49 protein-coding genes and 1 pseudogene (1 of these 50 only partly in view) are annotated in these 57,671 nt (G+C 34.4%); 29 read left to right on the top strand and 21 right to left on the bottom strand.

Annotated features, from left to right (window positions below):
- The 21 genes from GIY83_RS04335 to GIY83_RS04235 form a co-directional block, all read left to right on the top strand.
- Positions 1 to 224, top strand: the end of a protein-coding gene (locus GIY83_RS04335) for a ketopantoate reductase family protein (protein ID WP_208685021.1). 706 nt of this gene lie to the left of the window's left edge; 224 of the gene's 930 nt are visible here — the last part of the coding sequence; its start codon lies beyond the left edge, outside the window; the stop codon is at positions 222 to 224.
- A 4-nt stretch (positions 225 to 228) separates the two neighbouring features.
- On the top strand, positions 229 to 1,158 hold the full coding sequence (locus GIY83_RS04330) for a carboxylesterase (protein ID WP_208685019.1): 930 nt from the start codon (positions 229 to 231) through the stop codon (positions 1,156 to 1,158).
- A gap of 388 nt (positions 1,159 to 1,546) precedes the next feature.
- A complete protein-coding gene (locus tag GIY83_RS04325) occupies positions 1,547 to 2,140 on the top strand; it encodes a TetR/AcrR family transcriptional regulator (protein ID WP_194618318.1) in 594 nt (197 codons plus the stop codon).
- A 241-nt stretch (positions 2,141 to 2,381) separates the two neighbouring features.
- Positions 2,382 to 3,605, top strand: a complete 1,224-nt coding sequence (locus tag GIY83_RS04320) for an efflux RND transporter periplasmic adaptor subunit (RefSeq protein ID WP_208685017.1) — start codon at positions 2,382 to 2,384, stop codon at positions 3,603 to 3,605.
- A gap of 11 nt (positions 3,606 to 3,616) precedes the next feature.
- A complete protein-coding gene (locus tag GIY83_RS04315; RefSeq protein ID WP_208685015.1) occupies positions 3,617 to 6,778 on the top strand; it encodes an efflux RND transporter permease subunit in 3,162 nt (1,053 codons plus the stop codon).
- Positions 6,779 to 6,908: 130 nt separating this feature from the next.
- Entirely contained in the window at positions 6,909 to 8,327 is a 1,419-nt protein-coding gene (locus tag GIY83_RS04310; protein WP_208685013.1) for a TolC family protein, read from the top strand.
- Between the two features lie 267 nt (positions 8,328 to 8,594).
- Positions 8,595 to 9,200, top strand: a complete 606-nt coding sequence (locus GIY83_RS04305) for a Crp/Fnr family transcriptional regulator (RefSeq protein WP_194618314.1) — start codon at positions 8,595 to 8,597, stop codon at positions 9,198 to 9,200.
- 63 nt (positions 9,201 to 9,263) lie between these two features.
- Positions 9,264 to 10,001, top strand: a complete 738-nt coding sequence (locus tag GIY83_RS04300; RefSeq protein ID WP_208685006.1) for a GNAT family N-acetyltransferase — start codon at positions 9,264 to 9,266, stop codon at positions 9,999 to 10,001.
- A gap of 298 nt (positions 10,002 to 10,299) precedes the next feature.
- Positions 10,300 to 10,680, top strand: a complete 381-nt coding sequence (locus tag GIY83_RS04295; protein ID WP_194618312.1) for a DoxX family protein — start codon at positions 10,300 to 10,302, stop codon at positions 10,678 to 10,680.
- 302 nt (positions 10,681 to 10,982) lie between these two features.
- Entirely contained in the window at positions 10,983 to 11,360 is a 378-nt protein-coding gene (locus tag GIY83_RS04290) for a VOC family protein (RefSeq protein WP_194618311.1), read from the top strand.
- Positions 11,361 to 11,383: 23 nt separating this feature from the next.
- A complete protein-coding gene (locus GIY83_RS04285) occupies positions 11,384 to 11,893 on the top strand; it encodes a DinB family protein (RefSeq protein ID WP_208685004.1) in 510 nt (169 codons plus the stop codon).
- A gap of 23 nt (positions 11,894 to 11,916) precedes the next feature.
- Positions 11,917 to 12,375 carry a DUF1440 domain-containing protein gene (locus GIY83_RS04280; protein WP_208685002.1) on the top strand — a complete coding sequence of 153 codons (459 nt, stop codon included), beginning with the start codon at positions 11,917 to 11,919 and terminating at the stop codon, positions 12,373 to 12,375.
- A gap of 485 nt (positions 12,376 to 12,860) precedes the next feature.
- Positions 12,861 to 15,137 (top strand): glycosyltransferase, encoded by a 2,277-nt coding sequence (locus GIY83_RS04275; RefSeq protein WP_208685000.1) that lies wholly within the window; start codon positions 12,861 to 12,863, stop codon positions 15,135 to 15,137.
- Positions 15,138 to 15,341: 204 nt separating this feature from the next.
- On the top strand, positions 15,342 to 15,899 hold the full coding sequence (locus GIY83_RS04270) for a TetR/AcrR family transcriptional regulator (RefSeq protein WP_208684998.1): 558 nt from the start codon (positions 15,342 to 15,344) through the stop codon (positions 15,897 to 15,899).
- Positions 15,899 to 17,143 (top strand): beta-ketoacyl-ACP synthase II, encoded by a 1,245-nt coding sequence (gene fabF, locus GIY83_RS04265; RefSeq protein ID WP_208684996.1) that lies wholly within the window; start codon positions 15,899 to 15,901, stop codon positions 17,141 to 17,143. The genes GIY83_RS04270 and fabF overlap by 1 nt, the downstream gene beginning before the upstream one ends.
- Positions 17,144 to 17,396: 253 nt before the next feature.
- Complete coding sequence (locus tag GIY83_RS04260) at positions 17,397 to 18,155, top strand: ABC transporter permease (protein ID WP_208684994.1); 759 nt, start codon at positions 17,397 to 17,399, stop codon at positions 18,153 to 18,155.
- A gap of 1 nt (position 18,156) precedes the next feature.
- A complete protein-coding gene (locus GIY83_RS04255; RefSeq protein ID WP_208684992.1) occupies positions 18,157 to 18,942 on the top strand; it encodes an ABC transporter ATP-binding protein in 786 nt (261 codons plus the stop codon).
- Positions 18,943 to 18,967: 25 nt separating this feature from the next.
- Positions 18,968 to 19,861 (top strand): MlaD family protein, encoded by an 894-nt coding sequence (locus GIY83_RS04250; RefSeq protein ID WP_208684990.1) that lies wholly within the window; start codon positions 18,968 to 18,970, stop codon positions 19,859 to 19,861.
- 79 nt (positions 19,862 to 19,940) lie between these two features.
- The gene (locus GIY83_RS04245; protein WP_208684988.1) at positions 19,941 to 22,760 is read left to right on the top strand and encodes an AsmA family protein; all 2,820 of its coding nucleotides are present in this window, start codon (positions 19,941 to 19,943) and stop codon (positions 22,758 to 22,760) included.
- 6 nt (positions 22,761 to 22,766) lie between these two features.
- The gene (locus tag GIY83_RS04240) at positions 22,767 to 23,255 is read left to right on the top strand and encodes a low affinity iron permease family protein (protein WP_194618303.1); all 489 of its coding nucleotides are present in this window, start codon (positions 22,767 to 22,769) and stop codon (positions 23,253 to 23,255) included.
- Positions 23,252 to 24,451: an FAD-binding oxidoreductase gene (locus tag GIY83_RS04235; RefSeq protein WP_208684986.1), complete on the top strand. Its 1,200-nt coding sequence runs from the start codon at positions 23,252 to 23,254 to the stop codon at positions 24,449 to 24,451. Before GIY83_RS04240 ends, GIY83_RS04235 begins: the two co-directional genes overlap by 4 nt.
- Positions 24,452 to 24,508: 57 nt before the next feature.
- On the opposite strand, the gene GIY83_RS04230 is transcribed toward GIY83_RS04235, so the two are convergent.
- Together GIY83_RS04230 and GIY83_RS04225 are read right to left on the bottom strand one after the other, a co-directional pair.
- Positions 24,509 to 25,459 (bottom strand): bifunctional helix-turn-helix transcriptional regulator/GNAT family N-acetyltransferase, encoded by a 951-nt coding sequence (locus tag GIY83_RS04230; RefSeq protein WP_208684984.1) that lies wholly within the window; start codon positions 25,457 to 25,459, stop codon positions 24,509 to 24,511.
- 345 nt (positions 25,460 to 25,804) lie between these two features.
- Positions 25,805 to 26,830, bottom strand: a complete 1,026-nt coding sequence (locus tag GIY83_RS04225) for an AraC family transcriptional regulator (protein ID WP_208684982.1) — start codon at positions 26,828 to 26,830, stop codon at positions 25,805 to 25,807.
- A gap of 220 nt (positions 26,831 to 27,050) precedes the next feature.
- Here GIY83_RS04225 and GIY83_RS04220 point away from each other — a divergent pair, with 220 nt between their 5' ends.
- Together GIY83_RS04220 and GIY83_RS04215 are read left to right on the top strand one after the other, a co-directional pair.
- Positions 27,051 to 27,575, top strand: a complete 525-nt coding sequence (locus GIY83_RS04220; protein WP_208684980.1) for a DNA-deoxyinosine glycosylase — start codon at positions 27,051 to 27,053, stop codon at positions 27,573 to 27,575.
- Between the two features lie 271 nt (positions 27,576 to 27,846).
- Complete coding sequence (locus GIY83_RS04215; protein ID WP_208684978.1) at positions 27,847 to 28,281, top strand: DUF6526 family protein; 435 nt, start codon at positions 27,847 to 27,849, stop codon at positions 28,279 to 28,281.
- A gap of 75 nt (positions 28,282 to 28,356) precedes the next feature.
- Here GIY83_RS04215 and GIY83_RS04210 read toward each other — a convergent pair whose 3' ends face one another.
- Entirely contained in the window at positions 28,357 to 29,568 is a 1,212-nt protein-coding gene (locus GIY83_RS04210; RefSeq protein ID WP_229029210.1) for a hypothetical protein, read from the bottom strand.
- A 464-nt stretch (positions 29,569 to 30,032) separates the two neighbouring features.
- Between GIY83_RS04210 and GIY83_RS04205 the strand changes: the two genes are divergently transcribed.
- Positions 30,033 to 30,950, top strand: a complete 918-nt coding sequence (locus GIY83_RS04205; protein WP_208684976.1) for a hypothetical protein — start codon at positions 30,033 to 30,035, stop codon at positions 30,948 to 30,950.
- A 240-nt stretch (positions 30,951 to 31,190) separates the two neighbouring features.
- Here the strand turns inward: GIY83_RS04205 and GIY83_RS04200 are convergent, their stop codons facing one another.
- The 6 genes from GIY83_RS04200 to GIY83_RS04175 all read right to left on the bottom strand — a co-directional run bounded on the left by GIY83_RS04200 (position 31,191) and on the right by GIY83_RS04175 (position 40,953).
- The gene (locus tag GIY83_RS04200) at positions 31,191 to 33,209 is read right to left on the bottom strand and encodes a glycoside hydrolase family 97 protein (RefSeq protein ID WP_208684975.1); all 2,019 of its coding nucleotides are present in this window, start codon (positions 33,207 to 33,209) and stop codon (positions 31,191 to 31,193) included.
- Between the two features lie 26 nt (positions 33,210 to 33,235).
- Positions 33,236 to 34,480 (bottom strand): glycoside hydrolase family 71/99-like protein, encoded by a 1,245-nt coding sequence (locus tag GIY83_RS04195; protein WP_208684973.1) that lies wholly within the window; start codon positions 34,478 to 34,480, stop codon positions 33,236 to 33,238.
- Between the two features lie 179 nt (positions 34,481 to 34,659).
- Entirely contained in the window at positions 34,660 to 36,174 is a 1,515-nt protein-coding gene (locus tag GIY83_RS04190) for a RagB/SusD family nutrient uptake outer membrane protein (protein WP_208684971.1), read from the bottom strand.
- Between the two features lie 24 nt (positions 36,175 to 36,198).
- A complete protein-coding gene (locus GIY83_RS04185) occupies positions 36,199 to 39,219 on the bottom strand; it encodes a TonB-dependent receptor (RefSeq protein WP_208684969.1) in 3,021 nt (1,006 codons plus the stop codon).
- Positions 39,220 to 39,338: 119 nt separating this feature from the next.
- Positions 39,339 to 40,421, bottom strand: a complete 1,083-nt coding sequence (locus GIY83_RS04180; RefSeq protein ID WP_208684967.1) for a hypothetical protein — start codon at positions 40,419 to 40,421, stop codon at positions 39,339 to 39,341.
- 7 nt (positions 40,422 to 40,428) lie between these two features.
- A complete protein-coding gene (locus tag GIY83_RS04175) occupies positions 40,429 to 40,953 on the bottom strand; it encodes a DUF5004 domain-containing protein (RefSeq protein ID WP_208684965.1) in 525 nt (174 codons plus the stop codon).
- A gap of 483 nt (positions 40,954 to 41,436) precedes the next feature.
- On the opposite strand from GIY83_RS04175, the gene GIY83_RS04170 reads away from it, so the two are divergent.
- Positions 41,437 to 43,035 carry a DUF6377 domain-containing protein gene (locus GIY83_RS04170; RefSeq protein WP_208684963.1) on the top strand — a complete coding sequence of 533 codons (1,599 nt, stop codon included), beginning with the start codon at positions 41,437 to 41,439 and terminating at the stop codon, positions 43,033 to 43,035.
- A gap of 226 nt (positions 43,036 to 43,261) precedes the next feature.
- On the opposite strand, the gene GIY83_RS04165 is transcribed toward GIY83_RS04170, so the two are convergent.
- The 12 genes from GIY83_RS04165 to GIY83_RS04110 all read right to left on the bottom strand — a co-directional run bounded on the left by GIY83_RS04165 (position 43,262) and on the right by GIY83_RS04110 (position 54,477).
- Positions 43,262 to 44,485, bottom strand: a complete 1,224-nt coding sequence (locus GIY83_RS04165; protein ID WP_208684961.1) for a sterol desaturase family protein — start codon at positions 44,483 to 44,485, stop codon at positions 43,262 to 43,264.
- 145 nt (positions 44,486 to 44,630) lie between these two features.
- On the bottom strand, positions 44,631 to 45,917 hold the full coding sequence (locus GIY83_RS04160) for a Glu/Leu/Phe/Val dehydrogenase (RefSeq protein WP_229029208.1): 1,287 nt from the start codon (positions 45,915 to 45,917) through the stop codon (positions 44,631 to 44,633).
- A 466-nt stretch (positions 45,918 to 46,383) separates the two neighbouring features.
- A complete protein-coding gene (locus GIY83_RS04155; protein ID WP_208684959.1) occupies positions 46,384 to 47,238 on the bottom strand; it encodes a DMT family transporter in 855 nt (284 codons plus the stop codon).
- Between the two features lie 30 nt (positions 47,239 to 47,268).
- Entirely contained in the window at positions 47,269 to 48,588 is a 1,320-nt protein-coding gene (locus GIY83_RS04150) for a serine hydrolase (RefSeq protein ID WP_208684957.1), read from the bottom strand.
- Position 48,589: 1 nt separating this feature from the next.
- Positions 48,590 to 49,030: a MarR family winged helix-turn-helix transcriptional regulator gene (locus GIY83_RS04145; RefSeq protein ID WP_194618287.1), complete on the bottom strand. Its 441-nt coding sequence runs from the start codon at positions 49,028 to 49,030 to the stop codon at positions 48,590 to 48,592.
- Between the two features lie 264 nt (positions 49,031 to 49,294).
- The gene (locus tag GIY83_RS04140; protein ID WP_194618286.1) at positions 49,295 to 49,888 is read right to left on the bottom strand and encodes a 2OG-Fe(II) oxygenase family protein; all 594 of its coding nucleotides are present in this window, start codon (positions 49,886 to 49,888) and stop codon (positions 49,295 to 49,297) included.
- Between the two features lie 353 nt (positions 49,889 to 50,241).
- Positions 50,242 to 51,705: an AAA family ATPase gene (locus tag GIY83_RS04135; RefSeq protein WP_194618285.1), complete on the bottom strand. Its 1,464-nt coding sequence runs from the start codon at positions 51,703 to 51,705 to the stop codon at positions 50,242 to 50,244.
- A 166-nt stretch (positions 51,706 to 51,871) separates the two neighbouring features.
- Complete coding sequence (locus GIY83_RS04130; RefSeq protein WP_208684955.1) at positions 51,872 to 52,990, bottom strand: VWA domain-containing protein; 1,119 nt, start codon at positions 52,988 to 52,990, stop codon at positions 51,872 to 51,874.
- A 106-nt stretch (positions 52,991 to 53,096) separates the two neighbouring features.
- Positions 53,097 to 53,477 (bottom strand): YchJ family protein, encoded by a 381-nt coding sequence (locus tag GIY83_RS04125; RefSeq protein WP_208684947.1) that lies wholly within the window; start codon positions 53,475 to 53,477, stop codon positions 53,097 to 53,099.
- Positions 53,467 to 53,697 carry a hypothetical protein gene (locus tag GIY83_RS04120; protein ID WP_194618282.1) on the bottom strand — a complete coding sequence of 77 codons (231 nt, stop codon included), beginning with the start codon at positions 53,695 to 53,697 and terminating at the stop codon, positions 53,467 to 53,469. The genes GIY83_RS04125 and GIY83_RS04120 overlap by 11 nt, the downstream gene beginning before the upstream one ends.
- 91 nt (positions 53,698 to 53,788) lie before the next feature.
- The gene (locus GIY83_RS04115) at positions 53,789 to 53,935 is read right to left on the bottom strand and encodes a hypothetical protein (protein ID WP_194618281.1); all 147 of its coding nucleotides are present in this window, start codon (positions 53,933 to 53,935) and stop codon (positions 53,789 to 53,791) included.
- Entirely contained in the window at positions 53,935 to 54,477 is a 543-nt protein-coding gene (locus GIY83_RS04110) for a hypothetical protein (RefSeq protein ID WP_194618280.1), read from the bottom strand. The genes GIY83_RS04115 and GIY83_RS04110 overlap by 1 nt, the downstream gene beginning before the upstream one ends.
- Positions 54,478 to 54,565: 88 nt before the next feature.
- Here GIY83_RS04110 and GIY83_RS04105 point away from each other — a divergent pair, with 88 nt between their 5' ends.
- The 4 genes and pseudogenes from GIY83_RS04105 to GIY83_RS25150 form a co-directional block, all read left to right on the top strand.
- Positions 54,566 to 54,817 carry a hypothetical protein gene (locus GIY83_RS04105; protein ID WP_089480432.1) on the top strand — a complete coding sequence of 84 codons (252 nt, stop codon included), beginning with the start codon at positions 54,566 to 54,568 and terminating at the stop codon, positions 54,815 to 54,817.
- Between the two features lie 537 nt (positions 54,818 to 55,354).
- Positions 55,355 to 55,795: a KTSC domain-containing protein gene (locus GIY83_RS04100; protein WP_194618278.1), complete on the top strand. Its 441-nt coding sequence runs from the start codon at positions 55,355 to 55,357 to the stop codon at positions 55,793 to 55,795.
- Positions 55,796 to 56,054: 259 nt separating this feature from the next.
- On the top strand, positions 56,055 to 56,816 hold the full coding sequence (locus tag GIY83_RS04095) for a DUF4369 domain-containing protein (protein WP_194618277.1): 762 nt from the start codon (positions 56,055 to 56,057) through the stop codon (positions 56,814 to 56,816).
- Between the two features lie 66 nt (positions 56,817 to 56,882).
- Positions 56,883 to 57,221 (top strand): annotated as a pseudogene (locus GIY83_RS25150) (TlpA family protein disulfide reductase); the annotation flags it as partial.
- Positions 57,222 to 57,671: the final 450 nt, after the last annotated feature.

Genomic DNA, 57,671 nt, shown 5'->3' with positions numbered 1-57,671 from the left:
ATATTACTCTCACAAAGGAAGATATGCAAACCTCTAAAGATTTATTGACTAAATTCCCGTTTGAATCCAAATCTTCTTTGCAGCTGGATTTTGAGAATAACAACCCAACAGAGAAACAATTCTTAGTGGATTACATAATTGAAAACGCTAAAAAATATGGAATTCAAACTCCTTTTTATAATGGTGTCAATGAGAAAATAGAAGCCACCTATAGAATTGCTTAATGAAATGAAATATTATAGCGAGTTATCATACTGGAGAAGATACAATGCTTTTTTGCCTGAAGATTTACAATACAGGGAAGATAACCTTCCCTGTGAAGAATATTGGAAATGGAAAGATTTTGATATTCATTTAGACCGAATGAAAAATCCCTCCTCGCCGGTAAAAGTAATTGTAATTCATGGTGCTGGCGCAAACGGAAGGATAATTGGTTTGTATGGTAATTTCCTGTACAATCAGGGCTATGAATATGTAGCACCGGATTTAATTGGCTACGGACTGACCAAAAATCCTAAAAAAATAAATATCAATTATTCAGCTTGGGTAGACTCTCTATCTGATTTTTTAGACGCTGAATTAATCAAAGATAACAGACCAATTGTTTTGTTAGGACTAAGCGTTGGCGGGATGTTAGCTTATCAGGTTGCGGCCAAAAATAAAAATGTAAAAGCCCTCATAGTAACAACACTGGCAGATCCACGTTCGCAAAAAGTAAGGGATGATCTTGCAGCAAATCTACTTTTAAGTAGAATTGGTTTGCCGTTAAGTAATTTTTTAAAGTTCTTTTCAGATTCTATTAACTTACCCATAAAGTGGGTTTGTAAAATGGATAAGATTACAAACGAGGTTTCTTTTTCAAAAATATTTTCCAGTGATAAACTCGCCGGAGGAAGTAAAATAAAATTACGCTTTCTAAGAACCTATATGAATTTTATCCCTGCAATAGAACCGGAAAACTTTACTGCTGCTCCTGTTCTGTTCCTGCAGCCTGAAAAAGATCTTTGGACAACATTTCAAACCAGTAAAGCATTTTATGAGAAATTAAATTGTCTCAAAAAAGTAGTTTTTCTGGAAAATTGTGGCCATGCTCCCTATGAAGAACCTGGCTTATCCACTATGAAAACGCAGATCATTAAATTCTTAGAGCATTTATAAAGTTTAGGAGCTCAGTTTTTATGTTCTTTTCTTGGCATTCCGATTTGGCTATATTCTATTCTCATTTGGAAAAATTTGAGCTAAAAAATATAAAAGTCTCATAAAAAATATGATTTCCCGCCTAGCCCCGATCAAAACGAGATCCTTTTAGGGTGGCTTTGATCATAAAAAACATACTTTAGGGCGGGACAAATAGTCTTAAAAACACGAAAATTAGATGGTCCTTAAAAAATTAAGATTAACCCAACTCTTATTATTAAAGGCTTTCGGCTCATTTTAATACTTGTCTATACAACAATAAGAAAATATTATGACAAATTTATTTCATAATCAGAAAAACCGCCATACATTTGCCTAACGGTGTTAAACAATTTAATACTTAAATAAAATGGCTAGTAAAGATCGTATTTTAAGACAAAAAGAAGAGACAAGAAGTAACATTCTTGAGGCTGCTTATGCTATCGTGAAAGAAGAAGGATGGCAAGGTCTGAGCATGCGAAAAATTGCTGACAAGATTGAATATACGGCTCCTATCATTTATGAATACTTCTCCAATAAAGAAGCTATCCTTAATGAACTTACCGGGAAAGGTTTTATCAAGTTAGCCAAAGAACTTCAGCAAGCCCGAGATAAATTTGAAAAACCCGAAGAACAATTAGAAGCTATGTGGATGGCCTATTGGGATTTCGCTTTTACAGATACTGAAATGTATCAGGTAATGTTTGGGGTGCAAATGAATTGTTGTTCTGACCGATGTTCTGCTGCCGAAGCACCTTATAAATTGTTTACTGCAGTTATTGGTGAGATAATGAAAAACAGCAACCCTACTGATGAAGTTATCAAACAAAAGTATTTTACTTTCTTCTCTGTAATACATGGTTTGATTGCAATTAATATCATCAACAAAAGTGAAATAATGGAAACTATCAACAATCAAATCCTAAAAGATGCGATTGGTGGAATCATAAAATCAATACAATAAAAAAAATTTCATTTTAACTTAACAGTGATAAATGATTTAATAGGTAATTTAGCAACTATTTTTTTACTACTTTACTTAACAGTGTTAGAAAATTTAATAAAGTAATATAGCGTTTTTTTCTCTTGTTACTTAACAGTGATAAATAATTTAATACCGATTACAAATAGAATCGGAAAGCATCATTGTATGGTTTTTTACGCAATTATACTTAACAACGTTAGATAATTTAATATAATTAAATATGAATGCCCAGAATATCAGAATATCACAAAATTTAAACAATAAGAATGTCCAACAAATTAAAACCAATACAAAAATGAAAAATGTAATTATAACCAGCTTTATTCTGGCACTCGTGCTAAGCAGTTGTGCAGATAAGTCGCAGGCTCCGGCAGCTCCTGCTCCACCATTATTACCAGTTTTAGCCATCACAAGCGAGAACACTACTACTGATGCTGAATATCCTGCTTCGATACAAGGAACAGTTGATGTTGAAATTCGCCCACAAGTTAGCGGAAACCTTGAAAGAGTGTATGTAGACGAAGGTGCTTATGTAAGTAAAGGTCAGACTTTATTCAAAATAAACGAACGTCCTTTTCGCGAGCAATTAAACAATGCTTTAGCAAGTCTTCATGCTTACGAAGCTGCTTTAATTAACGCTAACTTAGAAGTGGATAAATTGACTCCTTTGGTACAAAACAAAGTAGTTTCAGACTATCAGTTAAAAACGGCTAAGGCTTCTCAAAAAATTGCTGCTGCCAACATCGAACAAGCAAGAGCAATGGTAGGTTCTGCTAAAATTAACTTAGGATATACCAATGTTACAGCTCCAGTGAGTGGCTACATTGGAAGATTGCCTAAAAAACAGGGAAGTTTAGTTTCTGCAACTGATCTTGAGCCATTAACAAACTTATCTGATGTTCATGAAGTTTACGCTTATTTCTCTTTAGGAGAAACTGATTTTATCAACTTTAAAGCGCAATACGCTGGAAACAGCCTTGGTGATAAACTAAAAAAATTACCTCCTGTTACTTTGGTTTTGGCCGATAACAATGCTTATCCTCAAACCGGAAAAATTGATATGGTCGACGGTCAGTTTGATAAAACTACCGGAGCAATTACCCTAAGGGCTACTTTCCCGAATACTGGCGGAACTCTACGTTCAGGAAACACGGGGAAAATTCGTTTAGGTCTTCAACATGACGATGCTGTTTTGGTTCCTCAATCGGCTACTGTAGAAATGCAGGATAAAGTTTTTGTTTTCACAGTAAACAAAGAAAACAAAGTTACCAAAATGCCTATCACGGTTTCTGGTAAAAGCGGAACAAACTATTTAATTAAAGATGGTGTAAAATCTGGTGACCAAATTGTATTGAGCGGTATTGATAAACTACAGGACGGACAAGTGATTCAGCCTGAGAAATCATCGCCTGCAAAAGTTGCCCAAATAATTAATAAAAAATAATTTTTACGAAAATGTTCAAAATATTTATACAAAGACCTGTACTGGCAACCGTTATTTCCATTTTATTGGTCATATTAGGTATACTTGGTCTTACCAAGTTGCCCTTACAACAGTTTCCCGATATTGCCCCACCATCGGTTTTGGTAACGGCGGTTTATCCGGGAGCCAATGCAGAAACGGTTTTACGTTCTGTGGCACCATCTCTGGAAGAATCTATAAATGGTGTGGAGAACATGACTTACATGAGTTCTACAGCCAGTAATGACGGATCTCTTGCTATTACAGTTTTCTTTAAATTAGGAACAAATGCAGATCAGGCAGCCGTTAACGTGCAGAACAGAGTTGCTCAGGCAACGAGTCAATTGCCTGCAGAGGTTGTTCAGCAAGGTGTAACAACTGCCAAACAACAAAACAGTTTTATCATGGCCATTGGTATGTATACCGATGATGAGTCAAAATACGATCAGACTTTTGTTGCCAATTATGCACAGATTAATATTATTCCGGAGATCAAACGTATTCCGGGAGTTGGTTCTGCCAGTATTTTTGGAGGTGTAAAAGATTACTCTATGCGTGTTTGGTTAAACCCTACACAAATGTCGACTTACAAAGTGACTCCAAATGAAATCATGGGCGCGATTCAGGACAAAAGTTTGGAAGCTGCTCCGGGTAAATTTGGTGAAAGAAGTAAAGAAGTTTTTGAATACGTTATTAAATACAAAGGAAAATTAACCAAACCGGAAGAATATGAAAATATTGCTATACGTTCTAATGCTGATGGTTCAGTACTTCGCCTCAAAGATGTAGCCAGAGTCGAACTTGGTGCTTACTCTTATAACAGTTTAACGCGTTTAAATGGTAAAAAAGGAGTTGTAATTGGTATTATCCAGCTGGCAGGTTCAAATTCAAATGATATTCAGGTGGCCATCAACAAATTGATGGAGAAAGCCTCAAAAGATTTCCCTACAGGAATCAAACATAACATTTTCTATAGTACAAAAGTTGCCTTAGATCAGTCTATTGAGCAAGTTCAGCATACTTTACTTGAAGCGTTTATACTAGTATTCATCGTAGTATTTATATTCCTTCAGGATTTTAGATCAACATTAATCCCGGCTATTGCTGTACCTGTAGCAATTTTAGGAACGTTCTTCTTCATGCAGTTATTCGGATTCTCGATTAACCTTCTAACGCTTTTCGCTTTAATTCTGGCGATTGGTATTGTGGTAGATGATGCAATTGTCGTCGTCGAAGCCGTGCATGCGAAAATGGAGCATAAACATTTGTCTCCAAAAGTAGCCACGCATGAAGCAATGCACGAAATAACGGGTGCTATTATCTCGATTACGCTGGTAATGGCTGCTGTATTCCTGCCGGTTGGTTTCATGGAAGGCTCAACAGGAGTTTTCTATCGTCAGTTTGCCTTTACAATGGCAATTGCAATTGTAATTTCAGCGGTAAACGCATTAACTTTAAGTCCAGCTCTTGCTGCATTGTTCTTAAAAGACAATCACTCGGCTCATGGAGATGGTCCTTATGAGAAAAAAGGATTTAAAGAAAAATTCTTTAACGGATTCAACAAAAGTTTTGATTCCCTAACCAACCGTTATGTTGGAGGTTTGAAATTTTTAATCCGCAGAAAATGGTTAAGTTTAGGAGGTTTAGCTTTAATTACTCTAGCTACTATAGTAATGGTAAAAACAACCCCTGCCGGATTTATCCCAACTGAAGATCAAGGATTTATTGCCATTGCAGTAAATACGCCTTCTGGTACATCTCTTGACGGAACTCAAAAAGTAATGACCCAGGCAGAAAACACTTTAAGAGGTTTAGATGCATCGCGATTTGTAACAGCGATTTCAGGTTTTAACTTATTGACCAATTCTACAAGTCCATCTTCAGCCGTTGTTTTCGTATTGCTTAAACCAAATGAAGATCGTGGAGATATCAAAAATATCGACGAGATTATGAATCAGGTTCGTGGTAAGTTAGGTGCTATTTCAGGGGGAAGTTTCTTTGTATTTAGTTTCCCAACCGTTCCTGGATTTAGTAACGTAGAGGCTTTAGATTTAGTGCTTCAGGATAAAACTGGTGGAAAACTCGATAAGTTTAGTGGAATTTCTCAAAACTTCATCGGAGAATTAATGAAACGTCCGGAAATTGCCGTAGCCTTTACCTCTTTCAAAGCCGATTATCCTCAATTGCAATTGGATATCAATGACGAGAAAGCAAACCAATTGGGTGTGAATGTAAAAGACATTTTACAAACCATGCAAACCTATTTTGGTAGCGCACAAGCTTCTGACTTTAACCGATTTGGTAAATATTACCGAGTTGTGGTTCAGGCCGATATTGCCGATAGAGCTGATCCCTCATCAATTGATCGAGTTTTCGTTAAAAACAAAACAGGCGAAATGGTGCCCATAAATACCTTAGTGAAACTAACCCGTATTTATGGTTCAGAAACCGCTTCGAGATACAACTTGTTTAATTCGATTTCCATTAATGCGATCCCTAAACCAGGATTTAGTTCCGGAGATGCCATTAAAGCAATTCAGGAAGTAGCTGCACAACAATTGCCTGCGGGTTATGGTTTTGAATTTTCAGGACAAACTCGTGAAGAGATTTCCTCTGGAGGTCAGTCAGCAACAATTTTCTTACTGTGTTTGATATTCATCTATTTCTTACTTGCTGCACAGTATGAGAGTTACATATTGCCATTGGCCGTAATCTTATCTATCCCTGCAGGTATATTTGGAGTATTCGTAGCTATTGGATTGACAGGAATTGAAAATAACATTTACGTGCAGGTTGCACTGGTAATGCTTATTGGACTGCTGGCCAAAAATGCCATTCTGATTGTGGAGTTTGCGGTGCAGAAACGAAAATCAGGTCAGGCTTTAGTCAAAGCATCAATCGATGCAGCCAAACTGCGTCTTAGACCAATTATCATGACATCTCTAGCATTCGTAGTGGGATTAATCCCGATGATGAGCGCCAAAGGACCGTCAGCACAAGGTAACCACTCTATTAGTATTGGTGCCGCCGGAGGTATGATTTCAGGAGTAATATTAGGGTTGTTTATCATCCCTGTTTTATTTATCATCTTCCAATTTTTACAAGAAAAGGTTTCTGGAAAACCAGTAGCCGTAATTCATAACGAAGAAAAATAAAAATGGAAAACTATATAACGACAATCCTTGTAGCCATCATCATTGGCATTGGATACATATCCTATAGAATCTCAAGAGATCTTGATAGTAGAAAAGATACTTGTACAGAAATTTAATGACAACATATAAAATGAAAAATTATATAACCAAAATCGTGATGATCGCCATTTTGATCACGACTATAATATCCTGTAAAGTTTCTAAGGATATTGAAACTCCAAAAGATGCATTTCCTGAAAATTTCAGGAATGCATCGGTTTCAAAAGATACCACGAGTATTGCAGATGTGGAGTGGAAAAATTTCTTTACAGAAAAAGATATTATTGAGCTCATCGATAGCGCTGTAGCCAGAAACAATGACCTGCAGATTGCTACTAAAAATATCGAAATTGCGCAATACAGATTCACGCAGTCAAAATGGGGAAATGTTCCTCAGGTGAATCTAAATGTGAGTGCAAGCACAAGCAATCCTTCTGATAATAGTTTTACAGGAAAGAATTTAGGTCAGGCTTTAGGCCAAAATCATATTGATGATTATTCTGCCGGAGCAACACTTTCCTGGGAAGCTGATATTTGGGGTAAAATCCGTAATCAGAAAAAAGGCGCTTATGCCGGTTATCTTCAGTCAGAAGAAGTTAAAAAAGCATTGCAAACCACAATTGTAGCCAATGTTTCTAAAGGATATTATAATCTTTTGATGTTAGATGCGCAATTAGAAATTGCCAAACAAAACTTTAAATTGAATGATAGTACAACCAATATCATCAAATTAAAATATGATGCCGGGCAAGTAACTACATTAGCCATTCAACAATCAGAAGCACAGAAATTGGTTTCGGCGCAATTGATTCCGCAATTAGAACAAAACATTTCCATCCAGGAAAATGCTTTAAGCGTTCTAACAGGATCATTCCCGAACTCTAAAACCAGAACCACTCGTTTGAGTGTTCTTGAAGTGAAAAACAATAATGCAATTGGAATTCCCTCTTCATTAGTAAGCCGCAGACCGGATGTAAAAAGTGCCGAATTAGCCCTTAAAGTTGCCAATGCAAACGTAGGAATCACAAAAGCCGACTTGTATCCCTCACTTAAAATTACCGCTCAGGGCGGAGTAAACTCATTTGAAACCAGTAATTGGTTCAACATTCCGGCTTCATTATTCGGAACCGTTGCAGGAGGTTTAACTCAACCTTTACTAAACAATAAAAAGGTAAGAACTCAATATAATATTGCAGTTGCCGAACGAGAAAAAGCAGTTTTAAGCTTTAGACAATCGGTTCTTGTAGCCGTTAGCGAAGTATCTGATGCTTTGGTAAGAGTAGAGAAATTGCAACAGCAAGAATCTTTCCTTAAAGAAAGAGTAAAAACATTACAACAAGCCATTAAAAATGCCAATTTGTTATTCAAAAATGGTATGGCTGAATATCTAGAGGTTCTTTCAGCGCAATCAAATTTACTACAAAGTGAATTAGAATTAGCTGACATAAAAAGACAGCAGCTTTCTGCCAACACCGAGTTATATCGCGCATTGGGCGGAGGTTGGAGATAATACCCATTACCCGTTAATTATTTATTTTTTGAGATGAAAACGCTGTGAGACTTTTAGTTTCATGGCGTTTTTTTATGCTTTGTCATCCAATGGTTTTCTCATGGCACGCAGATGAGAAAAATCAGAGCATAAAATGTGCATAAAAAATTCCGTGTTAAATCTGCGCCTTTGCCAAGCTAATCCCTGTAATTAGCGTACTATTATTTGCCAGCCACTTATTACACTTTATTTCTTTACTTTTGATAAGCCGAAAAACCTTCAACATAAATGACACTCCATCACGATAAATACATCAACGATTTAAAGCTAAAATTCGAAAGCTATGCTCCTATTTCTGAGGAATCCTGGCAATTAATCGAAAATAACATTGAGATAAAATCAATAAAAAAAGCAGAATTACTTTTAAGAAACGGTCAAATTGCAAAAGAAATTTACTTTGTTGCTAAAGGGGCTCTACGCGCTTTTATAACCGATACAGAAGGAAATATCTACAACAAAAACATTTTTCTTGAAGGAGATCTCGCAGGATCAACCGCTTCTTTGATACAGCAAAATCCTTCGTACTTTGCAATTGAAGCGCTGGAAAATTCTATTATAATGAGTATTAATTATAAAAAATATAGAGAACTGATTTTCCAAAAAGATGATTTAAAAAACTTTTATATCGCGTATTTAGAAAAAAATTGGGTCATAGAAAAAGAACAAAGAGAAATCTCAATAGTTATGGAAAATGCAACCGAACGATATTTGGATCTCTTAGCCAAACATCCTGATATTTCAGAGCGAATCGCATTGCTTCATATTGCATCGCATTTAGGAATTACTCCAACACAATTAAGCCGCATTAGAAAAACGCTCGAAAAAGATTTGTAAATCAACATATGTAAAGGTTTGTGATAAAGCCTAAAGTTATCTTTGTTTCTCAATTGCATCAAAATGAAAAATACAAACCTCATCCAAGACAATATTAATAACCTTACCGATTTCTGGAAAACTGTTGGAACCCCTTTCCTCTCCTATCATAAAAACGATACTTTCGAATACTGCAAAATCGAAAATTCGGGTTGGCCCAATAAATTGTGGTTGCGCAAAGATATTACTAAAAAAGACTTACCGGATATTATCAAAACCATGCAATCCAATTCAGGTTTGGTTTTGCCCCATTGGGATATCTTCGGAACAAAGTCTTATGAAATACTTGAAGCTTATGGTTTTTCATTAAAAACCGAGCAAATCGCAATGGCATTACAACTAAACGAAAAATTCAAATTAGAACATCAGCTTAGCTTTAAGAAAATCGACAATGAACAAGATGCTAAAATCTGGTCAGAGCTATACCCTAATGCTTTTGGTTATGTAATCAGCAAAGAAATCCTGATTCAGCATTATACAAATGTTCATTTTTATTTGGTTTCTAATGAAGATCAACCTATCGGAACATTTATGCTTTTCCAAACCGGAAAAACTATCGGAATTCATGGCGTTGGAGTAATCCCTGAAATGCGAAGAAAAGGTTTTGCCGAAGAAATCATGAAATTTGCCCTTAATCTTGCTATAGATTTAAAAGCTGATTATGCTTTATTGCAAGCCTCTGCAATGGGAAAAGACATTTATACCAGATTAGGTTTTCAGGATTTATTTGTCATTAAAAATTATATTTTGAAAGCAGAGTAAACAAGGTACCGATAACACGGATTCGCTTTTTGAAAAAGCAGATCAAATCAGATTTTTTTATTGACAATCCTCTCTTTCCCAACAAGGGATGATACACTGTATGACAAATCTGGTCTAAAAATCTATATTCTATTCTCATTACTCCATTGTAAAAAAAATCTAAGACATCTCTTACAAAACCAAACATCCCTATTTTGTCCTAAATGACCTTAAAATAGTCGCAAATAACTATTCGATAAAAAAATAACATTTGTAAGTTTGTAATACATTAACTAATAACCATTTAAAAAACAAACCTATGAAAAAAGCAAAAATTATTTTTTGGATTGCTACAATTATTATTTTCTTATTTGAAGGAGTTATGCCGGCACTAACTTCACAAACTGAACTTGCAAAGGAAGGAATCAAACATTTAGGCTATCCTGAATATTTCGGCAATGCATTAGTTGTTTTTAAAATCCTAGGGGTTTTAGCATTGGTGATTCCACAAGTTCCTAAAAATGTAAAAGAATGGGCATATGCCGGATTTGGTTTCGATTTTATATTTGCCTCTATCAGTCATTTTGCGGTTGACGGGGTTGGTTTTCAATCCTTTTTTCCTTTGATCTTTTTAGTAATCCTAGCCATTTCATATCATTATTACCATAAAATTGAACGATATAAAAATATCGCTTTATAATCGGGAACAATGATCGAGGTTTTTAAAACAAATGTTCAGCAAGTGGAACAATCTCAAATGATTGTCGAGAAACTTTTGGAACATTTTCCAAACAGCGCCATTAATTTTGATTTGGAAGATTGTGATAAAATTTTACGGATTCACAGTTTATCGATTTCAAGTAGAAAAATTATTGCAATTCTTAAAGCGAACGGTTTCTATTGTGAGGTTCTTGCCTAAAAGAAACAATCATAATGTCCTGATTTTTAAATTATTAAATTTAAAATTGTAAATTTATCGTACTAATTATAAAACCGACAAACATGAATTTACCCTCAGGACATCAGACTATAATGCCTTATTTAATTTTAAAAGGCGCTTCTCAGTTTATTGACTTCACAAAAAAAGTTTTTGATGCAAAAGATGCTAATGAGAAGGTTTTACGCGATGACGGAACTGTAAAGCATGCTGAAATTATTCTAAACGACAGCACCATTATGGTTACCGATGAAATTAAAGACTGGCCTGAACAAAACGCCAACTTATTTGTTTATGTTCCTGATGCTGACAAAACATATAAAAAAGCACTGGAGAATGGCGCAACAAGTTTAATGGGATTAAGTGATCAGGATTATGGCAGAACTTGTGGCGTCAGGGATCCTTTTGGAAATATCTGGTGGATTACCTCTATTAGGCAGTAAGTTAAATTTCAAATAGCAACAAAATGAAAACAGAACTTCAAAAAAACATTGTTGAAACCTTTAGAAAATTAAACGAAACCCTTTCATCATTTTCTGAAGAAGAAATCAATACTGTGCCGTTTAAAGGAAGCTGGACACCAGGACAGGTCGCGCAACATATCATTTTGGGCAATTCTGGTTATCCTGAATTATTTCAAGGAAAAACCAAAGCTACTATTCGAAAATACGATGAGCATGTAAAAGAACTCGAATCCATATTTTTGAATTTCAATACCAAAATGGATGCGCCGGATTTCCTAAAACCCGAAATGAAAAACTACAATAAAAATTCGCTTACTTTAGCTTTGCTTAAAATAGAATCTGATTTATTAAACGCATCGGAAAATTATGATCTAACACTCACCTGTCTGGATTTTCAGATTCCAGGTTTCGAAAATTTTACGATCTATGAATGGATTAATTTTGCTCTGGTTCACTCTGAGAGACATACTCATCAACTTCAGAAAATTTCACATTATATAACAACGCTATAATATATAACACAATCTTTATCTACATGAAATCAAAATCAGGAACTATTTTTTTATCAGGATTAATCGCCGGAACACTTGATATTCTGGCTGCAGTTATTATCTATGCTATTATACTTGAAAAAACAACCGCCGTAAAAATCCTTCAATCTATTGCAAGTGGCATTTTTAAAAAAGAAGCTTATACCGCAGGGCCACAAATGGCGTGGTACGGACTTGGACTTCACTATCTGATTGCCTTTATTTTTGCCTGGTTTTATTTTATAATCTATCCTTACTTTCAGTTTCTTAAAAAGAATCTTATCCTTTCAGGAGTTTTATACGGTATTTTTGTCTGGATAATAATGAATCTCATTGTTCTTCCAATTGCATTTCCTCTGCTGCCTGAAAAACACTTGGATTTCCCTTTGATATTGTCTATGTTAATTCTGATCTTTTGTATAGGGCTTCCTATTGCATCTATTACCCGAAAATTTTATCGTTAATTCGCAGTGTTCAGTCTCACTATTCAGTCGCAGTCTCAGTTTTTAGTCGCAGTTATAGTCTCAATAAAAAAAGTTTCGATTTTCAGTTGCAGTAAAACTGTAAACTGAAAACCGATACTGTAAACTCACTCACTAAGATAATCTCATTTTTTAGTTAATAATTTGACATTTTATGATCTGATTTGTTTGTTTTTTAAAAGTTCCATAATTCGTACAAAATTCGCTATCTCTAAATGCAATTTTCCGATCGCAATCCGCTATTAATCAGAATTTTGACTTACTTTTATAATTCCCCATTTTCGTTACAAAATTCCCACATAAACGCTTTTGAGTTAATTTTTTGATTGATTGGATTAATAGAGCCTTTGGGCTTAAGGTAATTTTAAATAAATATTTTAAAAGATATGAAAGTAGCTCAGAAACGGCCAAATTCATATTCTTATATGTACCAAAATGACTTATTAACTGAACTAAAAAGAATCCCAATGAAAACGATATCAAATAAATCAAAAATAGTTTTTCTATCTACATTTCCACCAACACAATGCGGAATCGCGACTTATACACAAGATACCATTAAAGGAATTACGGATGTTTTTGGTAAATCAATTACATGCGAAATTTGCGAATTAGTAAAAGAACCAAAAGAAACACCAACCCAGGCTTATACATTAAACACAAAAAACAAAGAGGAATATACCAAAGTCGCTCTTGAGATTAATAAAGATAAGGCGGTAAAGTTGGTTCATATTCAACATGAATTTGGTTTGTTTGATGGAAATTACGGAGACTATTTATTAGATTTTTTGAATGAGGTTAAAAAACCTTTAACCTATACGTTTCATAGTGTGATTCAAAATCCAAATAAGGAATTAAAAACATTTGTAAAACTCTTGCTTTCTTATAGTAATTCAGTTTTTGTTATGACCAATAAGTCAAAAGAAATTTTGATGAGAGATTATGACATCGATGAAGATATAATCACTTGTGTACCACATGGAACCCATATTGTAATTTACGAAGCTCCACAACAAGCCAAAGAAAAATTCAATATTCAGGATCGTAAAGTACTAGCTACGTTTGGTCTTTTAGGAGAAGGTAAAAATATCGAAACAGGTTTAAAAGCCCTTCCTAAAATTATCGAAAATACACCCAATGCACTGTATTTAATTATTGGCAAAACACACCCTAATTTAATTATTGACGGCGTTGATGCGTATCGTGATAAACTTGAAGGTATTGTTGCCGATTTAAATTTACAGGATCACGTTCGTTTTATCAATGAATATTTAGATACTAATGAACTTTTGGATTACCTAAAAGCGGCAGATATTTATTTGTTTACATCAAAAGATCCTAATCAGGCAGTGAGCGGAACTTTTGCCTATGCGATGAGTTGTGCTTGCCCTATTGTAGCTTCAAAAATCCCTCATACTTTAGAGGTTTTAACTCCTGATTCTGGAATATTAGTTGACATCGGAGAAGTAGATCAGTTTGCTGACGCAGCCATTAAATTACTTTCAAATGATGAATTAAGAGAAGAAATGGGAATTAATGCCTTTAGAAAAACCAGAGCTTCATCTTGGGAAAATGTAGCCATTACTCATATGGACACTTACAAACAATTGATTGATAATCCGGCAGAAATAAAATACAATTATCCATCGATTCAGTTAGGGCACATCAAAAGAATGACTACTGATTTGGGTATTATTCAGTTTAGCAAAATTTCGATTCCGGATTTAGAATCAGGATATACACTCGATGATAATGCACGCGCTTTAATTGCGATTTGCATGCACTATAAACTTACTCAGGACAAAGAAGATTTAGCCTATATTTTAATATACTTAGACTTTATTATTCGCTGCCAACAGCCAAAAGGAAACTTTATCAATTATGTGGATCAGGAAAATCGCGAACATATCGAGCAAAATGCCGAAGTAAACCTGGAAGATTCTAATGCAAGAGCGATCTGGGCTTTAGGAACTGTAGTGGCCAATAAAGAAATTTTACCTGAAGCGATTGTCAAAAAAGCTTCTCAATGTTTACTAAACTCATTAAAATGGGCCGAGGGTATTCAATCGCCACGTTCTATTGGTTTTGCAACAAAAGGCTTGTACTTATACCATACTGCTGTTCCTAACTTGTATGTAGCGGCAATTATCAATAAACTGAATGCTAAATTGCTTTCTAATTATGAAATTCACGCTTCGCACGATTGGAAATGGTTTGAAAATTACATGACCTACGGAAACGGAATTTTACCTGAATCTATGCTTTTCGCCTTTTTAACTACCAATAAACCTATTTACAAAAAAGTAGCTTTAGACTCTCTTGACTTTTTGATGTCGAAAATGTTTAAGGATAAAAACTTCAAGGTAATTTCCAATAACGGATGGCTGCACAGAGATTCGCAAGAGCAAGTGCACGAATACGGAGAACAGCCTATAGATGTTGCCTATACTATTCATACCTTAAATTCATTTTATAGCGCTTTTGGTACTCCTGAATACAAGCAAAAAATGAAAATGGCCTTTAATTGGTTTTTAGGCAAAAATCATCTTGGTCAAATCATGTACAATCCAATAAGTGGCGGTGGTTATGACGGACTTGAAAAAGAAAATGTCAACCTCAATCAGGGAGCCGAATCTACGGTATGCTTTTTAACTGCCCGATTATTAATGGAGAACCTTAAGATAGCAGAAATAAAAGTGATTCCGCTCATGAAAGCTAAAACCGGAATTGCCATCAATTCATAATTGATTTACCATATATTCTAACTAAATATACTATTGACCCTAAAAATCCCTTTTCTAAAAGGGATTTTTTGTTTTATAATCTTTTCAAAACAGAACCTTATTTACTTTACTATGGCAAATAATTCTTAAACTAATAAAAAATAAATCATAATCTACTTGCCTATCTACTAATAGGTAGTATATTTGTTTTTCAAATTTATTATCATGACAACACGAGAAACAATTATAGAAAAAGCAGATAATTTTATTAGAGACAAAGGGTATAACGCATTTAGTTTCAAAGACATTTCTAATGATATAGGCATCAAAACAGCTTCTATTCATTATCATTTTCCAACAAAATCAGATTTGGGAGTAGCAACAATAAAAGAGCATGTTGTCAGATATGAAAATTTAAAGCTAAAAGTTATCAACGAAAGTCCGTTGGTAAAACTTGAAGCTTTCCTTGCGATTCACTCTCAAATAAAACTGGAGAATAAAATTTGTATTGTTGGTTCCTTATCTACAGACTTAAATACGCTCGACGAAACTATAAAAACAGAATTACAAATATTTGTCACACTCGTAATTGAATGGATAACTGAGATCTTAACAGAAGGAAAAGAACTCAAAATATTTGATTTTAAAATTAGTCCACGAACAAAAGCATTAATGATAATCACCAATATGGTCGCAATCGTGCAACTATCTAGAGTTACAGGTCAAGATGATTTTGAAGCTGTAAAAGAAACTATATTAACAGAATTAAGACCTAAGAAATAATGAAAAGAGTTGTAATAACAGGATTAGGAGCTGTAACTCCTATTGGAAATAGTGTATCTGAATATTGGCATTCGCTAATAAATGGTGTTAGCGGCGCGGCAGAAATAACCAAATTTGATACCTCACAATTCAAAACCAAATTTGCATGTGAAGTAAAGAATTTTGATCCTCAGCATATTTTTGAAAAAAACGAAATTCGCAAATATGATCTTTTTACCCAATACGCATTATATGTAACGGATGAAGCTATTAAAAATGCTAATATTGATTTTGATTCTTTAAACAAAAATAGAATTGGTGTTATCTGGGGTTCCGGTGATGGCGGTGTTTCTACTTTTGAAGAACAAATAAGCGAATATAAATTAGGAAACGGAATACCCCGATTTAGTCCGTTTTTCATCCCTAAAAGAATTATTAATATTGCCTCTGGAGCAATTTCTATTAAATATGGACTTCGCGGAATTAATTACACTACGGTTTCTGCCTGTTCTGCAAGTAATACCGCAATTATAGATGCCTTTAACTACATCCGTTGGGGCAAAGCTGATATGATTATTAGTGGTGGTTCTGAAGCTTCCATTACAGAATCTTCTATTGGTGGTTTTAATGCATCAAAAGCATTATCTACTTTAAATGATGATTTTACCAAAGCCTCGCGTCCTTTTGATGCAACAAGAAATGGATTTGTTTTAGGCGAAGGTGCCGGTGCGATTATTTTAGAAAGCTACGAACATGCGATAAAAAGAAATGCTGTGATTCTTGCCGAAATTGTTGGAGGAGGTTTAGCCGGCGATGCCTATCATCTAACGGGAACACATCCTGATGGCCAAGGTGCAATTCTAGGGATGGAACTTGCTCTAGAAGAAGCTCAAATTATGCCAGACAAAATCGATTACATTAACGCTCACGCTACCTCTACCCCAACCGGAGATTTAAGTGAACTTAAAGCAATGGAAAAAGTATTCGGAATAAATCCCAATGCCAATATAAGCGCAACAAAATCAATGACCGGGCATTTACTTGGAGCTGCCGGAGCTATAGAAGCCATTGCTTGTATCAAAGCCGTTCAGCAAAACATAGTTCCGCCTACCATAAATACCAAAACAATAGAAACTGAGTTTAAAGACAAATTTAATTTAACTCTTGAAAAAGCACAGCCACGAATCGTAAATTATGCTATGAGCAATACTTTTGGTTTTGGAGGACATATTGCCAGCTCAATCTTCAAAAAATTTACAGAATAGTTCATCGCTTCACATAATTAAAGTATGAAATCCCTTTCTCTAAAGGGATTTTTTGTTTTTTAACATTTTCCCGACAACGTTACTTTATTATAATTATTGTGTTTGATTATGTTAATTATATAAACTTCTAAAAAAGTTGTGTAAGATTTTCTCTGTACTTCTAAACTAATTTTAAGTTATAATAATCAAGGGGTATACAACCTTTTAAACCGTTGATTTTCATGCATTAGCTTTAACTTAAAAATATAGTATTTTGATACTTACTCTAAAAAATACATTCACAGAAATAGGAAACGCAACAGTGTTTGCAAAGCAGTTTTTTAAGGAGGTTTTTATTCCGCCTTACGAAACAAAAGAGTTTTTGAAACAATGTTATGTTATTGGCTATAAATCATTACCGCTGGTAGCTATTACCGGCTTTATTATGGGTTTGGTACTTACACTACAATCCAGGCCAACCTTAGTAAAATTTGGAGCAGAATCCTGGTTACCGGGTATGGTCGCTCTTTCTTTAATAAGAGAAATTGCTCCTGTGATTACAGCTTTAATTTGTGCAGGTAAAATTTCATCAGGAATTGGTGCCGAATTAGGTTCTATGAAAGTAACAGAACAAATCGATGCCATGGAAGTTTCTGCCATCAATCCTTATAACTATTTAGTAGTAACAAGAATATTAGCCTGTACCTTGATGGTACCTCTATTAGTATTTTTTGCTGATGCGGTAGGTATTATTGGCGGATATGTAGGTATCAATATTCACGGAGATGTAAACTTTTACCGCTACCTGACCCAAATCCTGCAATCACTCGAATTTTTAGATTTAATTCCCGCAACCGTTAAAACATTCTTCTTTGGATTTTTTATAGGAATGATTGGCTGTTATAAAGGATTTAATGCTTCTAACGGAACCGAAAGTGTTGGTAAAGCAGCAAACTCTGCAGTAGTAACCGCTTCGTTAACCATTTTTATTATTGATATGGTTGCTGTACAAATAACCGATTTATTTTTTTAAGATGATTAAGGAAAAAGAAAATATAGAAAAAGATAAAGTTGCTAAAACCAAAAAGCAAGATCCTATTATTGTCATTAAAGACTTGCATAAAACTTTTGGTAAAGACAACAAAGTCCTGCAAGGTGTAAATCTTACGGTAAACAAAGGCGAAGATTTAGTAATATTAGGACGTTCCGGATCAGGAAAATCGGTAACGATAAAATGTATTGTGGGGCTAATTGAACCTGATAAAGGCGAAATAAAAGTTTTTGATGAAAATGTACTGAACCTTACAAAACCGGAACTCAATGAAATTAGAGTCCGTATTGGATTTTTGTTCCAAAGTGGCGCTTTATACGATTCAATGTCGGTTCGCGAAAATCTGGCTTTTACATTAAAAAAACACAAGAGAGATTTAACTCCGCAAGAAGTTGAAAGTGAAGTAATGGAAGCCCTGGACAATGTAGGGCTGAGTGATGCAATTGATAAAATGCCTTCTGAATTATCAGGCGGTATGCAAAAACGAATTGGCCTTGCCAGAACTTTAATCCTTAAACCGGAAATCATTTTGTATGATGAACCCACAACAGGATTAGATACGATAACCTCTCGTGAAATAAGCGAATTGATTCTGGATATCAAACACAAACGCAAAACAACATCAATCATTATTACCCACGATATGGCTTGCGCCAAACTGACCGCCGACCGCATTATGGTTTTAAAAGACGGTGTAATACATGCCGAAGGAACATACGAAGAACTAGAAAAAGACGAAGACCAATGGGTCCGTTCTTTTTTTCAATAATACTAAAAATAAATAATTAGAAATCATGGATAAGCAATCTGGATATACTTGGAAATTAGGAATGTTTGTAACAATAGGTTTATTGCTTTTTATAATGGCAATTTACTTTATTGGTAAACAAAAAAATCTTTTTGGATCAACATTCAACATCACATCACAGTTTAAAACCGTAAGCGGTTTAGAGGTGGGAAATAATGTTCGTTTCTCAGGAATTAATATCGGAACAGTCGAAGAAATTCAATTAATAAACGATTCTTCGGTTGTAGTGAGAATGGTCATTAAAGATGAAGTTCGTGAATTTATTAAAACAGATGCCCGCGCAAGTATTGGTTCTGACGGATTAATGGGTGATAAAGTACTGACTATTTCTCCAGGAGTTAAATCTACAAAAGTTATAGAAAATGGTGGTGCAATTGCTTCGGTAAACGGAATTGAGATGCAGGATTTAATGAAAAGCGTGAAAAAAAGTGTTGATAATGCTGCTGTAATCACCGATGAACTTGCGATTTTTAGCCATAGTATGAATACCGGAAATGGTGCTTTGGCACGATTAGTTCGTGATGATAAAATGGCCAACAGCGTTTCCAATACCCTTTCGAACTTAGAATCAGGTACAAAAGGTTTTAGCGAAAATATGGAAGCCGCAAAAAGCAACTTCCTGCTTAAAGGTTACTTTAAGAAAAAAGAGAAAGAAAAAGAAAAGAAAAAAGAGGAAATAAAAGAGCAACAAGAAGAACAGCAGAAAAAGGCAGAAAAAGAGAAAGAAGAAAAGGCTAAGGAAGAAAAAGAGAAAGCTGAAAAAGCCGAAAAAGAAAAGGCTAAAGCAGAGAAGGAAAAAGCAGAGAAAGCCAAAGAAGAAAAAGAAAAACTGGAAAAACAAAAAGCCGAAGAAGCTAAAAAAGCTGAAAAAGGAAAATAAAAAATACCTCGTTTGTTTATTCTATGAGCCCTATTTTAAAATCGATCCATGTAAATTATATGGAATAAATTAAAATACAATGAAAACCTCACATAAAAATATAAGCCTGAAAATCTTAAAAGTAACAGGAATAGTAATAGCAAGTATCTTGCTATTATTGTTTTTGATACCCTTGCTATTTCCCGGAACCGTTGCTGCAGAAGTAAAAAAAATCGCCAACGAACGATTAGACACTAAACTGGATTTCTCAAAATCCAGACTTTCGTTTTTTACACACTTTCCTTCCCTGACTGTTTCTCTGGATGATTTGTCCATGACAGGATCGGCCCCCTTTAGCAATGATACTTTACTACAAGCAGAACAGGTAGCCTTTGGTATCAACCTAAAGAGATTGATTTTTAATAATGAAGTAAAAATTAATAAATTATATGTTTCTAAAGCCTTAATCAATATAATGGTCAACCAAAAAGGACAGGCCAATTATAATATTTATGTGGCTCCGGAAGATCGTGATAAAAAACCGGACGATCCTAATGCCCCCGAAGAAGGAACTGCCATTCGACTCGAACGAATTGATCTTGAGGACTGTCATGTAAAATACAACGATCGTTCAGCCAAAATCCTGGTTGATGCAAAAGGTTTTAATTATGTTGGAAAAGGAAATTTGAGTGAAGATATTTTTGATTTGAATACGGATGCCCAAATCGATAATGTCGATTTCTATTACGACCGAACCGCTTATCTTAGAAAAAAAGAAGTTCGTGCTGATTTAATTACCCGAATTAATACTCATGCACTTTCGTTTATTCTTCAAAAAAATGAATTACGAATCAATAAATTACCCTTAAAATTTACTGGTTTATTTACCATTTTAAGAGATGGATATAAAATTAATATCAAAGCGGCATCTGAAAATACTACGCTTAAAGATCTGTTTTCTGTAATGCCTCCGGAATATTTAACCTGGATGAATGAAACCGAAATCTCAGGCAATAGTGATTTACTATTTACTTTTAAAGGAAATTACAATGTTGCCAAAAAACAAAAACCCGATTTAGCTTTTAATTTAAAAATAGACAAGGGCGCGATCAATTACCAAAATGCTCCTGCCCCGCTTACCGATTTTCAGATGAATCTAAATGCTGTTCTACCTTCATTAGATATCGAAAAATTATTAATAAATCTGGATACTTTTAAATTTAAAGTAGGCCAAAAAGACTATTTCAACGCTTATTTACACAGCAAAGGTTTTAACGAAATGACTGTCGATGCAAGCGTAAAAGGAGATTTAGACTTAGCTACAGTTGATGCTGCTCTGGGTTTAAGCACTATTGATCTAAAAGGAACCTTAAAAACAAACATTCAGGCCAAAGGAGTTTTTAGTACTTCGAAAAAATTATTCCCTAAAACAATTGGCGGAATTTCATTGCGCAACGGCTGGCTAAAAACCGACTCGTATCCTAATCCTATAAAAGACATCACTTTTGTAGCCAATGTGCTCAACAAAGCCGGAACTTTTCAGGATTTGATTGTGGCTGTTGCTCCTGCATCCTTTGTTTTTGAAGGAAACCCAATGTATGTAAATGCAACCTTATCTGATTTTAGTGATCTGGCTTACAATGCCAAAATAAAAGGAGAGTTAAACATTGGACGAATTTATCAGGTTTTCTCTCAAAAAGGACTTGATGTAACGGGTTATGCAAAAGCAGATCTTTCGCTCAGAGGAAAACAAAGTTATGCCACAAAAGGGCAATATGAGAAACTGGATAATAGAGGAACTATTATTTTAAAAAACATCAAAGCTACATCAGAACTTTTCCCGAAAGCTTTTTTTATCAAACAAGGAAACTTCCGTTTTCAGAATGAGAAAATGTGGTTTGAAAAATTTGATGCTTTTTACGGAAAATCAGATTTTGCCATAAACGGATATTTACTCAATACCATTAATTACTTTCTCGAATCGCACGGAACCCTAAGCGGGGATTTTAAAATGAAATCCAAACTGATCAATGTGGATGAATTTATGGCCCTTAAAAAAGGTGAAAACACAGATCGTAATCTTGAAGTGGAATACGCCAAAGAAGATCACCCAAAAATGAGCGGAGTGGTTATTGTACCCAAAAACCTAAACGTTGCACTTACCGCAAATGCAGATAAAGTAGAGTATAACGGACTGGTTTTAAACAAACTTCTCGGTAAAGTCGGAATGACAAAAGATGGTTTTTATTTAGAAAATGCCAATTTTAATATTATCGATTGTTTAGTAGGGGTCAATGCTACATACAAAGATGAATCGCCAACATCTGCGCACTTTGATGCTCATTTTACGGCCAAAGATTTTAGCGTTCAGAGAGCTTACAAAGAAATTCCGATGTTTCATGATATGGTAACTGCAGCAGAAAATGCACAGGGAATTATTTCTGTAGATTATAAAGTAAAAGGCGATTTAGACGGAAACATGAGTCCAATTTATGCCTCTCTTGAAGGTGGGGGAAAATTGAATTTACGTGATGTAAAAGTCAAAGGATTAAAGTTATTTGATGGCATTAGTTCTCAAACCGGACAAAAAGGTTTGAACGATCCTAATTTGAAAGGAATCGAAATCAATTCCACTATCGATAATAATTTAATTCATATTGAAGGTTTCACCTTTAGCGTGGCTGGTTTTAGACCTACCATAAAAGGAACCACAAGTTTCGACGGGCTTTTAGATTTACGTATGCGATTGGGTTTACCTCCTTTTGGTATTATCGGATTTCCAATTGTTATTACCGGAACACATAAGGATCCTAAAATTAAAATCTTTAGTAAAACAGGCCAAAAAATTTATGACGCCGTTTATGATGAAAAACACAACAAAGTGATTCGCAAAGAAAAAGTAAGTAAACGTAAAAGTTAAATTCAAATGAAAACTAAAAAACAAAAGAAAGGCAGTTCTTTCGAAAAGTTTGCAACCCACGTTTCTAAAGCAGCAGGAAGTACAACCGCTTTTATAGGTGCATTTTTAATTGTAGTAGTTTGGGCAGTTTCAGGACCTATTTTTGATTACTCCGAAACCTGGCAGCTGGTCATTAATACCGGAACAACAATTATTACCTTTTTGATGGTTTTCCTTATTCAGAAAGCCCAAAACAAAGATTCACTTGCGATTCAATTAAAATTAAATGAATTGGTGGCTTCAAATGAATATTCCAGCAACAGTCTGGTTGATATTGAAAGTATGACCGAAGAAGAAATGATAATAGTTCAGAAATATTATCATAAACTTAGCGAGTTGGCCAAAAAAGACGAAAGCATCAGAAATTCACATTCTATTGCAGAAGCCTCTGAACAGCACGAACGCAAAGACAAAAACAGAACTAAATTACGCACCCGAAATATAACCAAAAAATGAAACTACGTTCCTCTGAAACTTTCTGGCCTTTAAAAAGTGCCATGACATACAGTTATCCGTCTATTGATTCAGATCATACTACCGAAATTTTAATTATTGGCGGAGGAATTACCGGAGCCTTAATTGCTTATAAATTAATCTCCGAAGGCAAAAAGGTCATACTAGTTGATCGCCGCGACGTGGCTAACGGAAGTACTGCCGCAAGCACCGCCCTGCTCCAATATGAAATCGATGTGCCGCTGCATCAACTCATAAAAATTAGAGGTACAGAATGCGCTGTGGACAGTTACAAAAATGGAAAAAAAGCCATTTTTGATTTACGAACTATTATAGACACCATAAAAAGTGACTGTCATTTCGAGTTTAAAAAAAGTATTTATTACTGTTCTTTAAAAAAGGATATTCCGTTTTTAAAGAACGAATTTAAATGCCGAAAAGAACACGGATTTGATGTTAACTGGCTCGAACGATGGGATCTTGAAAAAATGGGCTTAAATGCCATTGCAGCGATAGAATCTAAAACTGCAGCGGTTATGGATCCTTATAAACTTGCCAATGACTTGCTGCATTACTGCAAAAAAAAGGGAATGCTTATCTATGACCGTACCAATATTACCTCGATCCACCATCAAAAAGCAAAATCTATTGCCCATACCGAAAATAAATTCACCATCACCGCAGAACATATTATTCATTGCAGCGGTTACGAAAGCACCGAAACACTAGCCGAGAAGGTAGTAGACTTAAAAAGTACGTTTGTCATTGCCTCAGAGAATTTAGAAGTTTTACCAGCAGGCTTTAAAAATGCCATTTTTTGGGATACTTCTTCACCCTATTTGTATTTTAGAGTAACCGCAGATAACAGGATTATAATGGGCGGCGGCGATGAGGATTTTAAAGATGCAAAAAAACGTGATAAATTATTGCCTAAAAAAGAGCAATATCTTTTAAGGCATTTTAAGAGAAAATTCCCCAAGATCGATTTTAAAATTGATTATTCCTGGGCAGGAACTTTTGGAGAAACCAAAGATGGCTTACCTTATTTTGGAAAACCAGACCCCAACAAAAACGAACACTACGTTCTGGGCTTTGGAGGAAATGGGATCACCTTTAGCGTTATAGGCATGAACTCGATTATGGATTCTATTAATAATAAAAAGAATCAGGATTTAGAGTATTATCGTTTTGGGAGATAAATAAGATTCTAAGTTGCTAAGTCTCTAAGTTTTTTTCTTAGCAACTTAGCAACTTTTTTAAACAATTAACTCCATCTGAATATTGCAACGTTTATAAGGTGTTGCTAAACCATATACTCTCTGGAAACCTAATTTGTAATACAAGTTAATGGCGGGTTTCAGGATCGTATTACTTTCCAGATATATTTTGTTTGCCCCCAGTTCTTTGGCCGTGTTTACGATTGCCTGACCTAATAAAAAGCCAATATTTTTTCCCTGGGCTTTTGGCGAAACCGCCATTTTTGCCATTTCAAAATCATAGTTGGAATCCTTCATTTTAATAAGTGCACAAACTCCTACGGGTTCATTACGGTACAAAGCCACCAGAATTTTTCCGCCCTTGTTTAAGATATATTGCTCAGGATTGTCTAAAGCTTTATAATCAGCTTCTTCCATTTCGAAGTAAGTCGAAATCCATTCTATGTTTAAGGATTTGAAAGCTTCGAGATACTGAGGTTCGAATGCTACAATTTGCACATCCTGGCTTTCGCGCTTTTTCTTTGCTTGGTTTACTCTTTTAAAAAGGCTTTTTTGTTCTAATAGAAACTCCCATTCTTCCAATGCTGCCCAAAGATTGTGTTTTGATTCGGTTATTAAGCTGTCAACTGCTGCTTCTACATCTTTTAATTGTAGTTTTAATTCTTTTGAAAATTCCCATCCTTGCGCTGTAAGACCCACAATATTTCTACGCTTATCACTGCTTTTCAGGCTTTCTTCTACCAATCCGGCAGTGATCATTTCCTGAATAATTTTACTTACCGATGGTTGCGAATGACCAATTTCGTTGGCAATTTCTGTAATGGTTATTTCCCTTTCATCCATAAGGGTATAAAAAACAGGAAACCATTTTGGCATAAAAGTCATACCATAAGCCTCATATATTTTGGCAGCATCATCTGTGATAATTGCCGTCATTAAACGTAAGCGACTTCCTAAAGCCACCTTGCCTACTTTGTCGAAAAATTCCATATATAATCAATTACATAACTAATTATACAAATGTATATATTTTTTACATAGCAAGGTTCTAAGTTGCTAATAATCTTCCTTTTTTTGAAATACTTAAAAATAAAAGAAACTATTTTATGAAAACGAGTCTCATAGCCCTGATGGTAATGGAAATCATTTTGTAGTGATGTTTAGCACAAAAGACTGAAACAGATCACAGGACTCGATCAAAGCCAATAGACAAAGTAAGCAGCTCCTAAAGAAAATTATAAACATAAAAAAAGAAGCAGATGTATGTCTTAATATAATTGTTTGCATGTCAAAAAACTTAGCAACTCAAAATCTTAGCGACTTAGCAATTTTTAATCAAGCTGTTATAGCCAGTGGATTCAAATTGAATTTATATTCTTTTGGGCTGCAATTGAATTTTTGTTTGAATATTTTTGAAAAATAGCTTCTGCTGGTAAAACCAATACAATAAACGATTTCGGATATATTAAGATCAGAAGTTCTGATTAAGATTTCAGCTTTTAGAACGCGCATGTGGGTAATATAATCGTTAACGGTTCTGTTGTGTATCAGTTTAAAACCTTCCTGTAATTTGTTTGGCGATAAACCTGATTTTTTGCTTAGGGATTTAATGGTAAAAGCTTCCTCCGGATTGGCTTTGATGGCTTCAGAGAGTTCTTTTATTTCCTCCATTTCGCGTAGCGTCAGGCAATTTGTATCTTTAGAATTCATACTTAAATCGTCTGTATGCTGTTGAATTTCCATTGCCAGGATGATGCGCAGAATTCCTTCTTTTAGAAGATTCCTAACAATTCCGGTTTGAGTAATGGCATTCAATTGTTCGATTTTTTCGGCAATTTTCAGGTTATAAGAACCCACGTAAAAGAAATCCTGAACAGCCTCAGTTTCAAAGAAAGTTTCTTTTACTTTCTGATTCAGAGAATTGTCCGGGTTTTGGTGCAAAACCTGAGTTCCTACTATTATTAAGGTAAATTTTGTTTTTTTTTCTTTTTCGAAAAACAGGACATTATCCTGATTTTTCTTTGAGGTGACAATAGCGGTCTGAAATGTTTTAAATTTTCGCTCTTCGCCAGTAGTGCCAAAACTATGCGACAAACTTCCTTTAGAACAATAGGCAAAATAAACCGGTGATTCTATAGGATTTACAATATCCATTCGAACATCCGAAGCAAAAGTCATATCGAACTGAACGTAGGAAATATTATCATTAAAAGAGGCACCAATTATAGCACCTTTTGCAAAACTATTGTTGGTTTCAAGCGTGTATTGGTCTAAATCAAAAGTTACTTTACCGCCGAAGTTTGTATGTAATTCATCAAAAATATTTTGAATTCTTTCTGTGTTTATAGTAACTATTTTCATCTTGCATGGGATTTAAATTCAACATCATTTTATATAGATTTACAAAAAAAAAGAAAGTCCGTTTTATGGTATAGGATTTCTAAAAATCTACGAATCAAAGTTCGCTCACAAGTCAGCCACGTATGTTATATAATTTTTCTAAATTGTTTTATAATTACTTATGGATGATGTTTTTAACAGTAATTTTTTTTACCTTTCTGCTAGAATTAGTATATCATATATGAAAAGTTTTTCTTTCGCCCCTATAGCCCATAATGATGCTAATGTTTTGATTTTAGGCACAATGCCCGGAACAAAATCATTAGAACTCAACCAATATTATGGCCATAACCAAAATAATTTCTGGAAATTCATGTTCGCGATTTATAAGGAAGACTTTTCGAATGATTACGAAACTAAAAAGGCGCTTTTGCAAAAAAACAAAATTGCCCTATGGGATGTTTTGCAGTTTTGCGACAGGGTTGGGAGTTTAGACAGCGCTATAAAAAATGAGATTGCCAATGATTTCGAAACGTTTTTAGAACAGCATCCCAACATTAAAACCATATTATTCAACGGACAAAAAGCAGCCGCTTTCTTTAAAAAATATGTTCATTTAAAGAAAGATTATCAACTCATCACTTTACCTTCTACAAGCCCGGCAAATGCAAGCAAAAGCTATGAGTCTAAATTAGACCAATGGAAAATTATAAGTGCATTACAATTAGAAAAGAATAAATTTTATGACAATAAAATAACCCGTTAGCCCAAAAAGTTGAAATAATATAACATTTACATTTTAAAATATAACAGCTTTTTTTCACCTCCTGACTAATTTTACCAAACAAATTAAAGCCATTGAAAAAGAGAATGCAGCGTGAGGCTTTTTTTTAACTATAGATACTACTAAGAGAACTTTTAAAAAAGTTTAATTATAAAGAGAACATTGGTTATGTTAGTTTATTTTTGGAAAAAAAGCTATTCTATTTTTTAGGGTAGCTTTTGTTTTTTAATATCACACCATAAACGAAATAATTATGAAAATTCAGACTTACTACAACCATATTCGGTTTTACACACCGCATCATTTTGTTTACTATCCTATTCTTACAATATTTTTGGCAGCAAGTATTTACTTTGCTTTTACCACAAACGATACATTAATATGGTCTTTTATCAGCGTTGTTTTTGTATTTTTATTTTGCCTTGCCTTTATGTTGCGTCAGCATTATGCCCTAATTCTTCAAAACCGAATCGTGCGTCTCGAACTTCGCTACCGTTATTTTACCCTTACCGGAAAAAGATTTGAGGAAATCGAATACAAACTAACCGACGATCAAATTTTCGGCCTTCGTTTTGCTCCGGATGATGAACTATTGCCACTTGTAGAAGATGCGCTGAAAAACAACCTGAGCGGAGATGCCATAAAAAAAGCCATCGTGCACTGGAAAGCCGATTACAATAGGGTTTAACAAATTTTAAATGACAATGGTAATGGCAAAATCAATTTAAATGTCAAAAAATAAAAAGCTCCATTTGATGTTTATTTATACTGTTTTTCTTTTATAATTAAACAAAATATAAATCAAGAAACCTATCAGCCACGCGCCAAAAACAACGCCAAAGAAGATTTCGATAATAGTCGGGTGAAGATATTTTGGTTCATAGAATAATCGCTCCAGAGTATTAAATTTGTCTGTTAGCGCCTTTCTGTCAAAATTATTTCTTATCGCGTTTAAAGGTTCATTGGCATGACTTTGATAAAATCTGACATCTTTCGCCAAATCTTTAGGCATCAGGCTTGTTTCGATTTTGTATTTCCTTAAAAGCGTATCCAGTTGCTTAAAATTATATAGTAACGAATCCTGCTTAATTTTATAAAGCAGCTTGTATCTCTTTACCGCAGCATCATATTGTTGTTTCTCTATCGCAACACCATTTACAGGCTTGTACAAAGCTTTATTTTCTACAAAGATGCAAATATTCTCATCGTAGTCAGGATTTACACGCATACCTTTGTAGATAATTTCAGTACTGTCTTTTATAACATTCTTCTTGATGATACGCTCCAAAAGTTCTTTTTTACCAAAACCAATACTATCCAAAATCGTACTGGTTGCAGACGAAACTTTATTCAAATCCGTCGTTAACATCTTCAAAGTATCAATGCTATAATAATTCGTTTCGGTAATATAATTATCGTTCTGAATCATCACACTGTCAACAACCTCCATAACTGGATATGGTTTTGGATATAAAATATTAAGCGGATTAAATAATTTCTCTGAACTATACGACGTATAATTATACAAAAACGGACGTAAAACATTTAGTAAAGTTTTGTCCTTATTAAGTTTGTATTCAGACAATTCCGTTCTCATCTTAGCGTTCATTCCAAAACTATAACTAACAAAAAATGAAAAACTAAAGAACGAAATCAGCAATAATAAAGCTCCTATTTTAAGCAGATTTGTAAAAGAATAATTTTGTTTCGAATGATTTTTAAGTAAAAAAATCAGAAAGAAAAGCAAAAACAAACCCGTTATAAAAAAGTGGGAAATAGAGACATCATCATAAAACTTAAACCTGTAAAACTCAGTATAAATATCGATATTCCCAATTCCTTCAAACTTAAAATAGCCATATAAAAAATAGCCCAGATGAATCAATAATAGTACTACGAAAGACTTTACAAGGTATTGTTTTAATTTTTTATCCATAATTGTTTTCAGATTTACACTCAAATATAGAGAATCCATTTTAAAAACAAAACCTTTATTACTTCGCAATTAAAACTTTACAAATACAAAACTTAGAACTTATAAAACTTAGAACTTATAAAACTTAGTCATTTAGAACCTTTAAAAAAGTTGGGCTTATCACCATTCGATAAGAGGGCAAATTTACTTTGCCCTAGAGTCACTCTTATCAGTACGCTATTGAACTATCCGCGCTACTTTGGTAGCTTGCTCTAATCTATCAGGCGACTCACGTGTGCGAGAGATGTTTTTGCCAAACATTTTCCTGGAAACAAAAGGATTCTAAATAAACTAGAGCTAATTATTTAGATTGATTACCTGTAGAGACAACACCCACAAAAAACATAATATACTGATATTCAGATAAATTATTCAAATTATAAACTCTAAAACGAAAAATGAATGATTTTTTTTGTTAACTTTAAATGTTAAAATTTTATCAATAAAATCTAAAAATAAGTCTCATGAAAAAATTATTTTATTTTTTGATAGTTTCCCTCTTCTTCACTACAATTCAGGCTCAGACTACTGCCGAGATAATGGTAGAAAAACCTTTACCTACATTACAAAATAATTCAGAGGCTCCACCCCAGGATTATGATCCAGCAGATTTAACATGGCACGGCCGACGATTTAAAGTAACTGCCGGTGTTTTTTTTCCCACCAATAATACACAGGTAGAAGTGGGAAGTAATAATGGTGATTTTGGAAACATGATTGATTTTGAAAAAGATCTTGGATTTAACAAAAATACCACATCATTTGCTGGTGCATTTGAATGGAGAATTTCAAGAAGATCAAGACTTGGTGCAGAATACTTTTATTTGAAAAGAACCGCCAGCAAAACCCTTCAAAAAGAAATAGAATTTGGTGATCATACCTATCCTGTAAATGCGAGAGTTTCAGCTTTTATGGACAACCAAATTTATCGAATTACCTACGGATACGCTTTTGTATCTAAACCCAAGTACGAAATTGGGGCACTTATAGGGGCGCACATCATGCTTGCTGATGTTGGGATAAAACTAGAAGGAGTTACTGCTGCAGTAGAATACAGGGACGATTTTGATTTTACTGCACCTCTTCCTGATCTGGGACTTTGGACAGAAATTGTATTAGCAAAAAAATGGGGACTCTATGCCAATGTCAATTACTTCGCCATTAAAATAGACAATATCGACGGACGTATTTTAAGCTATAATTTATCTGTATTGTATAATGTCTACAAAAACTTTAGTTTAACAGCGGGTTACACAGGCTTAAACATTCGGGTTGATGCAGAAAAAGAAAGACTAAACGGTTATTTTAAATGGGGATACAATGGCCCAACATTAACTGCAACATATGCCTTTGGAAATCATGTAAAGTTTTACAAACATTAATAAAATCTTAAACCATATAAGATATTATAATTTTTGATTTTAGTTAGATTGTCATGAAATGAAGAAAAAAAACAACCCCAAAGTTCGCTACTATTTTTTCTCATAAAATACTCAGTAATACAAAGTTCGTTTATTGATTTTTCAATCTGACACTTTAAAAATATAACAAACCCGATAACTTTTACAGCTATCGGGTTTATTGCTCAAACTTAAACTTAACTCAAAATAAAACTTACTAACTTATTCTTCTATTGGAGTAAATTTTATAGCTGTTCCTCCTGCAGCTGCCAACTTAAGATCTAATACTGTTTTACTGTTTACTTTTTGTTTTGAAATTCTCACAGGATACGGATTCGTTTTATAATTTGCTCCAGCTCCATCGGCATAGACTTCGGCTTCGTATTCTTTTCCGGCATCCAAAAATGATAAATTTACTTTTAGGTTTCTGGCAAAACTATTGGTTATAGCTCCCAAATACCAGTTTTTCTCGCTCCAGTCTTTTCTGGCAATAGTGGTATATTCTCCTATTTTAGAATCTAAAACTTTGGTATCTGACCAGCTGCACGGAACATCTTTTATAAACTGAAATTCCGGTTTGCCTTCGTAATTCTCCGGTAAATCTGAAGCCATTTGCAACGGACTAAAAATGATAACATACAAGGCCAACTGGTTTGCCAAAGTCGTTTGCACTCTTGCTCCCGAAGGTGTTTTATAATCAAAATTGAAATTCCCCGGTGTATAATCAAACGGGCCGGAAAGCATTCTGGTAAAAGGCAAAGTTGTTAAATGTTCCGGTGTATTTCCTCCATCAACCGACCACGCGTTGTATTCCTGACCTCTTCCGCCTTCTTGTGTCATAAAGTTCGGATAGGTACGCTGTAATCCCGTTCCTTTTATAGGCTCGTGATTGTCGATCATAATATGGTATTTGGCTGCAGTTTCCATTACTTTTCTGTAATGACGTGCTCCGTACTGGCTATCATGCCATTCTTTTTTATCCAGATATTTATTTACATAACCGGTTTTCACGGTATTTACGCCCATTTTTTGATACAATTTAAAAGCATCTTCTAACTGGCTTTCGTAATGTTTTGTAGCTCCCGCCGTTTCGTGATGTCCTATTAAACGAACATTTTTCATAGCGGCATATTTTGTAATTTCTTCAAGATTAAAATCCCGATAGGCTTTTACAAAACTAAAAGAAGAACCATCGGCAGTCCAGTCGCCATCCCAGCCTTCGTTCCAGCCTTCTACCAGAACCCCATCTAAATTGTTTTTCGCAGCAAAATCAATGTATAGTTTTGTATTCTTAGTCGTTGCACCATGTTTTGGCCCTTGTCCCCAGGTGAATTTCTCTAAATGCATTCCCCACCAAATCCCGATATATTTAGACGGTGTAATCCAGGAAAGATCTTCAATTTTCGATGGTTCATTTAAATTCAGCATAATAGTAGATGTCGCCACTTCGCCGGGAGTTTTCCCTACTACAATAGTTCTCCATGGTGTTCTAAAAGGCGTTTGGGCATATACTTTTACACCATTGGCCCACGGCACTAATTCGCTTTTGTATTGTTTGTCATTTGTTTTAAGTAACGTCATTGAGGCAAAATCGGTTAGGTTGGCTTCGTGAATGGCCACAAATAATTTTTCTTTGGTTTCTAAAGTTGCCGGTGTATTGATCGTATCGGTTTTACTCACAGGCGTTTTACGGTAGGTACTCTCATAATAGCTGTTTTCGCGATGCACCGGAATCCACCAAACATCATTATCTGATTTAAAGCTGAATTGCGTGATTTCGTTTGAAATTTCTACTTTTCCTAAATTAGGCTGTTTTGGAAATTCGTATCGAAAACCAATACCATCATCAAAAACCCTGAAAATAATATCAACCAAGCGTTCTTCTCCTTTTGATTCTTTCAAATGCACAATGAGTTCGTTGTGGTGATCTCTCACTTTTTTGAATTCACCCCAAGGCTGTTCCCAGGTTTCATCAGCCGATTTTTCTTCGGTGGAAACCACTTCAAAACCCTCTGTCATTTTTTGGATTCCTTTAAATTCAAATCCTAATAATGAAGGTTCTATAACTGATTTTCCCTTTGATGTTAAACTATATTGCGGCTGACCTGACGGAGTTAATTCAAAAACTAATTCGGTATTTTTTCCGGGAGAACTTATTTTGAATGTTTTTTTAGTACTGCAGGCAACCATCAACATTGATGCTAAAGCGATTAGACAGTATCTATATTTTATGTTTTTCATTATTTAATTGTATTAATTACAACTCTTTATTTAATTTCGTTTAGTAACTGTTTTGCTTTTGCTGGCTGCATCGAGACAAAATAATTAAAAGCCTGATCTAATTTTTTCTGGGCATCTGCATTGCCTTTCTTTTCTAATCTCAGATTGTACATTTTACTGATATCAGGAAAAACAGCCTCGGTACTTTTTACTCCCGCAAATGCTTTTACTTTTTCGATATAGGTATAACCAAATTCTACTGTTGGTTCGAACATTGTTCCTTCTCCAAAGTCATTCCATGTAATTAGTTGCAGGTAATTTAAATTTGCATTTTTAGCCAGAGAAAGTGTTTCATCAAGAGTTGCTCCATTGTTGTGTTCTATTGTCCATCCAATTGCAGCTCCGCCACCACCTTCGGCATAAAAATCTTTAAAACCAGGATAAGCACCTCCCATTGCAACAGCTAATTTTGGTTTGTTATTGGTATAAAAATTAGTCAGATAGGTATTGTTTTTATATACCCAGGCATATTCTCCCGAGGCATTATCTCCCGCATCTACAGATTCGTTCCAGAGCGTTAAAAAAGTAGGTTTTATGGTCAGGGTATTAAAAACGTTGGTCCACTGGGCTGGTGTCTGCAATACAATTGGCCCAAAATTAAGCAGTAATGGTTTTCCGTTTACTTTGATGTAATTTTTATCATCAAAGTAATTTTTCTCCATATAACCTAAATCGGTTTTTGCTGCACTGGTAACTGAAATTGCTTTTCCTGCATCGACAACATTTTTGGTTACGCGGTCTTCATAAACTATGGCATATTCTAATCCCACTTTGTCTAGCATGGCAATAAGCTGTTCTGTGTTTTCTTTTACCATTCGATAATCGTTTACATCAAAAGTACCGTACCAATCGATCAAAACTCCATCGATTCCTGAATATTTCATCAATAATAAATGATTTTCGATCACATTTTTATCGCCTGAATGATATGGGCCAATGAGTGGATAATAGTACGACGCAATTTCTCTGCGATTGTTTGCGCCAATGTTGTTTGGATTTTTATTGGCCATTGTCCAGTGATATCCCCATTTTTTATCGGCACTACTTTCATTTGTTTCAAACCAAGGCATGTAATGAACATAAATTTTGGTGCTATTTGTTTTTTCAATCGCAACAGGTTCAAATGTTTCCGGTTCTGTAGGTGTATCAGAATTTTTATCATCGCTGCTACAACCCGCGGCAACTATAATATTCATGATCCCAAAAAACAATAATGTGATAGATCTTTTCATATTGATATATTATTTATTTTTATTTTTTTGCCACTGATTAAAAGATTAAAAAGATTGTATATAAGCCTGATTTGCTTGCTTATAATCTGTAAAAAACCCACAAATCTGTGGCAAAAATTATTTTTAAAACATGTCAGCCTTCCACGACTAGCCAACACGGAAGACTGACATTCAATAACCTAGTTTACAGGATACCCAGGATTTTGTACTAAATTTTTATTGGTTGTTAAAACTGTACTTGGAATTGGGAAAATCGCTCTGTATTTCTCCGTTGGTCCTTTTTCCCACCATGATCCGAAGAATGTTCCAAAACGGATATTATCTGTTCTTCTTCTTCCTTCAAAAGTGAATTCCTTAAGCAATTCTTTGTCAATAAAAGCAAGGTCTATTACGGTAGGCATTTCTTCTCCTGCACGTGCTGTAATTTGCTGTACAAAAGGTTTTGCCAAATCCGCAGCTCCTAAACGTACATAACACTCTGCCTGCATCATTAAAATCTCGGCATAACGAATTAAAACTAAATCATGATCGCGTTCCCATTGTTCACCGGCTTTCATTTCGTATTTTCCTAAACGAACTCCCTGGTTTTCTTTGGCATCAGCCACACTTGTAACTTCTTCTGTATAGGTTAAAGGCTCTCCGTTATCCATAATAATTACAGAACCTGTAGCTAGGCTAATCTGGTCGCCTACCACCATACATTTTCTTCTTTTGTCTGTAGCAGCAAAGGCTGAATAAACACCCGGTTGCGCGCACATTCCGTTGGCACTCCAAGGATAATCCGTTCCTGAAGCAGAAATGGTTAGTTTATGTAAATAATGAAGCGACATTGAGTTCATATAATTTCCTACTGTTCCTGCTTTTTGATCGTAAGGAATAGAGAAAATAATCTCTGGGGATTTTTCGTTTTCTGTCGCAAAATTGGCAAAGAAATCAGGCGCCAATGTATATCCTGTTACTTTTTGACACATATCGATACAATCCTGCCAGCGCGGCGTACCAATAAAAGCTTCTGAATTTAAGTACAGTCTTGCCAATAGCGAATAGGCTACATTTTTTGTAAATTTAGAATACACCACATTTGAAGTTAAATGCGGAATGGCATCGAGCAATTCTTTTTCTACGAAATCATATACTTGTTTTCTGGTAGAATTTGATGGTAAAGAGGTATCTTCAAAATTCACTACGATGGGCACATTTCCGAATAAATCTAAAAGGTTATAGTAATAATACGCTCTTAAGGATTTTAATTCGGCATAAATTGGCGCTTTTGCCCCAGCTGTCAATGATGATTTATCTACCTGATAAATAATCGAATTGATTTTTGCAATTCCGGTGTAATTGTAACGCCATGCCGATAAAATCATACGGTTATCTGCTTTCCAGGTGTGTCTTTGCGCATCCTGATATTGACCGCCATCGTACCAGTTGGTTCCTCTGGTAGGAATGGTAGCTTCATCTGAAACGGTCTCATTCAAAAAGAATACGTACTCACTGGTTGGGTAATTGGTTGATATACCATCAGAGAAACCTCTTAGGGAAGAATACGCTCCTCCTACTAATGCATCAACTTCTTTTGGAGTTTGTCCAAAATCCCCGTCTTCTACCCTATCATATAAATCTTCATTTAAATCTGTACATGATATCGTAAAAAGCATACTTACTAATAATAATGCTGTTATTTTGACTTTCATTTTTTATATTTTTGAGTTATTCGCTTAATTATTCAGCGTAAAATTTAATCCAACAGAAATCGTAGTTGGCCGAGGATAATTATTAAATCTATCAATTCCGGGAGCCGCCAATCCGGTCAAATCCATTACTCCGGTTTGATTGATACCGTCTTGCGCATTTAATCCAATCTCAGGATCTACACCTTTGTATTTTGTAAATACGGCAAGGTTTTCTCCCATAAGATAAATTCTAAGCTTTGAACTTTTGTATTTTAATGGCAAAGTATATCCTACTGAAACGGTCTGAAGTCTGAAGAAAGAAGCATCTTCGATCCAGTAATCTGAATATTTAGGAGCAGATGTGATACCGGTATTCAGGAAATCATCCGGAACATTAAAAGTAGGCAGTCGGTTAGGATCGTTCAACATCATATTGGTTGCGTTTAATGCTTTTTGACCAAACATTCCGTATCCTGTAACCCCTAAATCAAAATTTCCGTAAGTAAAATTCATTCCGATACCCATCGTTAAATCAGGCTGAATATTTCCTAAATCTCTTTTATCAGCATCTACAAGAGCACTTTCTGCCACTATACTTCCTGCTGCATTATAGTATTGAATTTTACCATCTGCATCAAGACCCGCATTTTTGAATCCCCAGAACGTTCCAACAGGATATCCCTCGGCAATAATTTGAGAATATTGTCCTGACATACCTGCTAATCCGTGTAAAGATCCGCTGTAAATAACATCTGTTTTATAAGTAGGATTCGATAACTTTTCGATTTTTTGAACATTGTGTCCTAAAGTCAAATTAGCATTCCACGAAAATTTATCTGCTTTTATAATATCTGCATTCAAAGTAAGTTCCACACCTTTATTAGACATTTCACCAACGTTGGCCAGCATTGTTCCTACTAAATAAGGAGGCTGAGGCACTTCGTAGGTATAAAGCAAATCGTTTGTGTTTTTTGAATAATACTCCAATGAACCTGTAATTCTGTTGAACAAACTAAAATCTACCCCAATGTTTAATTGTTTTGTTGATTCCCATTTTAAGTCAGGATTCGGGTTTTGTTTCGGCGAATAAGCCAAACTCCATCTTCCTGTACTTGGATCGTAGTAACTGTCATTTCCAACTCCTAAAATCGAAAGCGATTTGTATTCTCCAATTCCGTCCTGATTACCGGTAACTCCGTAACCTATTCTAAATTTAAGCGTGTCTAACCATCCTTTTGTTGAACTCATAAACTCTTCGCTTGATACTTTCCAGGCGAGAGATGCAGATGGGAAAGTTCCCCATTTATTGTTTTCTCCAAAACGACTTGAACCATCTCGTCTTACGGTACCGGTTAGCAAATATTTCCCGTCATAAGAATAGTTGGCACGGGCATAAAACGAAACCAGATTTGATTTTCCTTTATAAGAATACACATCGCCCAAACGATAATTATAACCTGCACCAAGATTGTTATAACTAAAAGCATCTGTAACAAAACCACTACGTTGTGCGCCAAAACCTTCGTAAATATTCTCTAAGTAAGAGTATCCGGCAAGAGCACCAATAGTATGCTTATCGATTACTTTATTATAATTTACATAAAGTTCTCCTTGTGCATTGGCGTATTCAGCATATGTTTTTTGAGCATATCCTTTTTCGTCAATCCCTTCCATAATCGCGTAAGTTGGTTTGTATGTACTGCCTTTTACTGCATTATGTTCGTATGAAATATTGGCTACAGCAAGAAAATCTTTAAGGAACTTAACTTCGGTTTTAAAATAACCTAACAATCTGTGTCTTTCGTTATCAACAGTTCTGTTGGTTAAAATTTCAACCGGATTTTGGTAGATATTTCCACTAACGGCAGAGAAATCTCCATTAGAATCATATACCGGAATGGTTGGATTTAAATTATAAGTACGCTCAAAAATTCTGTAATCCATTGGATGCCATTTATCAACATTAGCAAATAAACCCATGTCGAATTTTACGTCTTTATTATCTCCAAGATATTGGTAAGCGTTAATATTTCCGCTTAATCTTTCAAGACCCGTTTTTTTGATCACCCCTTCATTGTTTAAGTACGAAAGTGAAGTTCTAAAACCACTCTCAGCCTTACCTGAATTTATGCTCAAAGTATGCGATTGTGAAATAGCCGTCTGCTGGATTGCTTTTTGCCAGTTTGTATTTCCACCATAATCAACAGCATCTTTGTTTCCTGTACTGCGCACGTAACCTCTCCATTGATTGGCTGATAAAAGATCTAAATTATCTGTTACATAACCTACGCTTGATAATCCGCTGTAGGTTACCGAAACTCCTTTTGTACCTGATTTTGTGGTAATGATAATAACTCCATTTGCTCCCCTTGATCCGTAGATGGCTGTCGCCGAGGCATCTTTAAGAACGTCTACCGATTTAATATCTGATGGCTGAACAATATTAATATCAACCCCTGCAATACCATCAACCACAATAAGGGGACTGTTGCTTGCTGTAAGTGAAGTTCCTCCGCGTAAACGGATTGTAGAACCCGCGGCAGGATCTCCAGAAGGACGAATGATATTTAATCCCGCCACTTTTCCTTGTAAAACCTGTTCTGTAGAAGAAATTGTTCCTTTTACCAGATCATCTGCTTTTACACTCGAAATGGCTCCGGTTAAATCTGATTTTTTTTGCGTTCCGTATCCCACAGAAACTACCTGAACTTCTGCAAGCTGATACCCGTCATTTTGCAAACGAACATCTATGTTTGGTTTTGTGGCTGCTGTAATCTGAATCTTTTGGTTGGTAGATCCAATAAAGGAAACTTCGATAGAACTTCCTAGGGCTACAGTCAGGATAAATTTTCCGTCAAAATCTGTAGTGGTCGCATTTCTGGTGCCTACCTCAATTACCGTTGCTCCAGGCAATACACTTCCTGTATTATCATAAACGGTACCTGATACCTGCTTTTTTTCCTGCGCAAAGATTCCTGCCGAAAGAAAAAGCATGAAAATCATGAATACCACATTTTTAGTAGTCCACATTTGATGCAGGACTATTTTTTTATTTTTACTATTCATATGTAGTTATTTATTGTTTTTTATCGGTCATCTGAATTCGCATATCCACTATTAGTTATTATGACCAATTTTGGGTTATGCTCATTTGATTAGAATTGATGATTTAATTTGATAGTGACTTATTTGTCCAAAGTTTTAAGGGGAATGGTAGTATCCGAAATTGTTTTGTCTTTATTGTCTTTTACCACAACATGAATTTCAGTTAAATTTGGAACATCCTTAAGTTCTGAAACCAAATTCACAAATCCTTTTATCTCAGCGGTTCCTCCGGTAAACTCACCAGAAATTATTTTACTTCCCCCTGTAATGGTGTAGATTAATTTGTTTACACCCGATTCGTTATTTTTTCTCGACATTCCAAGAAAATCCTTTTGACTAATTTGTAAAGGGAAAAATCCAAAAACCGGCGCTGGTGGTGGTACAAAAGCTCCGGCGTATAGAACCTGATCTGGAGTTGTTCCTGCCCAATTGTCTTTTACCATCAAAAAAACCAAATTTTCCATCACGTAACCCTCTGGCGCATTGTAATAATCTTTGGGAACCAAATCCATTTTATAAAAACCGTTTCCTAAATCTTTCAATTTTGTTTTCTCTGCAATCTCCGGTTTCGATGCTTCGTAAATTTGCTGAATATTCCAGTCGTTTAGTCCGCTGTGCATGTGAACACTTGTAGCACCGGCAAATCCCGGAGCCAGATTGGCATTAAACAAAATACTTACTCCTTTATCAATTGTTGGTTTTGTCGGATAAGCTCTGATCAGCTCATTGGCTGTGTAAAATGATGAAAAATCAGTGTACGGCATATTGGCCACTTCACTTTGTTTGGATCCGTTTTTGTTTTTTATACGAAGCCAGAATCCTGCACTTGCTGCGATTTCAGCCGGGGTTCTGGAAAAATATTCTGTTGGAGTTAAAGTAAAACTCCAGATTTTGTCTTTTACATGGGTTAGTTTGGCAAATTCTGATGAGTTTTCCCAATTTCCTGAATCTGGTTCTGATGGAGACCAAATCCATAAATATAAATTCTCATTCTCAGCAAATGTAGTTCCCGAAAGATCAAAAAACCACGTCACTTTTTCATCATATTTGTATACTACAGGAAATGATGTCATACTCCCTACAGCTCCGGTTGTTTCTTGTGCCTGCACAAAATTAGGAGCGATCAATAGGGCAAGTAAAATTGTATATATAATTTTTTTCATATTACTTTTAATTAATAGCTGTTAATTTAAACACATAGGAAATAAACACACTTCCCCCGGACCCGCGTGCTAACTGAATTTCCATCTCTCCGTTTTTACCCGGAACCGATGATAATCGAAGTTCATCTGTTTTTTGAGTTTTTTGAGCATCACTATACAAATAAATTTTGACAGGATTACCCGGATTTGTTGGCTGAAAATCTGAGCTCAACTGCCAATATCCTTTTGGGGCAAATAAAGGGGGCACATCTCCTGTAACTTCGTAACTTGTTGGATGGTTCTTTTCATCTACATTAAATTTGATTTTAAAATCTTCGTAGTTGAAATAGGTATTCAAGTTTTCTTCACTTGGCTCGATCTTATTTGCCTTTGCAAATTCATCGACCATTTTCAAATTTGTTAATCCCCAGTTTCCATTTACTTTCTCATAAATGGTAATCGGATCAATGTAGCTTCCGTCTTCTGTGTTATCACAGCCAATGGCAAATAAACACATAAAAACAGCTAACCAGTAAATACTTTTACATCTCATAAATTTTGGTTTTTGTTAGTTTTTTTATCCCTTTAAAAGGACAGTACGAAACTAGATGTTAAATAAATCTAAAAAAAAATATCTGTAAAAAATCAAGATATAATTCAGCAATTTTAAATTATAATTTATTGAAAATCAACAAACTATAACGTTTTCATAAATTAAAAAATCAAGGTTTTGTTGAGATGAAAAATGTAAATAAACTATGGTAAAAATGACAATAACCAAATTAAAACAGATTTTTTTTTCACTATACATATATTTAATTGCTTTTTATTGTATAATTGCAAGTCATTAGATTACTTTTAACATTCTAAACCCGATTTTTCCCTATAATCTTCCTTTCTCCTGTTATATTTTACAAAAGAAGCTACCCATTTTTTAAAAGTTGCTAATCATCAGCTCTTAAACTATTTTTGAATTAAAAAACGAATTAACGCAAGTAAGACTTAAACATTTTTTCCCCTAAACCAAACCAAAAACATGCGAAGAATAGTAATTCTATATTTTTTACTTGCAGGTTTTTCTCTCTCTGCGAAAGAGACAAATCCTGTTCTGGAAGAATTAGATAAAGTGCTCCTTAAAAAGGAAATCTACTTAAACCAGAAGTATCGTAAAATCGAAGCTCTTAAGAAAAACGTTTCTAAGTTTACTTTGAGCCAGAACAACCAGCAGCTTTATAATAATTATATGCTGCTCTTTGAAGAATATAAATCTTTTAAATACGACTCGGCCTATTATTATTTAGAACAGGCCAAGATCAAAGCAATTGTGCTTAAAGAACCTATTTACTTAGCCAAAAGCCGAATTAAAGAAGGTTTTGTATTACTTTCCTCCGGTCTTTTTAAAGAAGCTATTGATACCTTGAATGTGATTGACGATAAAAAACTCGACCAAAGAAACAAGTTCGAATTTTATTCGATAAAAGCCCGCGCCTATTATGATCTTGCCGATTATAATAAAGACCAGCGCTTTAATATTCATTATATACAACAGGGCAATCATTTCCTTAAAAAAGCACTGGAATTAATAGGAACCAATACCAACGAATATTGGGCAGCAGAGAGTTTAAAACGATTGAAACAGCAAGACTGGCGTGGCGCCGAATTTGCGTTTAGCTACTGGATTAACAACTACAAATTACCGCCTGACTATTATGGTATTGCAACCTCGAGTCTGGGATATATTTATTCTGAAAGAGGATATACTAAAAAAGCTATTTATTACCTGGCCCTGGCCGCAATTGCCGATGTTAAAAATGCGACAAAAGAAACCGTTGCGCTTAGAAATCTGGCCAACGAACTCTTTAAAATGGGTTATCTGGACAAGGCAAATGAGTACATTAACATTGCCATGGATGATGCTACTTTTTATAATGCCAGACATCGTAAAATCGAAATTTCGTCGATATTGCCTATTATCGAAAAAGCACAATTGAACAATGTAAAAGAGAAAAACGATAAACTCGAAAGGATCATTATTCTGCTGACAATCCTTACGGTAATTATTATTTTATTCTCGATTATCATTTTCAAACAATTAAAAGAGAGAAATAAAGCCAGAAAAATAATGGCTTCCTCTTACGCTCAACTTCAGGAAATGAATATTAGTCTGAGTGAAGCCAATGCTATTAAAGAGGAATATATTACTTATTTTATTAAAGCAACTTCGGCTTTCATCAATAAAATAGATCATATACAGAAAAGCACGCTTCATAAAATCATTACCAAGAAAACAGACGAAGTTATTGCGAGTCTAAAACGTTACAATGTAAAGGAAGAACGCGAGAATCTTTTTCATCAGTTTGATGAAATCTTCCTGAAGTTATTCCCCACTTTTGTGACCGATTTTAATCATTTATTCCCCAATGATCATAAATGTGTCGTTAAAAAAGGAGAACTTTTAAACACCGAATTACGCATTTTTGCCTTGTACCGGTTAGGAATTCAGGACAGCAACCAAATGGCAGAATTCCTTGAACTTTCTGTAGCTACAATCTATACGTACAAAACCAGAATCAAAAGCAAATCAGACTTTAAGGATACTTTTGAAGAGAAGATTATGGCGATTAAAACAATATAATTTTTTGCCCGCTGGTTGAACGGGTTAAAACAGATTTACACAGATTCTCTTTTTTTTTCAACCTTTGAGAAAAAACAGCCACAAGTTCACGAATTTTTCACATAAAGAATATGTATAATAATTCGTGAATACGTGGCTAACTTTTTAGACCGCTACTCTGTTTCCCAGATCAACAATAAAAAATCTGCGAAAATCTGTTTTAATCCGCATAATCAGTGGCCTATTTTTACTCTGATGCCTCCAACTGAAGAATCACATTTTGATATCTGGTACTTAACGAAAATAACTGCTCGGCAAAAATCATGATTGCAAGTGGAATAAAGAAAAACGAAATTAGATTTTCTATGTATAAAAAGTACGTCGTAAAGATAAAAATACGAGCATATTCAAGATAATACATCCATTTTCGCTGTTCTAATAAAGCCCCACAATTCACTAAAGTAATGAGAATAATCAAAAGCACAAAAACCTTATCAACGAGATTCAGATATTCAAAATAATATGTAAAAACCGTCAAGAACAAAGTGCAAACTCCCAATTGAATATAAAGATAATTCTTAAATCGAAGCCTTTGATGCGGATTGGCTTTATCCTGCAGAAAGCGTTTTTCTAATATAGGACGAATATCCTGATCCATGTGGGCGGGGCTTCCAAAAACGGCTTTCCATTTGGCTTTAAAACCTTCAGAGCGTTTCCATAATTCGTAGATTTCAAAATAATAATGAAAGTGTTGCCAGAGGAAACTATAACTTTTTAGCGGATGCGTTAAACCGTACTTTGGTTTTTCTTCCTCTTGCTGAAAAGTGCCAAAAAGACGGTCCCAAAAGGTAAACATATCTCCATAATTTTTATCTAAATATTTCTGGTCAGAAGCATGGTGAACCCCATGGACAGATGGTGTTACAAAAACATATTCCAGCCATTTTATGCGTGCGATAAGTTGTGTGTGGGTAAAAAAAGAATACGCTCCGTGAACAATGAGCATTGTAATTACCATCGATGGATGAAAACCAACCAAGGGAAGTATACACCAAAAACCGGTTCTTATTATGGCCTGAAAAGTGGTAATTCTGGCGGCAGCCGTAAAATTAAATTCTTCGCTGTGGTGATGCACAATATGTGCTGCCCAGAAAAAATTGACTTCATGACCTAATCTGTGGTACCAATACCAAACAAAATCGGTCGCCAGGATCAAGGCAGACCAAACAAAAACATTGCTTGGGATATCAAAAATTCTATAATTGTCATATATCAAATAATACAATTGATAAAAACTTGCGGCTATAAATAAATTGATCAGTCGCTCTGCAATACCAATGCTAATATTAGACACTGAACTTTCGTAGTTAAAAATTTCCGGTCTCTTTTTGCGCTGCGCTAATTTATATTCTAAAAACAAGAACAGAAAAAAAGCGGGCATTGCAAAAGCTAGAAAATTGATATGTTTCATTTGAAAAATTCCTTTTTTGATTTATAAAAAACTCAAATACATTTACTATAAACTTAAAACAAAGATATTTTCACCGATTAATACCTTCTCTTTTGAAAATAATATTAATCAATGAAAACAGTCTTTATATTCTAAAACCTAATTTTTAATTCTGCTTAAACTTTGGCTCAGCCAACGCAACTTCTTTTACAGATTGTGTATCGGCTACTTTTTGCAAAGCAATAACATAGGCAGCAATACGTGGCGTTACGTTATGTTTGGCTGCGATTCTAAAAACGGTTTCGAAACCTTTTTCTAAAATATCTTCTAAACGTGTATTGATCTGGTGAATTCTCCAGGATTCTAAAAGCGAATTCTGAAGCCATTCGAAATAAGAAACGGTTACTCCTCCAGCATTGGCTAAAATATCAGGAACAACTAATACATTATTATTGTGCAATATTGCATCCGCATCAGACGAAACTGGTCCGTTTGCACCCTCTACGATAATTTTAGCGCGGATATCATTGGCATTTTTTTGCGTGATAACATCTTCTTTGGCAGCAGGAATCAACACATCTACATCCAGCAATAAAAGCTCTTCATGTTTGATGGCAACTGAATTTGGATATCCTTTAATACTTTTATTATTCAGGTTATAATACAGGATTAACTCGGGAATATTCAATCCTTCAGGATTATAAAAAGCTTCGGAAACATCACTAACAGCCACTACTTTTAGTCCTTTTTCGAACAAAAACAAAGCCGAATGCAATCCTACATTACCAAATCCCTGAATGGCAACAGTAGATCTTGCTGGTCTTAGTTTTAATTTTTGAAGAGCCAATAATGTAATAATACTTACGCCTCTTCCGGTTGCTTCTACCCTGCCTAAAGATCCTCCTGAATGCAAATGTTTTCCCGTTACAACGGCGTGAATTGTTTTGCCGTGAACTAATGAAAACTCATCCATCAACCAGCCCATCTCGTCAGGGCCTGTTCCCATGTCCGGAGCAGGAACATCTTTTTCAGGTCCAAAAATATCTGATAAAGCTTTGGTATACGCTCTTGTAATTTTTTCTAATTCTGTTTTAGAAAGCGTTCTAGGATCACAAATGATTCCACCTTTTGCTCCTCCAAAGGGAATTCCGGTTACAGCAGATTTCCAAGTCATCCAGGCCGCAAGTGCTTTTACTTCATCAAGGTTTACGGCATTATCATATCGAATTCCACCTTTTGATGGCCCTAAAGCCGTATTGTGAATCACGCGATATCCTTCAAAATTTTGTTCATTTCCATTATCTAATGTGATAGAAAAATTAACTACAATTTGTTTTTCAGGTCGTTGCAGTTTCTGCCTGATCGATTCGTCTAAATTTAGAATATCGGCAGCGATATTAAAGCGATCAATCATAGATTGAAAGGGATTCTGTTTTATTAATTCTGTACTCATGATATATATTTTTTTTAATTTGGGTTTATTGTGTTTAGAAACTGATCCATTAAAAAGACTTCTGATGGCTACAAAAGAGCTTTTATTATTTTTGATAATTGCTACAGCTCCAACATGGAATTTTCATCAGACAGCACTCCATCATACTACTTGTATTTCTATTTGATCTCATTTTATTCATTTTTTAATAGTTCTAAAAAAAGCCTTTCATGGTGCATGAAAGGCTAAAAAAAAAATAACTAACAAGTTTTTCTCTATTAACGCCATTTCATCGCATCGCTGGACATGCAGCACATCGTCAAGCTGCACATAAGCGGGATGATATATAGACTAAAGTTTTTCATTGTTACTGCAAATCTATAAAATATATTTACAAATTCTATAGAATTAGTAGAGTTTATTTTAATAATTATTAAAATCAGCCTAAAAGAAGCTGTAAACTAACAAATTAAGAATTGAAAATAAATTATTTAAATTGCGAAATAACGATAAAAACAATCGAAATCAAGGCCAAAAAGATGCCTATAAAATTAATTTTAGATAATTTTTCCTTGAAAAAAAGCAGACCAACAAGACTTCCTAAAACAATAACTCCCATGTTCATTCCGGCAAAAACTGTCGAAGGATTTTCGGCGAAAGCCTTATGAGCTTTTAAATAAAATAAAATATTTCCGAAATTAAAGATTCCTACCAAAGCGCCAAAAAGAATATTATTAGGTTCTAATTTTACCTTTTTAATCCCTATTTCATAAATAGAAATTAATACGGCTACTGATAAAGCAATGCAAAAAACAACAAATAAAGAGGTTGGATAAGGCAAAGTGGTATAAAGCGCTACTTGTTTGAAAAGAATATCAATTACTCCAAAACCCAGTAAAACTGCCGCCGGGAAAAACCATTTATTTTCTGTGTTTACAGATTGTTTTCTTAGAATAAACAAAAGAGCCATAAAACCTATAATGATTCCAATGACTTTATAAGAATTAAATTCTTCCTTAAAAATAAGCCAGGCTGCCAATATGGGTATAAATAGTGATAAACGCTGTGCGGCATCAGTTTTTACAATCCCAATATGTTTTATAGAAGCCACTAGAGAAAGAAGCACAAAAGGCAATAAAACCCCAATAGCAATGTAAATATTCCAGGGCGCGCTGGTATCGACTTGGGCCAAATTTGGACTAAAAGTAAAGTAACACAGCGCTAAAGCTGTCGCATAATTGAAAGTCACAATTTGAGTTGGATTGCCCTTGTATTTTCTGGTTATTTTAAAAATTACACCCACAATAACACTACACAGAATACTTAAAACAAGAAATAACATAGGATTACATTTTGAGCACAAAAATAGTACTTAAACTCCTTTGGTTTTATTTTTTATTTCTTTTATTCCAGCCTTTTTTATTTCTAACTGCGTAATTTTTCTTTTTTTATTTGTAATAAATTCAACTGTGGTATTGTTATTATCTGAGCGGAAAAATTTGGTTACAGATTCCGGCAGCAATTCGATATTATAATCATTGTAATACAACTTATTATCTTTCTTTAGAATCTTAATATCTCCATAATCACCAATGTACTGATCGTAAAGGTTAGGATCTATTATAGTTTGGATATGTTTGTACGGATTTTCTACTTCTTTGCCAAAACATATTCCGGCAAGGCCATAAGCAATGTAATATGACTTTGATTGGTTGTTAGACAAAACAGTAATAAAAACTTTATCTTCTGTATATTTATTAAACGAAGTCATGGCTCCAAAAAAACCTCCATCATGCGCAATTAACTGGTGATTTTGATTGTAAAAAGGATTAATCACAACTCCAAAACCAAAATTCTGTTCATTATACGATGTGAACATTTTCTTTTTTGATTCTTCAGATAATAACGTTTGGCTATCAAAAAGTGCTTTATTCCATAAATATAAATCTTCAACAGTCGAATAAACACCATCATGCCCCAAGTTAAAATTCCAGTTGATGTACGGATTTTTTACTAATTTATTATCTTTAAAATAATATCTCTGTGTCATTTTATCGACTATTTCATCACTAGTCGAAACTCCTGAATTGTACATTTTTGCCTTATCCAATACATTTTGCTTTAAATATGCTGCATAAGACTGACCGGATACTTTCTCTACAATTTGCGCCAATAAATAATAACCAATATTACTGTAAGCTGTACTCGTTCCCGGTTCAAACAACAAAGGCTTTTTTGCCAGATACGTGTAGACCGAATCTTTATTAAGGTCTGTTTTAGACAAATACAACTCGTCATAATCCATATCCAGACCTGAATTGTGGCTTAACATCATTTTCAAAGTTATTTTATCTCCCTGAGGAAAACCAACAAAATATTTATTTAAAGGATCCTCTAACGAAAGTTTTTTGTACTCTGCTAATTGTAAAATAGCAACGGCGGTAAATTGCTTCGAAACCGAAGCTAAACTAAATTTTGAATCTATCGTATTTTTCACTTTCCATTCGTAATTGGCAAAACCATAGGCCTTTTTTAATAAAACCGAATCGTTTTTAGAAACCAGAACTGTACCGCTAAAATCATTAACAGCAAATTGTGCGTCCATGTATTGTTCTAGCTTACTACTAATTTCTTTTTGTGAATATCCACAAGTAAATACCAACAATACCATTAGAGTTAATCTTGATTTCATGCTATTTATTTTTACAATTAATGATTATTTTATTAAGTGTTTTATCTAGTAATGCTATTTCTTCCAGTGATAAACCATCAAGTGCTGTTTGCCTGTTTGACTTAATAACAGGTTGTATTAACTCCAGCGTTTTTAGTCCTTTATTGGTGATTTCGAGATTAAATTTTCTTCGATCTTCCGGATGAATCGTTCGGTTTAAATATTCATTTTTAACCATCAGTTCGATCATTCTAGTTATTGATGCGTTATCCTTAAAAACAAGATTGGCCAATTCGTTCTGAGAAATATTCTGATTTTCATTTAATATAATCAATACTAAACATTGATCTACTGTAATGTCTTTTACAACTTTGCTGATATTTTTCTGGGCCAGCTTTCGATATTCCTTTATTGCTTTTTCTATTGAATACAAAGCAGTTCCGGTTGGGTTTTCAAGTTTCATATCTTTTTTATTTGACGCAAATATAATTGATATATCAACATAAATCATATAATTGATATATTTTTTTAATCTCAAAGAATCAGAGCCGCATTTTTTTTTAAGTTTTATGCTCTTATTTTGGGATTAATTTAAGATACCCAAGTCATCAATAATATAAATTTTGCGTCCTTGCACCTTTGCCGAGATTATTTCATCCCCGTAAAAAAAACTTTGTGCTCTCTTGCGGTTAAACTCTCATTTTTCTATTTTCTATTTTCTAAAAAACTAATCACCTTTAAGCCAGCCAGTAATACTCATTCTGGTATTTTGAGTAACCAAAACTTCATGAACCAATTCATTACTTTTAAAAAAAACGGTTTTGCCCTGAGTAGGTGATATTTTTTGATTGCTATTTTCCTGATGAATCATCAGTTCTCCCCCATCGCTTTCCTGCCAATTGCTGTTAAGATAGCTAATCATCGAATATTTACGGCTTGGATTATTCTTAAACTGATCCAAATGTTTCAGGTAAAAATCTCCGGTTTCGTATAAAGAATAATGAAATTCATAACCGGTAATTCCGGCATAACAACTTTCGTTTAAGTAAATAATAAAAGCATCGATGCGAGCAAAGAATTCATTTTCGAAAACATTATTGTGCTTTTTATCCAGCCAATAAATAGAATCGCTACGAATAGCCCCGTCGTAAGACACTTTCTCTGAATTGCCAATTCCTGCGGCCAGCAATAAACTTTTCTGGTTTAAATCAAGTAAGTTTTGTTTTAAGTGATTGGCCAGCTCAGGACTTAAAAAATGTTCTGATATCCCTACTTTGTTTTCAATATAACTCGCAATCAGATCCTCGAAACCATTTTCCATTTTTGTTTTGGGAAAACTGCAAATACAGCTAACGCAGCAAGGTAGAATAATTAAAAATGGCAACGGGTTTATTTTCAATAAATAAAAGAAGAGAAATACTTTGGGCAAGCCAAAAAACACATGCACTAATCAGTCTGAGTTTTTAGTCAATCTTGTTATCTGAAACAAGACTCTAGCAATAGTGAACAGACGAAGTTGAAGGCACTAGAAACTCCGAAATAAAATTGCCAATCTTTATTGACTTACGTGTGATCTCTTCTGCATCAAGATGACAAACTGTACGAAAACTAAAACACAAAACCCGACAGGTTTTAAAAACTGTCGGGTTTGATTTGTAATACGCAATTTTAAATTTACAACTTACTAATATAACTTCCGTACATATCTTTAAACTGATGCCCTTGTGCAAAGCGATCTTTGCTTAATTTTTTATATTCCACCAATCCCCATAAAATAAATTCTTTGAAAAAATATTGGTCTTTTTTATCTAATTGTGGCTGATATTTTTTCAATAAAGTTTCTAATGGAGTTACTTCATCCAAAATCGCCTGATATTCCTTATCTGAAGCATCGTCTAATAATTCGAAACCACTTTCAGCAAAAAACCATTCGATTAAATCAGAATACGGTGTTTTCTCTCCAGATTTTTCCAACTTCTCAATCTTAGGCAAAAGTGTCGGGAATAAAGTTCGAATAGCAGATCCAATTAAATTCTGTGCCACTGCGGCAGCTCCCTCCTGCTCTCCTTCATAAACCAATTCCACTTTTCCAGTAATAGCAGGAATAATCCCTATGAAATCAGACAAACGTAAAGTTGTTTTATCAACTCCGGCTTTTAAAGCACGGCGCTCAGCTGTACTCATTAAATTCTCAAAAGCAGTAATGCTCATTCTGGCACTTACACCACTTTTATTATCAATGTATTCGCTATCGCGCGCTTCAAAACTTATTTGCTCTAAGATATCTTTAGCCAGACTTGGCACATAAACCAATTTGTGTTGTGTTTCGTCCAGTTTTGCTTCTTGTTCTGTAATGGTTCTGGCAATAGCAACGCTTTCAGGATAATGCGTCAGGATTTGAGAACCAATTCTGTCTTTTAATGGTGTTACAATACTTCCGCGATTGGTATAATCTTCCGGATTTGCGGTAAAGATAAATTGCATATCCAGTGGCATTCTGAGTTTAAATCCTCTAATTTGGATATCGCCTTCCTGCAAAATATTAAATAATGCTACCTGAATTCTGGCTTGCAAATCGGGTAATTCGTTGATTACAAAAATACAACGATTCGCTCTTGGAATCATCCCAAAGTGAATTACACGATCATCTGCATAGGATAATTTAAGATTAGCTGCTTTTATAGGGTCAACATCTCCAATTAAATCAGCTACGGTAACATCAGGAGTTGCTAATTTTTCAAAGAAACGTTCGTTTCTGTGCAACCACAAAATTGGAGTTTCATCGCCTTTTTCATCGATTAAATCTTTTGCAAAACGAGAGATTGGATTAAGCGGATCGTCATTGATTTCTGAACCTTCTACAAAGGGAATGTATTGGTCTAATAATTCGACCATTTTACGCGCCAAACGCGTTTTTGCCTGACCACGAAGGCCTAACAAATTGATATTATGACGAGATAAAATCGCGCGCTCTAATTCTGGAATAACCGTATTTTCAAAACCATGAACGCCTTCGAAAACAGGTTTCCCCGATTTTATTTTCTCACGAAGATTATTTCGCAATTCGTCTTTGATACTTATACTTTTATATCCTGAGGCTTTTAATTGTCCGAGTGTGTTTATATTTTTTATTTCCATTTTTATTGAAATATATGTTTTTGTTGTTATTTTTTTTTAATGACAAATATTGTGTCATTACTTTGCAAAGACGCAGAGCTATTGGTCTCTACAGTATGCGTTGCATAAAAAATCCGCTTTGATGCCACTCACGAAGAAACCTACAAACCCAGACTAAGACCGAAAACTATCTAACTCTCTTCTTCCTATTGGTCTCATAATCTTCAAAAATCATTTCGCCCAAACCTTTAAGTCCGGTATAAAATGCTTTTCCCTGATTGGCTTCGGTAAAATGATTGACAAAACGCTGTAAATACTGATCGTTTGCAATCATAAATGTTGTAATGGGAATATGTAATTTTCTAGCTTGCTGCGCCTGGGTGTAACATTTCTCTACAATATATTCGTCGAGTCCGTTACTGTTCATATAATATGAACCGTCACGCTCGCGCACGCAGCTTGGTTTCCCGTCGGTAATCATGAAAATTTGCTTGTTGGTATTTCGTTTTCTGCGCAAAATATCCATTGCCAATTGCAAACCTGCAACTGTGTTTGTATGATATGGCCCCACTTGTAAATACGGTAAATCCTTGATTGGAATTACCCAGGCATCGTTTCCGAAAACCAAAATATCCAGCGTATCTTTTGGATAACGAGTTGTGATTAGTTCAGCCAGAGCCATCGCAACTTTTTTGGCCGGCGTAATTCTGTCTTCGCCGTACAAAATCATACTGTGGCTGATGTCAATCATTAACACCGTACTCATTTGGGCTTTATATTGGGTTTCTTCGACCACCAGATCATTTTCGGTCAGCATGAAACTCTCTACGCCATTGTTGATTTGAGCATTTCGCAAACTTTCGGTCAGTGAAATACGTTCTAAACCATCTCCAAAATTAAATTCGCGGAATTCTCCGGTATGTTCATCGCCATTTCCGGCATGTTTGGTTTTGTGATTTCCTGCTCCGGAACGTTTTAAATTTCCGAAAATTTGATCTAAAGCTTGTTGACGAATGGCACGTTCTGTTTTAGCAGTGATTGCAAAACCTCCTGTTCCGTCTTCTTTAACCTCGTCTTTTATGTAACCTTTCTTTTTTAAATCTTCGATAAAATCATCGATTGTGTAGTTTTCGTCGGTCAGTTTATATTCTTTGTCCAACTCCCGAAGCCAGTCTATAGCTTCATCAAAATCGCCCGAAGTATGGGTGATTAGCTCTTTGAAAATGCCAAAAAGTTTTTCAAACGGAGACTGAAATGGGGCTTCGTACGTCTTAAAATAAAAACCTTTTTTAAATTCGTTTTTCATAATTCTAAAATTACGCTATTTTAGAATTATGAAAAAAGAAACGTTTATTAATTTTTAGTTAAAGTATTTCAATAAAATTAGCCGAAATTGGCAAGAAGTCTACTAATTATTCAAACTTTCCATCAAGGTAATACCATGCATTATTTTCGAATCTGAAGGTCGAAAACTCATAATGAACCTGCGGCTCATTGTTTGAATCGAGAAAATTGGCTTTAAATTCTACTGTGTTTTCAGTAAAACTTAAAATCTCCAGTTTTTGCCATTTATTGCTTGTTGCCCAATTTAGAATTTCTGATTTTGAATAATATTTTCGTTCAGAAATATAGGTAGTCTGTAAAAGATAATCGGCGTTATGAGTGGCATACGCCGAAAATCTTGAACGCATCAAAGCCAAAGCCGTTGGCCCTTTTTGATTGTCTTCAAGATACAATCCGCAGCAATCTTTAAACAATAAACCGGTATCGCAATAACATTTTTTATTCTCCATCAACTTGCTCTTCGCCGTTAATCTTAACGTGTAATTGATTCAATAAAACCTGATATCTGCTTATTTCTCTTAAATCTTCGTCTTCTTCGGCATGATCCAGCATTTCGTCTAAAGTTTCGTTTACTTCAAGCAATTTGTTATTGGCTTCTCTGTTATTTTTTGCCGCAATTAAATCTATAATTTCCTGTACGTTAACTTTTAAATCTTCAAATTTACTCATATATAATGTTTTGTTATTTTTACTTTCAGATTTCAAGTTTCAGGTCACCTTAAGCAAAAGTTCAACCTGAAACTTGAAATCTGAAACTTTTTTATTCTTGTTTTTTATCTTCGTTGAACTTCTTAATAATTTCTTTTAATTTTTCTTTACGTGCAATTTCAGCCTGTTTTACTTTGTTTTGGGCTTTGTGCAATTTGTCGTTATGCTTTTTGATATTCCTTTCGTTGTTGCGTCCCATTATATTTCTCTTTTAATTTCTTCTAAAGTTTTATCGGTGTAAATCAGTTCGTTGATGATTTGCTTTCTTAGATCATCGATATCATCATAATCAAAATGTTTCGCCCATGATGTTAGTTGCTGCAAATTCCGGATTTGTTTGATTCGTTTAGTGGTCTCAAAACTGGTTCTTAAAACTGGTTTGCCATCATATTTGGGATTCTTCTTGTGCTGATAGGTTACGGTATTTTTATCAAAATCGGCCTCGATATAATACAGCTTCTCTTGGGCATTATCAGAATAAAACTCCTTCCAATTGGCAAAACCTATTTTTGTTTTCGATTCGGTTTCCGGTTCACGTGCCACCAAACGCCATTTACTGTTGGCTAATCTTCCCCAATGATTCGAAACTCGATACATTCCCTTTTCGGTGTAATAATAGGCACTTCCGGCTTTGCTTTCAAACTGTTTCTTTAAACCTTCAATTTCATTTAAAAGTACTTCATGAAAAACACAAAATGTATTTTTGAACGAATTAGGATGTGGCTTGAAGTTTTTTTGCATGTGCAAATATACTCAGATTGTAAAGAACTCCCTAAAACAAACATAAATTGATTAACTTTGTACCTTTAATTTTAAAATAAAAAAAGTCATGTCTAAAGATTCACAAGAAAAAATGTTGCAAAAAGGAGTTTATACAGGCATCATGGAGAAAGATGAAAACAACAATTATTTTTGTGGTGAATATCTTTTAGATTATAAAATCGCTCATGCTAATCATACTTTAGGGGAATTGATTACTATAAAATCTGTTATCGAAAATCCAAGCGACATTAGTTATGATAAATACCCAAAGAAATCTAAAAACTTTCATAAGGCAAATCAGAAACCTGAGGATAAGTAAAAATTTGTTTCAGCAAGTTTTGAAATGAGAATTTCACCGCAGAGAACACAAAGATTTCAATTATTATTACCCTAAGAAAGCACAAAGTTCACAAAGTTGGTTAAATACAACGCTTTGTGAACTTTGTATTTTTTTTTTATAAAATTCCTAAAAAAAAATGTGCGTTTTCTGTGCTAAAAATAAACCTCTTTCAAATTTTTGAAGACCAAATATCTCACAAAAACTATTGAGCCCCAAATAGAAGTAGAAAACCTTGTGTACTGGGAGGGCATAACAAAAGGTTAGGTCACTTTACTTTTATTTTAATTGGAGTTCAGTGAACTTCTTTTAGAACGCATAGGGGGAAATAATTCTTTATTATTTTTATACAAACAAAAAACCTTCATCCAGCTATTCACAATCAATCTTTTAGATATTTTTCGAATATTTTTTCCTTGAAAACTAAAAAGTTAAAAAAAAGTGTACCTTTGCAAAAAATTTGTCTTTTTGAACAATTAATTTCAATTTCAAACTAATAGACAAGTAGTTACCTTATTTATGAAAAAAATAGTTGAATACCGCAAGTTACTAAACGTAGACAAAACTGCAGAGTTAAAAGATTTAAAAACAATCTATCGTAATGCGATGAAAGAAGCTCATCCTGATAAATTTCAAGGTGATGAAGCAGGTTTGAAAGAAGCAGAAGAAAAAAGTAAGGCTATCATTGAGGCTTATCACTTTTTGGTGAGTATTAATCCTGAGACGATTAAAGCAAATTTACCGGAATACACAGAGACTATCGCAACTTCATCAATTACTGATTATAAATTTGTTGATGGTCGTTTAATCATCGATTTTTCTAACGGAAGTGTTTACGAATACATTAGTGTTCCTAAAGCAACTTATGTAAAAATGGTAAATGCTGATTCTCCTGGAAGATTCGCAAAAAGACACATTCTGAACTCTTTTACCTGGAGAAAGAAAACAAATCAAGAATAGATTTATACTTAAATATTTACAAAAGCACTCCCTTATCAGAGTGCTTTTTTTATGCTTAAAAATTAAAAAATTATCTATTTAGATTCATAATAATAATATAATTAAGAGTTTTGAGTCAAATCAGACCAACAAACACGCTGATTACATGAGAATTACGCTAAAAAAAACTATAACAAAATTTTAGGTTACAAAATTCTTTAAGTTTTATATTTTTAGATACTTTTGTTGCACAAATCAATTAACTAATTAATTTTTTATAATGAAAAAAATACTTTTTTTACTAACCGCTTCTGTAGCGATTATTTCATGCAGTAAAGTTAAAGACGGAGAATACCTAATTACAGGAACTGCAACAGGTATTGAAAACGGAAAAACAATCATTCTTCAAGGTCAGGACCCAACTACTAAAATGGCAGTGGCTCTTGATACAGTAAAAGTTGAAAACGGAAAATTCGAAATAAAAGGAAAAGTAACTGAACCAGCTTTTCATACTTTAATTCTTCAAGGTGCTAATGGGCCAATCCCTTTTATATTAGAAACAGGAGAAATTACTATTGCAATTGATAAAGATAGTATTCATAAATCTAAAATTTCTGGAACTTATAACAATGACGAGTACGTGAAATTTAATGAGGATTTAACTAAAACTCAAAAAAGTTTAATTGATTTTCAGAAAAAGAATACTCAAAAAATGCAACAAGCTCAACAAGCTCAGGATACAGCAACTATCAACGGTTTGATGAAACAATACATGACTTTACAAACTGAAGTTCAGGCTAACTCTAAAAAGAAATATTTAGCTTACGCTGAAAGCCACCCTAAAGCTTACATCTCTGCTTTGATTATTCAAAGTATGGTGTCTGACCCAAGTGCTGATATTAAAAAGACAGAAAGCTTATTTAATGCTTTGGATGAGTCTTTGAAAAACAGTACTACTGGAAAAGAAATTAAAACAAAACTAGGTCAAGCGCAATTACCTGCAGTTGGTGCATCAGCAGCTCCTGTTGGTAGCCCTAACTGAAGAGCAGATTTTTCAGCTCCTAATCCGGAAGGAAAAGTTGTTTCGCTTAAAGAAAGTTTAGGCAAAGTAACAATTGTAGATTTCTGGGCTTCGTGGTGTGGACCATGTAGAAAAGAAAACCCTAATGTTGTAGCGATTTATAAAGAGCTACACTCAAAAGGATTAAATATTATTGGTGTATCATTAGATAAGGAAAAAAGCAAGTGGACAGAAGCTATCGCAAAAGATGGTTTAACCTGGACTCATGTTTCTAACCTTAAGTTTTGGGAAGAGCCAATTGCTAAACAATACGGAGTAGAATCTATTCCTGCAACTTTTATTCTTGATGCATCAGGAAAAGTAGTTGCTCAAGACTTAAGAGGTCCTGAATTGAGAGCAAAAATATTAGAGCTTTTAGCTAAATAATACCGATTTCAGAATAAAACAAAAAATCTCCTAAAAACTTAGGAGATTTTTTTTTGTTTTGATCTATCCCAAAATTGAAAATAACCCAGAATTAAATGTAACTCTAGTTTTGCAGACAAAAATACGTTATGCTCAAAACTAAAGAATACTGACTATAAAAATTTGGTATTATTTAAAAAATCTGTTAGCGGGCTTAAAAAGCCTTATCAAGAGCTGCTGATATTTAAAGTTGCTACGTTATTTTCTGAAAAAGCAATTGTGAGCCAGAGTAAAGAAAATATGTTCTTTAATTTTTATTCTTGATTTATCAGGAAAATTAGCTGTTCAAGACATAAGTCTCCCAGAATTAAAAGTAAAAACACATAATTACAACTTAAGAATAATCTTATATTCAAGAATAAGTTAAAAAAAAATGCTAATTAGATATTTTTTATTTTATTCAATTCCAAC

Source organism: Flavobacterium sp. SLB02 (assembly GCF_009664855.1).
Lineage (GTDB): Bacteria > Bacteroidota > Bacteroidia > Flavobacteriales > Flavobacteriaceae > Flavobacterium.
The sequence above is the reverse complement of the archived record's forward strand: the minus strand, read 5'-3'. Positions and strand labels throughout refer to the sequence as shown.

What these genes read in the sequence shown, in the direction of transcription:
- GIY83_RS04095 (WP_194618277.1), top strand. Translation starts at nt 56,055, where the DNA reads ATGAAAAAAATACTTTTTTTACTAACCGCTTCTGTAGCGATTATTTCA.
- GIY83_RS04300 (WP_208685006.1), top strand. Translation starts at nt 9,264, where the DNA reads ATGAAAAATACAAACCTCATCCAAGACAATATTAATAACCTTACCGAT.
- GIY83_RS04210 (WP_229029210.1), bottom strand. Translation starts at nt 29,568, where the DNA reads ATGGATTCTCTATATTTGAGTGTAAATCTGAAAACAATTATGGATAAA.
- GIY83_RS04145 (WP_194618287.1), bottom strand. Translation starts at nt 49,030, where the DNA reads ATGAAACTTGAAAACCCAACCGGAACTGCTTTGTATTCAATAGAAAAA.
- GIY83_RS04245 (WP_208684988.1), top strand. Translation starts at nt 19,941, where the DNA reads ATGAAAACCTCACATAAAAATATAAGCCTGAAAATCTTAAAAGTAACA.
- GIY83_RS04165 (WP_208684961.1), bottom strand. Translation starts at nt 44,485, where the DNA reads ATGAAACATATCAATTTTCTAGCTTTTGCAATGCCCGCTTTTTTTCTG.
- GIY83_RS04270 (WP_208684998.1), top strand. Translation starts at nt 15,342, where the DNA reads ATGACAACACGAGAAACAATTATAGAAAAAGCAGATAATTTTATTAGA.
- GIY83_RS04200 (WP_208684975.1), bottom strand. Translation starts at nt 33,209, where the DNA reads ATGAAAAACATAAAATATAGATACTGTCTAATCGCTTTAGCATCAATG.
- GIY83_RS04185 (WP_208684969.1), bottom strand. Translation starts at nt 39,219, where the DNA reads ATGAATAGTAAAAATAAAAAAATAGTCCTGCATCAAATGTGGACTACT.
- GIY83_RS04250 (WP_208684990.1), top strand. Translation starts at nt 18,968, where the DNA reads ATGGATAAGCAATCTGGATATACTTGGAAATTAGGAATGTTTGTAACA.
- GIY83_RS04140 (WP_194618286.1), bottom strand. Translation starts at nt 49,888, where the DNA reads ATGGAAAATGGTTTCGAGGATCTGATTGCGAGTTATATTGAAAACAAA.
- GIY83_RS04180 (WP_208684967.1), bottom strand. Translation starts at nt 40,421, where the DNA reads ATGAAAAAAATTATATATACAATTTTACTTGCCCTATTGATCGCTCCT.
- GIY83_RS04330 (WP_208685019.1), top strand. Translation starts at nt 229, where the DNA reads ATGAAATATTATAGCGAGTTATCATACTGGAGAAGATACAATGCTTTT.
- GIY83_RS04100 (WP_194618278.1), top strand. Translation starts at nt 55,355, where the DNA reads ATGAAAAAAATAGTTGAATACCGCAAGTTACTAAACGTAGACAAAACT.
- GIY83_RS04110 (WP_194618280.1), bottom strand. Translation starts at nt 54,477, where the DNA reads ATGCAAAAAAACTTCAAGCCACATCCTAATTCGTTCAAAAATACATTT.
- GIY83_RS04155 (WP_208684959.1), bottom strand. Translation starts at nt 47,238, where the DNA reads ATGTTATTTCTTGTTTTAAGTATTCTGTGTAGTGTTATTGTGGGTGTA.
- GIY83_RS04205 (WP_208684976.1), top strand. Translation starts at nt 30,033, where the DNA reads ATGAAAAAATTATTTTATTTTTTGATAGTTTCCCTCTTCTTCACTACA.
- GIY83_RS04150 (WP_208684957.1), bottom strand. Translation starts at nt 48,588, where the DNA reads ATGAAATCAAGATTAACTCTAATGGTATTGTTGGTATTTACTTGTGGA.
- GIY83_RS04325 (WP_194618318.1), top strand. Translation starts at nt 1,547, where the DNA reads ATGGCTAGTAAAGATCGTATTTTAAGACAAAAAGAAGAGACAAGAAGT.
- GIY83_RS04285 (WP_208685004.1), top strand. Translation starts at nt 11,384, where the DNA reads ATGAAAACAGAACTTCAAAAAAACATTGTTGAAACCTTTAGAAAATTA.
- GIY83_RS04275 (WP_208685000.1), top strand. Translation starts at nt 12,861, where the DNA reads ATGAAAACGATATCAAATAAATCAAAAATAGTTTTTCTATCTACATTT.
- GIY83_RS04130 (WP_208684955.1), bottom strand. Translation starts at nt 52,990, where the DNA reads ATGAAAAACGAATTTAAAAAAGGTTTTTATTTTAAGACGTACGAAGCC.
- GIY83_RS04290 (WP_194618311.1), top strand. Translation starts at nt 10,983, where the DNA reads ATGAATTTACCCTCAGGACATCAGACTATAATGCCTTATTTAATTTTA.
- GIY83_RS04280 (WP_208685002.1), top strand. Translation starts at nt 11,917, where the DNA reads ATGAAATCAAAATCAGGAACTATTTTTTTATCAGGATTAATCGCCGGA.
- GIY83_RS04195 (WP_208684973.1), bottom strand. Translation starts at nt 34,480, where the DNA reads ATGAAAAGATCTATCACATTATTGTTTTTTGGGATCATGAATATTATA.
- GIY83_RS04305 (WP_194618314.1), top strand. Translation starts at nt 8,595, where the DNA reads ATGACACTCCATCACGATAAATACATCAACGATTTAAAGCTAAAATTC.
- GIY83_RS04120 (WP_194618282.1), bottom strand. Translation starts at nt 53,697, where the DNA reads ATGAGTAAATTTGAAGATTTAAAAGTTAACGTACAGGAAATTATAGAT.
- GIY83_RS04190 (WP_208684971.1), bottom strand. Translation starts at nt 36,174, where the DNA reads ATGAAAGTCAAAATAACAGCATTATTATTAGTAAGTATGCTTTTTACG.
- GIY83_RS04310 (WP_208685013.1), top strand. Translation starts at nt 6,909, where the DNA reads ATGAAAAATTATATAACCAAAATCGTGATGATCGCCATTTTGATCACG.
- fabF (WP_208684996.1), top strand. Translation starts at nt 15,899, where the DNA reads ATGAAAAGAGTTGTAATAACAGGATTAGGAGCTGTAACTCCTATTGGA.
- GIY83_RS04105 (WP_089480432.1), top strand. Translation starts at nt 54,566, where the DNA reads ATGTCTAAAGATTCACAAGAAAAAATGTTGCAAAAAGGAGTTTATACA.
- GIY83_RS04220 (WP_208684980.1), top strand. Translation starts at nt 27,051, where the DNA reads ATGAAAAGTTTTTCTTTCGCCCCTATAGCCCATAATGATGCTAATGTT.
- GIY83_RS04315 (WP_208685015.1), top strand. Translation starts at nt 3,617, where the DNA reads ATGTTCAAAATATTTATACAAAGACCTGTACTGGCAACCGTTATTTCC.
- GIY83_RS04255 (WP_208684992.1), top strand. Translation starts at nt 18,157, where the DNA reads ATGATTAAGGAAAAAGAAAATATAGAAAAAGATAAAGTTGCTAAAACC.
- GIY83_RS04125 (WP_208684947.1), bottom strand. Translation starts at nt 53,477, where the DNA reads ATGGAGAATAAAAAATGTTATTGCGATACCGGTTTATTGTTTAAAGAT.
- GIY83_RS04215 (WP_208684978.1), top strand. Translation starts at nt 27,847, where the DNA reads ATGAAAATTCAGACTTACTACAACCATATTCGGTTTTACACACCGCAT.
- GIY83_RS04115 (WP_194618281.1), bottom strand. Translation starts at nt 53,935, where the DNA reads ATGGGACGCAACAACGAAAGGAATATCAAAAAGCATAACGACAAATTG.
- GIY83_RS04240 (WP_194618303.1), top strand. Translation starts at nt 22,767, where the DNA reads ATGAAAACTAAAAAACAAAAGAAAGGCAGTTCTTTCGAAAAGTTTGCA.
- GIY83_RS04175 (WP_208684965.1), bottom strand. Translation starts at nt 40,953, where the DNA reads ATGAGATGTAAAAGTATTTACTGGTTAGCTGTTTTTATGTGTTTATTT.
- GIY83_RS04135 (WP_194618285.1), bottom strand. Translation starts at nt 51,705, where the DNA reads ATGGAAATAAAAAATATAAACACACTCGGACAATTAAAAGCCTCAGGA.
- GIY83_RS04230 (WP_208684984.1), bottom strand. Translation starts at nt 25,459, where the DNA reads ATGGAATTTTTCGACAAAGTAGGCAAGGTGGCTTTAGGAAGTCGCTTA.
- GIY83_RS04170 (WP_208684963.1), top strand. Translation starts at nt 41,437, where the DNA reads ATGCGAAGAATAGTAATTCTATATTTTTTACTTGCAGGTTTTTCTCTC.
- GIY83_RS04320 (WP_208685017.1), top strand. Translation starts at nt 2,382, where the DNA reads ATGAATGCCCAGAATATCAGAATATCACAAAATTTAAACAATAAGAAT.
- GIY83_RS04160 (WP_229029208.1), bottom strand. Translation starts at nt 45,917, where the DNA reads ATGAGTACAGAATTAATAAAACAGAATCCCTTTCAATCTATGATTGAT.
- GIY83_RS04295 (WP_194618312.1), top strand. Translation starts at nt 10,300, where the DNA reads ATGAAAAAAGCAAAAATTATTTTTTGGATTGCTACAATTATTATTTTC.
- GIY83_RS04225 (WP_208684982.1), bottom strand. Translation starts at nt 26,830, where the DNA reads ATGAAAATAGTTACTATAAACACAGAAAGAATTCAAAATATTTTTGAT.
- GIY83_RS04235 (WP_208684986.1), top strand. Translation starts at nt 23,252, where the DNA reads ATGAAACTACGTTCCTCTGAAACTTTCTGGCCTTTAAAAAGTGCCATG.